This is a genomic window from Streptosporangium subroseum (assembly GCF_900188345.1).
In the GTDB taxonomy this organism is placed as follows: Bacteria; Actinomycetota; Actinomycetes; order Streptosporangiales; family Streptosporangiaceae; genus Streptosporangium; species Streptosporangium subroseum.
Genome location: NZ_FZOD01000033.1, coordinates 55,542 through 99,291, shown reverse-complemented (window position 1 = coordinate 99,291; position 43,750 = coordinate 55,542). Strand labels below are relative to the sequence as shown.

General features: G+C 68.2%; 39 protein-coding genes and 1 pseudogene (1 of these 40 running past the window's edge). 19 read left to right on the top strand and 21 right to left on the bottom strand.

Annotation, left to right across the window (positions count from 1 at the left end):
• Window positions 1-17 precede the first annotated feature (17 nt).
• Together CHC08_RS28225 and CHC08_RS52995 are read right to left on the bottom strand one after the other, a co-directional pair.
• A complete protein-coding gene (locus CHC08_RS28225) occupies window positions 18-866 on the bottom strand; it encodes an NAD-dependent epimerase/dehydratase family protein (protein ID WP_089208305.1) in 849 nt (282 codons plus the stop codon).
• Window positions 867-1,122: 256 nt separating this feature from the next.
• Window positions 1,123-1,383 carry a DUF6596 domain-containing protein gene (locus tag CHC08_RS52995; protein WP_420823589.1) on the bottom strand — a complete coding sequence of 87 codons (261 nt, stop codon included), beginning with the start codon at window positions 1,381-1,383 and terminating at the stop codon, window positions 1,123-1,125.
• A 416-nt stretch (window positions 1,384-1,799) separates the two neighbouring features.
• Here CHC08_RS52995 and CHC08_RS28220 point away from each other — a divergent pair, with 416 nt between their 5' ends.
• Window positions 1,800-3,059: a PucR family transcriptional regulator gene (locus CHC08_RS28220; RefSeq protein ID WP_089210405.1), complete on the top strand. Its 1,260-nt coding sequence runs from the start codon at window positions 1,800-1,802 to the stop codon at window positions 3,057-3,059.
• A 444-nt stretch (window positions 3,060-3,503) separates the two neighbouring features.
• Here the strand turns inward: CHC08_RS28220 and CHC08_RS28210 are convergent, their stop codons facing one another.
• The 4 genes from CHC08_RS28210 to CHC08_RS49765 all read right to left on the bottom strand — a co-directional run bounded on the left by CHC08_RS28210 (window position 3,504) and on the right by CHC08_RS49765 (window position 7,188).
• Window positions 3,504-4,283 (bottom strand): crotonase/enoyl-CoA hydratase family protein, encoded by a 780-nt coding sequence (locus CHC08_RS28210; RefSeq protein WP_089210404.1) that lies wholly within the window; start codon window positions 4,281-4,283, stop codon window positions 3,504-3,506.
• Between the two features lie 42 nt (window positions 4,284-4,325).
• Window positions 4,326-5,543, bottom strand: a complete 1,218-nt coding sequence (locus tag CHC08_RS28205) for a CaiB/BaiF CoA transferase family protein (protein ID WP_089210403.1) — start codon at window positions 5,541-5,543, stop codon at window positions 4,326-4,328.
• Window positions 5,544-5,623: 80 nt separating this feature from the next.
• A complete protein-coding gene (locus CHC08_RS28200; RefSeq protein WP_089210402.1) occupies window positions 5,624-6,913 on the bottom strand; it encodes an acyl-CoA dehydrogenase family protein in 1,290 nt (429 codons plus the stop codon).
• Window positions 6,914-7,026: 113 nt separating this feature from the next.
• Window positions 7,027-7,188, bottom strand: a complete 162-nt coding sequence (locus tag CHC08_RS49765; protein WP_179282248.1) for a hypothetical protein — start codon at window positions 7,186-7,188, stop codon at window positions 7,027-7,029.
• Between the two features lie 627 nt (window positions 7,189-7,815).
• On the opposite strand from CHC08_RS49765, the gene CHC08_RS28195 reads away from it, so the two are divergent.
• A complete protein-coding gene (locus tag CHC08_RS28195; protein ID WP_245878614.1) occupies window positions 7,816-9,000 on the top strand; it encodes a sensor histidine kinase in 1,185 nt (394 codons plus the stop codon).
• A gap of 336 nt (window positions 9,001-9,336) precedes the next feature.
• Here CHC08_RS28195 and CHC08_RS28190 read toward each other — a convergent pair whose 3' ends face one another.
• Window positions 9,337-10,071, bottom strand: coding sequence for a VOC family protein (locus CHC08_RS28190; protein WP_089210400.1), 735 nt, complete (start codon window positions 10,069-10,071; stop codon window positions 9,337-9,339).
• Between the two features lie 366 nt (window positions 10,072-10,437).
• Between CHC08_RS28190 and CHC08_RS28185 the strand changes: the two genes are divergently transcribed.
• The 6 genes and pseudogenes from CHC08_RS28185 (at window position 10,438) to CHC08_RS51730 (ending at window position 16,497) form a co-directional block, all read left to right on the top strand.
• Window positions 10,438-11,931, top strand: a complete 1,494-nt coding sequence (locus CHC08_RS28185; protein WP_143653373.1) for an LVIVD repeat-containing protein — start codon at window positions 10,438-10,440, stop codon at window positions 11,929-11,931.
• Between the two features lie 155 nt (window positions 11,932-12,086).
• Complete coding sequence (locus CHC08_RS28180) at window positions 12,087-13,982, top strand: copper resistance CopC/CopD family protein (RefSeq protein ID WP_179282247.1); 1,896 nt, start codon at window positions 12,087-12,089, stop codon at window positions 13,980-13,982.
• An 18-nt stretch (window positions 13,983-14,000) separates the two neighbouring features.
• Entirely contained in the window at window positions 14,001-14,762 is a 762-nt protein-coding gene (locus tag CHC08_RS28175) for a hypothetical protein (RefSeq protein ID WP_143653372.1), read from the top strand.
• Window positions 14,763-14,826: 64 nt separating this feature from the next.
• A complete protein-coding gene (locus CHC08_RS28170) occupies window positions 14,827-15,627 on the top strand; it encodes a YcnI family copper-binding membrane protein (RefSeq protein WP_218825519.1) in 801 nt (266 codons plus the stop codon).
• 40 nt (window positions 15,628-15,667) lie between these two features.
• Window positions 15,668-16,162: pseudogene (locus tag CHC08_RS52990) on the top strand (FAD-dependent oxidoreductase); the annotation flags it as partial.
• 17 nt (window positions 16,163-16,179) lie between these two features.
• Window positions 16,180-16,497: a hypothetical protein gene (locus CHC08_RS51730; RefSeq protein WP_245878613.1), complete on the top strand. Its 318-nt coding sequence runs from the start codon at window positions 16,180-16,182 to the stop codon at window positions 16,495-16,497.
• 21 nt (window positions 16,498-16,518) lie between these two features.
• Here the strand turns inward: CHC08_RS51730 and CHC08_RS28160 are convergent, their stop codons facing one another.
• Window positions 16,519-17,451: an SDR family NAD(P)-dependent oxidoreductase gene (locus tag CHC08_RS28160; protein ID WP_089210396.1), complete on the bottom strand. Its 933-nt coding sequence runs from the start codon at window positions 17,449-17,451 to the stop codon at window positions 16,519-16,521.
• 81 nt (window positions 17,452-17,532) lie between these two features.
• Here CHC08_RS28160 and CHC08_RS28155 point away from each other — a divergent pair, with 81 nt between their 5' ends.
• The gene (locus CHC08_RS28155) at window positions 17,533-18,117 is read left to right on the top strand and encodes a TetR/AcrR family transcriptional regulator (RefSeq protein WP_218825517.1); all 585 of its coding nucleotides are present in this window, start codon (window positions 17,533-17,535) and stop codon (window positions 18,115-18,117) included.
• 210 nt (window positions 18,118-18,327) lie between these two features.
• Here the strand turns inward: CHC08_RS28155 and CHC08_RS28150 are convergent, their stop codons facing one another.
• A complete protein-coding gene (locus tag CHC08_RS28150) occupies window positions 18,328-19,131 on the bottom strand; it encodes a thioesterase family protein (RefSeq protein WP_089210395.1) in 804 nt (267 codons plus the stop codon).
• 143 nt (window positions 19,132-19,274) lie between these two features.
• Between CHC08_RS28150 and CHC08_RS28145 the strand changes: the two genes are divergently transcribed.
• Window positions 19,275-20,234, top strand: coding sequence for an RNA polymerase sigma-70 factor (locus CHC08_RS28145; protein WP_245878612.1), 960 nt, complete (start codon window positions 19,275-19,277; stop codon window positions 20,232-20,234).
• Here the strand turns inward: CHC08_RS28145 and CHC08_RS28140 are convergent.
• A complete protein-coding gene (locus CHC08_RS28140; protein ID WP_218825516.1) occupies window positions 20,231-21,472 on the bottom strand; it encodes a low temperature requirement protein A in 1,242 nt (413 codons plus the stop codon). The two genes, CHC08_RS28145 and CHC08_RS28140, sit on opposite strands and share 4 nt — an antisense overlap.
• Window positions 21,473-21,947: 475 nt before the next feature.
• On the opposite strand from CHC08_RS28140, the gene CHC08_RS28135 reads away from it, so the two are divergent.
• Window positions 21,948-22,703 (top strand): SDR family oxidoreductase, encoded by a 756-nt coding sequence (locus CHC08_RS28135; protein WP_089210393.1) that lies wholly within the window; start codon window positions 21,948-21,950, stop codon window positions 22,701-22,703.
• Between the two features lie 62 nt (window positions 22,704-22,765).
• Complete coding sequence (locus CHC08_RS28130) at window positions 22,766-23,593, top strand: sensor histidine kinase (RefSeq protein WP_089210392.1); 828 nt, start codon at window positions 22,766-22,768, stop codon at window positions 23,591-23,593.
• On the opposite strand, the gene CHC08_RS28125 is transcribed toward CHC08_RS28130, so the two are convergent.
• From CHC08_RS28125 to CHC08_RS28110, 4 genes are all read right to left on the bottom strand, one after another.
• Entirely contained in the window at window positions 23,586-23,825 is a 240-nt protein-coding gene (locus tag CHC08_RS28125; RefSeq protein ID WP_089210391.1) for a hypothetical protein, read from the bottom strand. The two genes, CHC08_RS28130 and CHC08_RS28125, sit on opposite strands and share 8 nt — an antisense overlap.
• A 137-nt stretch (window positions 23,826-23,962) precedes the next feature.
• Window positions 23,963-25,441 carry an MFS transporter gene (locus tag CHC08_RS28120; protein WP_089210390.1) on the bottom strand — a complete coding sequence of 493 codons (1,479 nt, stop codon included), beginning with the start codon at window positions 25,439-25,441 and terminating at the stop codon, window positions 23,963-23,965.
• Window positions 25,438-25,908 (bottom strand): MarR family winged helix-turn-helix transcriptional regulator, encoded by a 471-nt coding sequence (locus CHC08_RS28115; protein ID WP_089210389.1) that lies wholly within the window; start codon window positions 25,906-25,908, stop codon window positions 25,438-25,440. Before CHC08_RS28115 ends, CHC08_RS28120 begins: the two co-directional genes overlap by 4 nt.
• Before the next feature lie 371 nt (window positions 25,909-26,279).
• A complete protein-coding gene (locus CHC08_RS28110) occupies window positions 26,280-26,882 on the bottom strand; it encodes a TetR/AcrR family transcriptional regulator (RefSeq protein WP_179282246.1) in 603 nt (200 codons plus the stop codon).
• 97 nt (window positions 26,883-26,979) lie between these two features.
• Here CHC08_RS28110 and CHC08_RS28105 point away from each other — a divergent pair, with 97 nt between their 5' ends.
• A complete protein-coding gene (locus CHC08_RS28105) occupies window positions 26,980-27,711 on the top strand; it encodes an SDR family NAD(P)-dependent oxidoreductase (RefSeq protein ID WP_089210388.1) in 732 nt (243 codons plus the stop codon).
• 218 nt (window positions 27,712-27,929) lie between these two features.
• On the opposite strand, the gene CHC08_RS28100 is transcribed toward CHC08_RS28105, so the two are convergent.
• Window positions 27,930-28,949, bottom strand: a complete 1,020-nt coding sequence (locus CHC08_RS28100) for a phosphotransferase (RefSeq protein ID WP_089210387.1) — start codon at window positions 28,947-28,949, stop codon at window positions 27,930-27,932.
• 414 nt (window positions 28,950-29,363) lie between these two features.
• Between CHC08_RS28100 and CHC08_RS28095 the strand changes: the two genes are divergently transcribed.
• Complete coding sequence (locus CHC08_RS28095; protein WP_245878611.1) at window positions 29,364-30,311, top strand: NADP-dependent oxidoreductase; 948 nt, start codon at window positions 29,364-29,366, stop codon at window positions 30,309-30,311.
• A 202-nt stretch (window positions 30,312-30,513) separates the two neighbouring features.
• On the opposite strand, the gene CHC08_RS28090 is transcribed toward CHC08_RS28095, so the two are convergent.
• Both CHC08_RS28090 and CHC08_RS28085 read right to left on the bottom strand, forming a co-directional pair.
• A complete protein-coding gene (locus CHC08_RS28090; protein WP_089210385.1) occupies window positions 30,514-32,586 on the bottom strand; it encodes a WD40 repeat domain-containing protein in 2,073 nt (690 codons plus the stop codon).
• Between the two features lie 120 nt (window positions 32,587-32,706).
• Window positions 32,707-34,527, bottom strand: a complete 1,821-nt coding sequence (locus CHC08_RS28085) for a flavin-containing monooxygenase (RefSeq protein ID WP_089210384.1) — start codon at window positions 34,525-34,527, stop codon at window positions 32,707-32,709.
• A 142-nt stretch (window positions 34,528-34,669) separates the two neighbouring features.
• On the opposite strand from CHC08_RS28085, the gene CHC08_RS28080 reads away from it, so the two are divergent.
• Window positions 34,670-35,290 (top strand): TetR/AcrR family transcriptional regulator, encoded by a 621-nt coding sequence (locus CHC08_RS28080; RefSeq protein ID WP_089210383.1) that lies wholly within the window; start codon window positions 34,670-34,672, stop codon window positions 35,288-35,290.
• A gap of 379 nt (window positions 35,291-35,669) precedes the next feature.
• Here CHC08_RS28080 and CHC08_RS28075 read toward each other — a convergent pair whose 3' ends face one another.
• From CHC08_RS28075 to CHC08_RS28065, 3 genes are all read right to left on the bottom strand, one after another.
• A complete protein-coding gene (locus CHC08_RS28075) occupies window positions 35,670-36,983 on the bottom strand; it encodes an acyltransferase family protein (RefSeq protein WP_179282245.1) in 1,314 nt (437 codons plus the stop codon).
• A gap of 758 nt (window positions 36,984-37,741) precedes the next feature.
• The gene (locus tag CHC08_RS52515; RefSeq protein ID WP_089210381.1) at window positions 37,742-38,020 is read right to left on the bottom strand and encodes a glycohydrolase toxin TNT-related protein; all 279 of its coding nucleotides are present in this window, start codon (window positions 38,018-38,020) and stop codon (window positions 37,742-37,744) included.
• Between the two features lie 518 nt (window positions 38,021-38,538).
• Window positions 38,539-39,156, bottom strand: a complete 618-nt coding sequence (locus CHC08_RS28065; protein WP_218825515.1) for a class I SAM-dependent methyltransferase — start codon at window positions 39,154-39,156, stop codon at window positions 38,539-38,541.
• A gap of 443 nt (window positions 39,157-39,599) precedes the next feature.
• On the opposite strand from CHC08_RS28065, the gene CHC08_RS28060 reads away from it, so the two are divergent.
• The 4 genes from CHC08_RS28060 (at window position 39,600) to CHC08_RS28045 (ending at window position 42,924) form a co-directional block, all read left to right on the top strand.
• Entirely contained in the window at window positions 39,600-40,427 is an 828-nt protein-coding gene (locus tag CHC08_RS28060) for a helix-turn-helix transcriptional regulator (protein ID WP_089210380.1), read from the top strand.
• Between the two features lie 40 nt (window positions 40,428-40,467).
• Window positions 40,468-41,505, top strand: coding sequence for a zinc-dependent alcohol dehydrogenase family protein (locus CHC08_RS28055; RefSeq protein ID WP_089210379.1), 1,038 nt, complete (start codon window positions 40,468-40,470; stop codon window positions 41,503-41,505).
• 71 nt (window positions 41,506-41,576) lie between these two features.
• The gene (locus CHC08_RS28050; RefSeq protein WP_089210378.1) at window positions 41,577-42,029 is read left to right on the top strand and encodes a GNAT family N-acetyltransferase; all 453 of its coding nucleotides are present in this window, start codon (window positions 41,577-41,579) and stop codon (window positions 42,027-42,029) included.
• 22 nt (window positions 42,030-42,051) lie between these two features.
• A complete protein-coding gene (locus CHC08_RS28045) occupies window positions 42,052-42,924 on the top strand; it encodes an alpha/beta hydrolase (RefSeq protein WP_089210377.1) in 873 nt (290 codons plus the stop codon).
• A 16-nt stretch (window positions 42,925-42,940) separates the two neighbouring features.
• Here CHC08_RS28045 and CHC08_RS28040 read toward each other — a convergent pair whose 3' ends face one another.
• Window positions 42,941-43,750, bottom strand: partial view of an NmrA family NAD(P)-binding protein gene (locus CHC08_RS28040; RefSeq protein ID WP_089210376.1) — the 3' portion only. It continues 96 nt past the right edge of the window; only the last 810 of its 906 coding nucleotides appear in the window; its start codon lies beyond the right edge, outside the window; its stop codon occupies window positions 42,941-42,943.

Below are 43,750 nucleotides of genomic sequence, written 5' to 3'. Positions count from 1 at the left end.
CCACAAAGCGGTGGCGTTCAGTTCGCGGCCAGTTCCTCGAGCACGGTGGGCCGGCTCGGGCTCCACCCGAACCGCTGCTTGGCCCGCGTACCCTGCGCCTGCTGATCGAGCAAGAGCGCGTCGGCGAACAGTTCGCCCAATCGTGCGCGGGTCTCGTCGGCGGACTCCGGCGCCAGGGTGCCCTCGGGGCCGACCGCCGCCTGTGCCATCTCCCGCACGGTGGGGTTGACGCCGGAGGCCGCGATGTAGAGCTCCCCGCCGGGAGCGCGTTCGTACACGTCGACGTAGAGTTCCGCGAGATCCTCGACGTGGACCGTGGACCAGCGCTGTTCTCCAGAGCCGATGAGCCGCAACGCTCCATCCTCGCTCCGAGGCCCGTAAGTGAACATCCCGGCCGGAATGCCCTTGCCGTGGCCGTACACCACCGACGGCGAGATCACCGAGGCCTTGAGGCCCGACTCGAGAACCCGCCGCTGCCGCTCAACGCGCCATGCGGTGAGAGCGGCGGACATCTGATCGCTCTCCTCCGTGATATCTGGATTGTCGCCCCAGGTCCAGATACCGCCGGTGTAGACGAACGGCTTGTCGGTGCCCCCGAATGCCGCCAGCACGGCAGCGATCAACGCGTCGTCACCGTCCTGGCCGAGCGCGGCGAGGTGGATCGCGCCGTCCGCGCCGCGCACCTGCCCGGTCAGCCACGCCACGTCGGTCACGTCACCGACGACCGCCTCGGCGCCGGCGTCGGTCACCGCCTTCGCCGACTCGTCGCTGCGGACGACCGCACGAACCAGGTGTCCACGCGAGCGAAGGACCTGAAGGACGAAAGCACCGATGTATCCGGTGCCACCAGTGATCAAAACGTTCACGCTAGTCCCCTTTTCGAAGCTTCAACTGATGTACGGCCGGCCCGCCTGCTTGAAACGTCACGCCAGCTGTGATCTGCGCCGTTTCGGATGGCGCTCATCGGCCGGCTCAACTCAACGCTTCCAGCCGGCGCAGTCGGCATCCAGGCCCAACAAGTGCCTGGCTCGTCCGACGGCCCACGCAGCGCGGTGACCGAGAACTGCCCGGCCATGGTGCTTGGGCCCGATAGCGTCCGCGTTGTCCGTCCACACGCCGATGTCATGGCGGCAGGTACTGGCGAGAATGCCCTGGCCTTCGGCGATCGCGGTCTTGTCCCACGGATGGCGTTGCTGGTCGGCGAGAGGTATGAGTCGCGTCGGTGTCGGTGCGGGCTTCCTGGTGTGCGTCGGTGGGCAGCATGAGTGCGAGTAGCCCGGCGACCTCGGCTTCGCTGGGTAACAAGCGATGCAGCAACCGGGTGAGCCGGATTACCGTCACCCTCCGGCTCTCTCGGAACCGGACTTGACCCTCTCGACTCATCCGGCTCCCATTGCCCTGCCGCATGACCGAGAAGCCGCTGCGCTGTGCTCGTCCGACCGACCACCGTCCCCTCGCCGTCGATCATCGCAATCGCAGAGTCGGGGACCTCTCCAGTGCTCAGCAGTTCTGTGAGGCTGTATCGGAGAACATCGGTCAACGCCGATCACCCTCGTGTGTTCTCGAGCAATGGGTTGAAGCCCAGTCGATTCCCCAGATCAGGCGCCAGATGGTTCCGTCGGTAACCAGAGGCTAGGCGTGGACCGCACGACAGCCACTGGGCGCGCAATACGACCTTCGGGTTGGGATCCGTACCGATGGACTATTCCGTCGGTGGTAATGGCACAGGCTTGCCGGAGTCCGATATATCGCGTCACGAGGAAGCGGATAGATCACGAAGCACCCTGTAGGGTGGAAGTATGGCTGCGGAGCATCCTGAGGCCGCAAAGCAACTGTCCGTGGTCGCGGAGAACGTAGAGTCACACCTCTCGGAGGTCAGCCGCGACATCGGAGAGAATGTTATTGCCGAGATCCCGGAGCTCAGGGGTGACCCCTCCGTCATTAAGATCCTGCAGGCAAGCGTCGCGGAAAATGTCGCCACGTTGCTGCACATTTTCGAGAACGACATGCCTCTGGACAACATCGAGGGGCCTGCAGCCGCTTCTGAGTATGCCAGGAGGCTGGCCCAGAGGGGTTTGCCCCTCAGCGCGTTGATCAGGGCCTACAGGATCGGCCACTGGCGTTTTCTGCAGTGGTGTCTGGACGAGCTCAACCGACGGTGCACCGGCGACGAGCTCCGCACCGCGACCAACCGGCGCATGCTTCAGGTGAGCTTCGGTTATATCGACCGGGTAACCGAACATGTCGTCGTGGTCTACCAACATGAACGCGATCACTGGCTGCTCAGCCAGACCGCCGCGTGCGCCGCGCGCGTGCGAGACATCCTCGCCGAGAAGAACGTCGACCTCAACTGGGCTGAACCAGCCCTTGGTTACCGGCTCCGGCAGAACCACCTCGGGCTGGTGGCCTGGCTGCCCACGCTGAAGGGCGAGGGTGAGGGACTTGCTCGACTCGACCGGATCACCAACGAGATCGCCCGGAAACTCGACTGCCCCGCCAGGCCGCTGTTCGTCCCCCGAGATACAGTTTTGTCCTGGGCTTGGCTGCCGTTGGGCTCGCACCGCGACGTCTCGTGGAAAGAGCTGTCGGATGTGGTTGAGCGGAGCGATCCTTCCGTGCACGTGTGCGCTGGGTGCGTGGGGTACGGCATCAAGGGATTCCGCTCCACGCATCGGCAGGCACTGCGCGCACAGGACCTTGCGGCAGCGGCCAGTTCAGCCCCCCAGTTCACTGGCTTCTCCGCCGTCGCTCCAATCGCTTTGATGGCTACGAACGTCGACGACATGCGCGCTTGGGTGTGGGGCGTCCTGGGTCCATTGGCCGTCGATGACGAGAGCGGCGCACGGCTTCGGGAGACCGCGCAGATCTTCCTGGACACCGGCTGCAGTTACACCGCTACTGCCAGCGCTCAAATTCTGCACAAGAACACTGTGCAGTACCGCATCCGGAAAGCCGAGGAAATCATGGGACACCCAGTCCAGCAAGGGCGCGCCGATCTGGAAGTCGCGCTGCGCGCCGTTCAGTACCTCGGCTCAACGCTCCTTCGCAGCCCCGCATGAAATGCTCGATGATGCCGTCACCGGCGGATCCAGCTAGAAGCCGCTGCGTGCACCCGCGTCGGTCGACAGTGGCCCCCCTCAGGTATAACGCGGCTTGCCAGAGCAGGAACGCAGCGCTCCGGCCGAACTCCTCGGGGATTCAGTAGCGGCGCAAGGGGCGCGCGCTGGCATGGGCGCGGGCGGTGTCGGCGTCGCCGGTCAGGGCGTCGGATTCGCGTACCCGGTCGGTCGCGATGTAGGCGCGCGGTAGGCCGACCACGCGAATGCGCTGGGGCCCAGCTCTTTCGAGAGGCTCTTGGCGTAGCCGACCAGGCCCGGTCGGAAGCATCGCCCAGCATGCCGGCGACGATGCGGGACAGTCGCACCCTGGTCAGGAAGACCAGGCTGTGCCCGTGGGACGGGTCTGGGCGCGGGCCGCAAGCGGCCTGTAGGACGGGGCGGGTGTCAGCGGCCCTGCCAGTGCGGTGGGCGCCTTTCCGCGAAGGCGTGGGCGCCCTCCTGCGCGTCGTGGGACGCCAGAACCGGTGCGACGATCCGGTCCTGCCCGACGAAGGCGTCCTGGTCACAGAACGCTCGCCGCTCGTTGACGACGCGTTTGACGGCTGCCACGGCCAAGGGCGCGTTGGCCGCGATGCTGGAGGCCAGCTTCAGGGCCCGCTTCAGGGTCTGGCCCGGTTCCGTAAGGTGGTTGACCAGGCCGAATCGCTCGGCGCGCTCGGCGGGCAGGGGGTCGCCGGTGAGCAGAAGCTCCAGTGCGATGTTGCGTGGGATGCGTTCGGGCAGTCGCACCATGCCCCCTTCGGGTGGCACGATCCCGTAGTGGACCTCGGTCTGGCCGAAGGTGGCGTTCCGCGCGGCCACGATCATGTCGCAGGCGAGCGCCATCTCGGTTCCGCCGCCCAGCGCATAGCCCTCGACGGCGGCGATGAGCGGAGTCTTGATCTGGGCGCGGGTGATGCCCGCGAAGCCCCGTCCTTCGACGATGGGCGTGTCTCCGGCCGCGAAGGCCTTGAGATCCATGCCCGCGCTGAAGACGCCGCCGGCCCCGCTGATGATGCCGACCCTGAGGTCGTCGCGGGCCTCGAGGCGGTCGACGGCGGCGGCCAGGGCCCGGGCGGTGGCCCCATCGACGGCGTTGCGGGCCTCCGGCCGGTCGATCGTGATCACCAAGATGCCGTTGATTTCCTCGGTCCGTACGGTCGGCGTGTCCGTGGCCGTGGTCATGACGGTGTTTCCCTTCTTCCCTCGCGTTGCTGAGCTGCGGCTTCAGACGACGGTTTCGGCCTTGCGCAGCTCCTCGATTCCGGCGGTGTCGAACCCGAGGTCGCGGAGCACGGATTCGGTGTGTTCTCCCAGGCCGGGGGCCGGGCCCGGACGGACCTTCTGTTCCTGGTCCAGCCGGACGGGGCTGTCGATGGTCAGGTGCGGCTCAGTGCTGCCGTCGTCGATCGGGATGAGGACCTGATTGGCGAGGAGTTGTGGGTCGTGGGCGAATTCTTCGATCGTCTGGACGACTCCGTAGGTGAGGCCCGCGGCGTCGAGCAGCTCACGCCACTTGGCCAGGGGACGGGTCGCGAATGTCTTGTCCAGCAGGGCGGCGATCTCGGTGGCGTGGGCGCGCCGGCTCGGGGTGTCGGCGTATCGCGGGTTCTCCGCCGCCTCGGGATGCCCGATGGCCTTGAGGAAGCCGGGGACCTGCTTGTCCTCGTTGACGAAGACGAGGATGATCCAGCGGTCGTCGGCCGTGCGGTACATGTTCCCCAGCGCGTTCGGCGGGTCGGACCGGTCGACCGGGCGGGGATTCTTCGCGCCGGCCAGTACGGCTTGCAGCCACATGCCGGCCGCCCAGGCGCCTTCGGCGAGCAGCGAGGCCGTGACGCGTGCGCCCTGGCCGGTCTTCTCCCGCCGGTACAGCGCGGTCATGATTCCGGCGAACAGGGTGATCGCCGTGGAGTGGTCGCCCGATCCGAACACGTTCATGGCCGGCGGCACGTCCTTTTGGCGTGTGATGTCCATCAGGCCGCTGCGCGCCCAGAACGCCGTCACGTCGAAGCCGGGCAGGTGCGCATCCGGACCTGCCTCGCCGAAGCCGGTGACATCGGCGTAGATCAGCCGCGGGTTGAGGGAGGCCAGGGAGTCGTACTCCAGGCCCAGCTTGGCCCGTGCCCGCGGCGGGAAGTTGGTCACCAGCACGTCGGCCCACCGCACCAGACGCTCGAGCACGGGCCGGGCGCCGGGCGACTTGAGGTTGAGCGCGATGCTGCGCTTGTTGCGGTTGTCCAGCTGCCAGGGGTAGTTGATCCCTTCGACATGGGGGTTGGGAGGGACGCGGCTGAGCGAACGGTAGGTGTCGCCCACGTGCGGTGGCTCCACCTTGACGACGTCGGCACCGAAGTCACCGAGGACGGTGGCCGCGGCAGGCCCGGCGATGAAGCTCGCGAGATCGACGACGTGCAGTCCCTCCAGGAGGGGCGTGTTCTTCATGACTACTCCTTGTCTTCAGTGCGGTCGCGCGCGGCGCCGAGGTTGACCCGCTGTCACGAGGCGCCGCGATACATGCCCGGTCAGCGGCTGGGCACCGAAGGCACGAAGGCGTTGTAGCCAGTGATGTCGCGGCCGACGATCAGCGCCTGCACAGTGTCGGTGCCCTCGTAGGTGCCGATGGCCTCGATGTCGCACAAGTGCCGGGCCACGTGGTAGTCGAGCAGGATCCCGTTGCCGCCGAGCATGTCGCGAGCGTCGGCGAGGATGGCCCGGGCTCGTTCGGTGTAGTGCATCTTGGCCAGCGCGACCCGAGGCATCGAGTACTCGCCCTCGTCCATGAGCTGGCTGAGCCGGTACTGCATGCACAGCATGTCGGTGATGTCCGCAAGCATCCGGGAGAGCCGGTACTGGATGAGCTGGAAGGCGGCCAGCGGCATCCCGAACTGCTTGCGTTGCTTGGCGTAGGCCAGAGCTGTCTCGTAGCCCGCGATGGCGGCGCCGATCGACTCCCAGGCGACGCAGAAGCGCGAGGCCAGCAGGACTTTCTCGGTGTCGCGGAAGGTGTTGACGCCGGCCAGCCGGTTCTCGGCGGGCACCCGGACGTCGGTTAGGGAGATCTGTGCGTTCTGGACACAGCGCAGAGCCGTCTTGCCCTTGATGACCTGGGCGTCGAACCCGGGTGTGCCCTTTTCGACTACGTAGCCGCCCACGTGCCCGTCGTCGCCGCGGGCCCAGATGATCACGTAGTCGGCGAAGGTCGCGTTGCCGATCCACCTCTTGTAGCCGTTGAGGATGTAGGAATCACCGTCCCGGCGCGCGGTCGTCTCCAGCTTGACCACATCAGTGCCGTGAGCGGGCTCGGTCAGGCCGAAGGCGCCGACCTTCTCCATGCGCGCCATCGGCGGCAGGAAGCGCTGCTTCTGCTCCTCCGAGCCCAGCAGTGCGATCGACATCATGGCCAGGGCCGAGTGGACACCGGTGAACGTCGAGATGCTCAGATCGCCCCGGGCCAGTTCGAGGATGACCAGGCCGGCCGTCAGGTTGCTCATGCCGGGGCAGCCATAGCCGGGAATCTGGAAGCCGGCGATGCCCAGCTGGGCCAGCTTGGGGACCAGTTCGTGGGGGAACTCCGCCCGCTCCCAGTAGGGGTTGATGATCGGGGTGACCTCTCGGTTCATGAAGTCGCGGACCTTCTGCCGAAGGGCGCGCTGCTCGTCGGTGAGCAGGTTGTCCAGCAGGTAGTAGTCGGAGTGCTCCGGTCCGCCCAATACCGGCGGCTCCACCCCGGACGGCTTCTCGTTGCTGCTCGGGAGAGCGCCGTTCGAGACTCCCTGGCCCGGGTCGACTGCTGTGCCGTGTGTCGCCTTCATGTACCGCTCCTTCCCATCGGAGATCCGATGGCGTCAATGAGAACGACGCTAGGAGCGAGCAGAAGCACCACCATTGTGCGCAGAACACCATGTTTTGGTTCAAATTGGTGTTCCTAGGCCAATTCACCCGACAGTTCCTGCTGCAGCATGGCTCGGGAGCGCTGCGGCTGGGACCTCCACCTCGGCGTCACCGGCGAGGCCATCTCGTCCGAGGTGCGGATGATCGGCACCAGCTTCACCGCCGTCCTCGGCCACTGGTATCCCACCGAGGACATAGCGCTGAGAACATCATGCGGGTGCGCGAACCGCGCCCGCGGCTCAAGGAGTGGATCGATCGCCGAGTGCAGGCAGCGATCGGCGGCGACGTCCAAGACTCGGAGGGCACCTTCGTCCACTACTGGCTCAAGAATGGCCAAGCGATCGCTCCGTGATGGAGCTCTTCCGCACGGTTTGACCGAGCGGAGGCAGCCTGTCGACCGTGGGCACCGAACGTGGTGCCGAGCCTGGCTTGGGCAATGTGCTCACCCCGCACCCCCCGGCGAGCCGAGACCCCCGGCACTGGCGCATGGCCGGCTGGGAGATCGAGCCCTCGTCGGCCATTACGGGCCGCTTGGCATACGCGTGCTCGTCTCCCGGATGTGGTCGAAAGACCACTGACCGAGCGCAATCAGAACCTCATGCTCCCCATGAATTGGCCTAAATCGATGGTGAATTGGAATCGATCATCCCTTCGTACTCGTAGGACCCTGGGGTTCTGCGCTGTCGCGGCACTGGTGTTCATCGGGGTCAGTGTGCTCTTCCTCCTTTTCACGGGCGACAAGGGTGCCGATGCGGCCCAGGCTCGCGTCACCGGGGCGTGGGACCGTATGGTGCCCCTCATCAGACAGGGGTACCTTCCGTCTGTGCTGCCGGCCGGTAAGGACATGGCGATCCAGATCCTGGACACCCATGGCCGGATGGTTGCGGCGACCCCGCAACTCGTCGGCAAGCCGCCGATGGCCACCTTCCGCTCGACCAACAGTGACGTGCACGCCGTACGGGTGCTGTGCCCTCCAACCGGGCTGAAGGGCTGCATGACCGTCGCCTCGTACAAGGTCTATCAGCCGGATGGGCCCTGGCTGCTCTACGTGGCGGTACCCATGGTCCCCTGGTACGGGGGCGCCACAGCGCTGTTTTTTGCGATCGGCATGTCCCTGTTGATGACCGCGATGGTGGCAGCCGGGACGTTCCTTCTGGTCAACAAGGACATGACCGCGGTGGACGCCATCCGCACAGAGCTAGCGGAGATCACCGCCACGGCCCTCGACCGCCGGGTCCCCGTGGCCGGCGACAACCAGGAAGAGATCAAGCTCCTGGCCGAAACGGTGAACGACACTCTCGACCGCCTCGAATGCGCATACAGGCAGTTGCGGCAGTTCACCTCGGACGCCTCTCACGACCTGCGCAGCCCTCTTACGGCCATGCGGGCCCAGCTGGAGGAGGCGCTCATGCACCCGCAGGACACCGACTGGCCGAAGATGACCGCGGCGGTGCTCGCCGGGGCGGACCGGCTGCAGGCGATCGTGACCGACCTGCTGACCCTGGCCAGGCTGGACTCCCGCGCCCCCCTCAACCTCAGCATTATCGATCTGGACGAGTTGGTCGGAACCGAGCTGGACCGCCGAACCTACCGGATGACGATCGTCAAGGATCTGCAGCAGAACGTCTTCATCTGCTGTGACCGGCTGCGAATCACGCGGCTGCTGGTCAACCTGCTCGACAACGCCGAACGCCACGCCACCTCACAGATCACCGTCAGCGTGCGAGCCGACGGACCGACGGCGACTTTGGAGGTGCTCGACGACGGCGCCGGAATCGCCGTCGAACACCGGGAGATGGTCTTCGACCGCTTCACCCGGCTGGACGCCTCACGCAATCGGGACGCAGGAGGGACCGGGCTGGGATTGGCGATCGCACGGGAGATCGCAGAAGCACACCTGGGCACTTTGACCATCCAGGACAGCGAACGAGGAGCGCGCTTCGTTCTGCGCCTCCCCCTATGCGAACCGTCTCCGGTCGGTGACCGAAGCAGCCATCATGCCAGTTAATGGCAACTGCCAGTCCCGCGAGATCCGGTCTCCCGACACGCGACGCTCGCAAACGACGCACAACAGACTGACCGACAACGGCGCCTGTGGAGTTGCCCCGGTTTGGACTCTGCTGGCGAATTTACGTGGGTGTGGTGGTCGGTTTGAGTCGGGCGAGATGGGAAGGCCAGGCGCCGCCGAGCGGAGTGCCGTTCAGCCAGCCGAGTGCGGCCCCGGCCGTCAGGGCCGCTGGCACCCACCCATGACGACGATCACCAGGTCGAGGGCATGAGACCCGGGTCCCCTCGCCGAGCACGACAGATACCGAGCCAGAAACGACGACATCAAGCAATCCGGTTACATCTGGGGGAGCCACTCCTGAAGTCCGGGGAGATGCCCGAGTTCTGACTCGATGCGCTGCCTGTCGTCGACGGTGAGCTCCAGACCGCGCAGATCGGTGAGCCAGGGATCGGCGGGCTCGCCGAGGATCATGGACAAGTCGATGAGGTGGCACAGGGCGATGGCCCGATCGACCACCGAGGCATCCGCGCCGTGCCTGCGCACCGCGGACTTGAGCGCGCGGAAGGTCTGCAGGTCGTCGTTCTTGAACTCGCGCAGGATCCGGGCGTTGTCGAGCGCCTTGGCCAGGCCCGTCAGTTTCTTCGAGCCGCCGTACTCCAGCTCGGTGGGCTCGTCACGCTGGATGAATATGATCGAGTTCCCGGAGGGATCGATCAGCGTGAACCGGGACGCGCCGGGCCGGTAACGGGTGATCCGCGGAAGGCCGGAACTCAGCACCTTCCCGTAGACCCGGCGCATCGCCGCGACGAACGCCGCGTGGTACGGCGCCACGGCGCCGACCATGACCAGGCAGCCTCCGGACTCCTCCCGGGCCGGATCCAGGCCCTTGGGCGCGGGGCCGAAGTGCAGCTGGAATCCGCTCCACCGCAGCGCCAGATATACATAGGGCTTGCTCTGTTTGTAGGTCACCTCGAATCCCAGCGCCTCATAGAACGTCAGGGTCTCCTCCACTGACGAGCACGGCATCAACGGCACCGTCGTCTCGTTCGGCCGAACCTCGGGCTCACTCAAGTCATTCACCTTCCAGCTCGTCCGGCGATGCTTGCACCCTTCGGCGAGGCTCGCATATGGATCGTTCCAAGAGTTTGACTCGCGCCGCCAGGCTTCATCCATGGCGGCGTCGTAGCGAATGTGGGCCGCTCCGGAGGGCAGGGAGCCGCTTCCGCGGTGACGGTCATGCTCGGGGTCCTGAGCTGCGGAAAGCGGCTGTGTCAGCCCGCAGGGCCGGTCGGATATCGGGCGGACCGAAAACCTTTTGGTGGTTTTATCCGCTTTGCCCCATGACAACGGCTTGTTGCTGATCTTACAATCAGGGCCAACTGTGATCTTTGGTCGCGCGGTTGTCCAACCACGCCGCGGGACCCCAAGGGAGCATCTGTGAAAGTGAAATCCCTCCTGGCGGGTGCGGTCGCACTGGCCACCGCGGCGGCAATCCAGCTGTCCGGAGCCGGCCCGGCGCTCGCCGACGACCCGCTTGACCTCACCCCCTCCTCCACCTCCGCCCATGGTCGCCCGGTCCATGGTGGCCCGGTCCTCGACGACGTCCACAACGTCCCGACGACCGCTGTCGCGGGGAACGTCACGTTCCTCGACAACGTCAAGGGCGTCAGCGGCTACTCGGGTCTGAACTTCATCCACTACGAGAAGTACGGCTACGACTTCATGTTCGCCAACGGCACGGGTGGCCTTGCCGTCTGGTCGCTGAAGGACCCGAAGCATCCCGCCTTCGTCTCAAAGATCACCGCCGCCCAGCTGCGCCAGCCCGGGGACACCCAGGACAGGTTCTGGGAAGGCGAGAACATGACCGTCGACCCGAAGCGCAAGCTGGTCTTCCTCGCCCGGGACCCGCGCGGCTTCGGCGGCACCGTCTCGACCGGGCAGTCCGGCGTCTACATCATCGACGTCAAGGACCCGTGGAAGCCGGAGACGGTCATCTTCCAGCCGGTCGCGGCCGGACACACGTCCACCTGCATCAACGACTGCTCGTACCTGTGGACGGTCGGCCCGGCCAACACGGGCACGCCGGGCCAGGACCCGTCCTGGAAGGGCGTTCCGCTGCGGGTGACCGACATCCGCGACATCAGGCACCCGCGCAACATGGACGGGGCGCTCGACCTCAACCGGTTCGACGGCGTCACCGACTACGTGCACAGCGTCGACGTCGACAAGAACGGCGTCGCCTGGGTCTCCGGTGAGGGCGGCGTACGCGGCTACTGGACCGAGGGCAGGCACTACGACCCGGTGAAGAAGCGCAAGCGCACCGCGACGGCGTACGACCCGGTGCCGTACGCGGGCGGCACGGTCGTCCCCACCAACCCGGCGGGCACCGAGTTCTTCGACTACTTCGACCACAACGCCTACCACAACACCGAGAAGCTCGGCCGCTTCGACAAGGGTGAGCTGCTCTACATCACCAATGAGAACATCACGACCTGCTCCCAGGCGGGCGAGTTCAAGATCGCCTCGCTCGAGGGCAGCTACGACGGTGAGGCCTGGAAGTCCACGCCGGAGAAGCCGTTCCGGCTGAACATGATCAGCCACTGGTCGCCGTGGGGCAAGGAGGGGTCTTCCACCACCGGTAGCTGCTCCGCGCACTGGTTCACGGTGAACGGCAACATCGTGGCTCAGGCGTGGTACGGGCAGGGCACCCGCTTCATCGACGTGTCGGACCCCAGGAACCCGACCCAGGTCGGCTACTTCCGCGTGCCGGCGGGCGAAGGTGTGACCGGCGGCTCGGCATCGGCCACCTACTGGCACAACGGGCTCATCTACGTCGCCGACTACAACCGGGGCGTCGACGTGCTCAAGTTCGACGGCAAGCTGGCCGGCAAGCCTGACAAGAAGATCTGCTGGAACTCCTGCGACAAGTAAGACAAGTAACTGGATTGAACCGAAGCCGGCCCGAGCGTGGAACAACGCCGCGCTCGGGCCGGCTTCGGCCGGGCCCGGAGGCGGACGGTGCGCTGGATGGGCTGTCGAACCGTGGCCGGCAAGCCGCGTGCGGATCAGATCGGATGATGAGCGGTATGCACCTCGCGGGTCGTCGAGCCCGATTGTTCACGCGGCTGGCGGTCATCGCGCTCCTCGTGACCGGTGGCCTGACCTTGGACCTCGCCTCCGTCGCGGTTACCCGTCCGGCGTACGCGCACGCCTACCTGCTGGAGAGCTCTCCGGTCGACGGCCAGGTGCTGGACCGGACCCCGGCCGAGGTCAGGCTCCGCTTCAACGAGGCGGTGAACCTCGGCCAGCGGTCGATTCAGCTGCTCGACGTGACCGGGAAGAAGCTGTCCATCGGCGCTTCGGATTACTCGGACGGGAAGGCCAACACGGCGCGGACGAGCCTGCCCCCGAATCTGGCCGAGGGAACCTACGTCGTGGCCTGGCGGGTCACGTCCGCGGACTCGCACGTGGTGTCGGGCGCGTTCAGTTTCAGCGTCGGCCATCCGAGCTCGATGGCCGTCCCCGTGGAGCAGGACGTCGACCCTGCCGTTCCCGTCGTCGACGCGATCGGCCGCGGCCTGGCCTTTCTCGGTGTGGCCCTCGTGCTCGGCGGCGCGCTGTTCGTCGCCGTACTCTGGCCCGCCGGCCGGGCCGACCGCCGCGGCCGGCGCATCGTGTGGTCCGGCTTCGCCGCGCTGACCGCCGGCACGGTGGTGGTCCTGCTCGTACAGGGGCCGTACGCCGAGGGCACCTCGCTCAGCGGGGTGTTCGACCCTGACCTGCTCGGCGCGACGTTGTCCACGCGGCTGGGCCAGGCGCTGCTGGCGCGGCTGGTGATCGTGCTGGCCCTCGGCGTGGCCTTCGGAATCGCCGTACGCCCCATCCTGCTTTCCGCGGACACCGTCGCCGTACGCCACGCCCCGCTTTCCGCGGACACCGTCGCCGTACGCTCCGCCCCGCTTCCCGTGGGCATCGGAGCGGCCGAGGCTGAAGCGACCGGCGAGTCTGAAACGACCGGCGAGGGTGAAGCGGCCGGTAGCACCCGCAGGGTCGCCCTGCCCGCGTTCGCCGCGGTCGGCGCCGTCGCCCTGATGCTGACCTGGACGTTGGCGGATCACGCGCAGACCGGCATCCAGACCTGGCTGGCGGTGCCGGCGACCAGCCTGCACCTCCTCGCCATGGCCCTGTGGCTGGGCGGCCTGATCCTGCTCGCGGCCTGCGTGGTCATCCCGGCGGGGAGGCGGGAACCCACCCGCGCCATCTCCCTGGAGCCCGCGCTCCGGAGGTTCTCCCTGCTCGCGCAGATCTGCTTCGCGGTGATCGCGGTGACCGGCCTGTACCTGGCCTGGCGGCAGGTGGGGACGTGGGGCGCGCTCGGCGGGACCGACTTCGGGCGGCTGCTTCTCGTCAAGCTCGTCCTTGTCCTCGCCGTGCTGGCCCTCGCCGCCGGAGCGCGGCGGTTCGTACGGCGGCGCGGCCGCGAACCCCTCGGTCTCGACGCCGCGCCTTCCGCCGCGTTGCGCCGGCTGCGCCGCTCGGTCGCGGGTGAGGTCGTGCTCGGGATCGCCGTCCTGTCGATCACGGCCGTCCTGGTCAACACCGCCCCGGCCCGCGCCAGCTACGCGCCGCCGGTGGACAGCACGGTTCCCTTTCCCGCCGCCGCGGCGGACGCGGCCCCCGGGCTGCGAGGTGGCTCGGTCGAGGTGAAGATCGAGCCGGCGAGGTTGGGAAGCAACGTGGCCGACATCTACATCAATGGGCGGGACGGCTCGCTGGTCGCCGTGCCCGAGGTCTCCGGTGCGCTCGAGTCGCGGGACCGTACGATACCGGCGCTGCCCGTCAAGGTGGCCGCGGCCGAACCCGGCCACTACGTGGCGAACTCGATGTCCATCCCGTACCCGGGGGACTGGGTGCTGCGACTGGACATCCGCATCTCCGATTTCGACGAGACACCCGTCCGTGTCCCGTTCACGGCACGCTGAAAGGCTGGTGGCACATACATGCGAGGCGCTGACCGCAAGGCGTCCGGGTGGAGAGTGACGATGGTCGCCGGCGGCGCGTTCGTCCTCTTCGCCGGCGGCGCCCTGTCGGGCTGCTCCAGCGGGGATCCGCAGCCGCTGACGAAGCCACCCTACACCGTGCAATCCATCCGGTCCGGCCTCGTCACCCCCGGTGACCTGGGCAAGGGCGCGACCGAGGTCGAGGACAGCGATCACGGTTCGCACGTCATCTACACGCCCCCGAACAGCATCCCGACCTGCCCGTACGTCCAGCGCTCCGAGGACGTCCAGGTCGTCGTGCAGCCGGCGATCGAGCCGGTGGGCGGGAATCCGACCGGGCGGTTCATCGTCGGCCCGCAGCGCGTGGGGCCGACGTCGCTTCCGGTCGTCACGCAGGGCGCGGTGGTTTTCCAGAGCCCCGCGCTCGCCGACGACACGATGAACACGGTCCTGGCCGAGTCGGCCAAGTGCCCGGAGGCGTTCGGCATCCTCGGCGGACCGCCGTCCGTCGTGGGCGACTACAAGGTCGGCAGCCAGCCGATCGAGATGAACGGATGGAAGGGGTTCTCCCAGCATCTCGTGCACACCTCGCCTCCGGACGTGAACCCGGATACCTACGACGATCTGGTCACCGTTGTGGTGCACAAGGCGAACGCCATCCTCTACGTCGGATACACGCAGATCAAGACGGTGGGCCAGCGTGCCGACACCGACAAGAAGGTCGAGGCATTGATGACGAAGACGTTGGCCCGCCTCGGCTAGCGCCCTTATGAAAATCATCACCGAAGGTCTGAGGACGTTGAGAGCCCTATCCGCTGGAGGAACCTTGAGAGGCACAGCCCTCTTCACCGGCACGCCCGCGCTCGTCACGGCGGGAAGGGCGCAAACGCTGCGTCGCGCCGCGCGTGGCCTCGTCATCGTGGCGGCGACGGTCTACCTGGTCGGCGTCATGTCGGCGGTGGCGTTCGCGCACGTGATAGTGACCCCGGACACGGCCGTGCAGGGTGGTTACGCCGCCTTGACGTTCCGCGTTCCCAACGAGCGCGACGATGCGAGCACGACCGAGATCGAGGTGCAGCTTCCCGTCGACTCCCCGCTGGCCTCGATCTCGGTGAAGCCACATCCCGGCTGGTCGTACAAGATCACGAAGACCAAGCTGGCCACGCCCATCGAGGCGCACGGCACGAAGATCAGCGAGGTCGTCGGCACCATCACCTGGACCGCGACGGATTCGAAGTCGGCGATCAAGCCGGGTGAGTACGACGAGTTCTCGGTGAGCGCCGGACCGCTGCCCGAGACCGACCGGCTGGTGTTCAAGACGCTCCAGCACTACAGCAACGACGAGGTGGTGCGCTGGATCCAGGAGCCGTCCTCCGGCGCCGACGAGCCGGAGCGGCCCGCGCCGGTGGTCCGGCTCGTGCCCAGAGGGGACGCCCAGGGGAACCTTGGGAATGCAGCATCGGCCCCGTCCACGAGTATCGACCTGGCGGCCCCGGCCGCGGTCACCGCGCCCGCGGTCGAGTCGGGTACGGGGACTCCGTGGGCGGTGGGGCTGTCCGTGGCCTCGCTGGTGATCTCCCTCGCGTGCGCCGCGATGCTGGCCGTACGGTGGCGCCGGGCGCGATAACCGCAACGAGTCGTTGAGCCGGGCCCACTGGGCCGGGTGAATGTCCATTTCACGGCTCCACGTTCGCTACCTGGGGGAATTCGTACACCACCTGCGCGCGTGGAGCCGCCCCCTGAGGGGCCTGGCCAGGCTGAAGCCTCCACGCGGTCCGGGAATGGAGGTCAGGAGTCCCGCTCTGAAGGACATCCTGGTTATCGGTGGCGGTTTCGCCGGTGTGTGGAGCGCGGCAGGAGCTGTCCGCGCCGCGCGGGCGGCCGGAGGCGCCGGCGAGGAGTTGCGAGTGACCCTGATCAGCGGTGGCGACGACATGGTCATGCGCCCGCGCCTGTACGAGGACGCCCCGGAGACCATGAGAGTGCCTCTGGACCGCGTCCTCGGCCCGATCGGTGTACGCCGCCTCACGGCGACCGTGACCAGCATCGACACCGAGGCCCGTACCGTCCGCGCCGTCGGGCGGGACGGCACCGAGCTGACCCTGCCCTACGACAGGCTTGTGCTGGCAACCGGCAGTCAGCTGGTACGCCCTGCCTTCCCCGGTGCGGAGGAACCGCGGTGGCCGCCGCGGAAGACGGGCACCACACCATACAGAGCTGCCAGCACGCCCAGCCGATGGGGAAGTGCGCCGGATACAACGTGGCAGCCGGACTCCTCGGAACCGCCCCCCTGCCTTTCACCGCCGACCCCTACAGCAACGCCCTGGACCTGGGGTCCGCCGGCGCCGTTCTCACGGCGGGGTGGGAGCGCACGGTCACGGCGACCGGACCCGAGGCCAAGACTATGAAGCAGGACATCAACACGATGTGGATCTACCCCGCGGTCGACGATCCGGAGCAGATCCTCGCTCAGGCGAGCCGTCTCCTCAACAGCTGACAAGCGGATCGCCGCCGCAGGTCACACCGGGAAGCTGACGCCGGTCAGTTCCTCCGAGATCGTCCACAGCCGGCGCTGAGCGGCCGTGTCGTAGGACCGCGCGCTCGACTTCACCACCTTCGGATGACCTTTGCTCTCGCTGAACCCGTCCGGTCCGTAGTACTGACCGCCCTGGACGGCCGGGTCCGTCGCGGCGCGCAGCGTGGGCAGCGCCCCCATCTCGGAGGACTGGATCAGCAGTGGCCGGACCAGGGCGAACGCCGCCCGGAAGAGCGCGGACTGCCGCGACACCGACGCTCTGGATCCTCCGGTGTCGGATCCTCCGGGATGCGCCGCGGTGGCGATGGGCTCGCCCTTACCGGACAACCTGCGCTGGAGTTCGTAGGTGAACATCAGGTTGGCCAGTTTGGAGTGCCCGTACGCGGCGACCCGGCTGTACTCGTTGGTGTTCCAGTCGAGGTCGTCGAAGTCGATCGGTCCCCCCTGGCGGTGACCCGCGCTGCTGACGGTGACCACGCGAGAGCGGGGGACGCGCAGCATCTTGTCGAGCAACAGCCCGGTGAGGGCGAAGTGGCCCAGATGATTGGTGCCGAGCTGCAGCTCGAAGCCGTCCTCGGTGACCGATCGGGGGGTGTACATCACGCCGGCGTTGTTGATCAGCAGGTCGATGCGGGCGTGGGTGTCGCGCAGTTCGTCGGCGGCCGCCCGAACCGAGGCCAGCGAGGCCAGGTCGAGGCGTTGCACCCTGATGTCGGCGTCCGCGACGGAGGCGGTGATCTGGGCCGCGGCCCGCTTGCCCTTGTCGACGTCCCGTACGGCCAGCACCACGGAGGCCCCGCGTGCGGCGAGCACCTTTGCGGTCTCGAAGCCGACGCCGGTGTTGGCGCCGGTGATCACAGCGACTCGGCCGTGCTGGCCGGGCACGTCGGCGGCGGTCCACCGCTGTCGGGGCATGGTTCCTCCAGGTAGAATCGGGGCGATCGTTCCGTTTAAGACAATACCGGAACGAGCGCCCCGCTTAATCCAGGAGGTCCTTTGACCGAGAAACCCCGGCCGTTGCGCGCCGACGCCGCCCGTAACCGGGCGCGCGTGCTGCAGGTCGCCTACGAGACGTTCGCCGAGGAGGGCGCCGCCGTCCCGATCGACGAGATCGCCCGCCGGGCGGGCGTGGGCGCGGGCACCGTGTACCGGCACTTCCCGACCAAGGAATCGCTGTTCCAGGCGATCGTGGCCGACCGTCTGAGCCAGGTCATCGAGCGGGCCCGCGCCCAGACGGCGGCCGACCCGGGAGAAGGGCTGTACGCGTTCCTGTTCCATATGGCCGAGCAGGGCGCGACCGACCTGGGGCTGACGGAGGCCTTCGCGGGAATCGGCTTCGATCTGACGGAGGCACTGCCGGAGGCCGAACGCGAATTCACCGGGATCATGGCCGACCTCCTCGCCCAGGCCCAGCGTGCCGGAACCGTGCGATCCGACGTGGACACGGACGACATCAAAACCCTGATCGTCGGCCTGCAGGCGATGCGACGCTTCCGCGGTGACAGCGAGCGGATGCGACGCGTCTATCCGGTGATCCGGGCCGGTCTGTCCGTACCGGGCTCAGCCGAGGCGTCGCGGTAAGAGCCGACGGGCGCGGGAGCCGACTGCCCGGCTTGACCGCATCTCCTGGGCCGATCCCACCCGTTGCCGCGGGCACCACCGCGGCCATCCGCGGGAACGGCCATTCGTGCGGTGCGTCCCCGATGATGATCACATCGTCATCGGTGGCGGCCAGGTCCGACCAGCCCGCCTGGACCACCGCTCCCCCCCGCGGGCGGCCCCAGAGCCCGCTCAGCTCGGCATGCGGATCGCCGCCAGCTGGGTGGCCTGTGCGACCAGGCGGTCCTTGCTGTCCCAGACGTACACGGTCTCGTCCATCCGCCCGTTCGTGATATCCGCGCCGTGCATGCGGACGCGGAGCGGTCCGGGCGCGGGGATGCGGCGGAGGTAGGCGCTCAGTTGGATGGTGGGAGTCCAGCCCGGCAGGTCCAGATCGAAGTTGACCGACGGGACGGGGTCGAGGGCGACGAGCAGCGAGAGCGGGTCCCAGTCGGAGCCGTCGGCGAGGCGCTGCCAGCCTGCGATGACACCTCGGCGGGACGGCGAACCGGACCAGAAACCGAGGTGGCCGGGGTCCAGCCGCTGCTCGATCACCTCCATGAGCGGCACAGGGAAGGCTCCGCCCGGCGCCTCGGGCGGGGTGCGCGGGCATTCCTGCTCCGCGGGAAGGTCGACCGGCTCCAGTCCCGACCACCAGGGGCCGACCTCCTCCAGCCGCTCCAGCGTGATCAGCGCCTCAACGCGGACGGCGTCACCTTGGGTCAGGCGGGCCCGTACCTGGGTGGTGCTCCGCCCGGTCCGCAGGAGCTCGACGTGGATCTCGGCCGGACCCGGCGCGGGCGCGGCGACGAAGGCCCCGCTCACCACGCTCGGATGCGGATGATCCTTGGCCGCACCGTCACAGGCCGCGCGGCCCATCACCGCGAGCAGGTAGCCGCCGTGCAACTTCCCGCCCACGCTCCACTGCGGGTCCAAGTCGGTCTCGTAGACGTCTCCACGCCGGACGACCGCCGTAGCTTCCTGAAAAGTGCCCATCTGGGTTCCCCTCCGTCTCTGTATATAGAGGTTGACGCCATCGACTGACCATATGAGCACGGGACGCGTTCGCCCCCGCCGTGGCGAAGGGAGACGGCCGCCGCGTGCGGGGCTCAGGTGACCCTTACAGGAGACGGAGAAAGATGCCCGATATGGTGGAATTTATGCCCACCGAACCTCAAGCTGCGACGAATGATCTCGATCACGCCGCTTCGGTTTTCGCCAGTGTGCGCCCTCGGCTCTTCGGCATCGCGTACCGCATGCTCGGAAGTTCGGCGGAGGCCGAGGACATCGTGCAAGACGTCTGGCTGCGGTGGCAGGCCTACGATCGCAGCACGGTGCTGGACCCTCCGGCTTTCCTCGCCACGACGACGACGCGACTCGCGATCAATGTGGCCCAGTCCGCCCGGGCGCGCCATGAAACGTACGTCGGCCCGTGGCTCCCCGAACCCGTGGACACCTCCGCCGACCCCGCGTTGGGGGCCGAACGGGGCGAGGCGCTGGAGTTCGCGATCTTGTTGCTGCTGGAGAAGCTCTCCCCGACGGAACGGGCCGCGTATGTGCTGCGGGAAGCGTTCGACTACCCGTACTCGCAGATCGCGGACATTCTCCAGCTGAAGGAGGCGAACACTCGTCAACTCGTCAGTCGCGCCCGCAGACGTATCGTCGCCGAGCGGCGCGAGTCGGTCGGCTCGGTCGAGCAGCGGCGCCTCCTGAAAGCGTTCCTCGCGGCGGCCCAGACGGGTGACCTCGCCGCTCTGGAGGAGCTGTTCGCCGCGGATGTCGTCAGTTACTCGGACGGCGGCGGAGCCGTTCGCGCCACGCGGATCCCGGTGATCGGCAGGACGACCGTCGCGAAGTTCATCAGGGCGTTCGCGCCGAGGTTCTGGGTCGGTGCGGAACTCACGTGGATCGAGGCGAACGGGCAGGCATCCGTCCTGGTCTCGCAGGACGACGTCGTTTTTGCACTCGTCACCGTCAGCGCCTCGGCCCAGGGTATCGATCAGGTCATGTGGGTGATGAATCCCGCCAAGCTCGCCGGGATCTCACTGTCACTGCCGGGATCGCGAGCTCCGCACCCGTCGGACCCCGAGCCCTCCTAACCGGCCGGCATCTCCACCTCGAATCCACGTGCGTGGGTGTCCCGCCTCACAGGCGACAGGATCGTCACCATGATGATCAGGGCGCACACGGCCGCGATCATCGCAATGACAGAGGCCGGTCCGGTGCGTTCCGCCGCGAGGGGCAGGAGCAGGATGACGGCGGCGCCACCCAGAATCACCGCGGGGCGGATGGTCGCCCGGGGCACGATCGGCACATGCACCGCCCAGAGCAGCACGAGGAACGCACCGACCGGGATCGCGACGGCGTAGCAGACCGCGACCGGAGCCACCTGGATGTGATGCCCGGTCTGCTCGACGGCGACCTCGAGCCCGGCGCCGAGGGCCGCGAGGGCCGCGAAGATCCCGTAATGGCCATACCCCCAGAGATAGGACCGTTCGCGACGGCGGGTGAGCCCTTCCCCGGCCGGCTCGAGGAAGTAGAGCCACCAGAGCGCGAAGAGGAGTACGAGCCCCGCGACCGCGATCGTGACGAAGGAGCCGCTCAGGCCCCCGGCATTGATCGCCCCCTCGACCCCGGTCGACGCGGCGAGCACGCTCTCTCCGAGGAGAATGATCGTGAACAGCCCGTAACGCTCGGCGATGTGGTGGGGGTGCCAGCTGGTGGGTCGTCTCCGCTCCGCCCACAGCGGCACCGCGAGCTCAAGCATGACAAGACCGACGAAGATCGGGAGCAGCGAGGACTCCGGCAGCGTGCCCGTCTGCGCGAGGAGGAGGCGGAGCACCCAGCCCACCTGCACGATCGAGATCCCGGCCGCGTAGCGCAGGGCGGTGCCTCGACTCTCCCGATCTTCGATCCCCGCCCTCAGCCACTGCGCGATGAGACCGATTCGCATGATGAAGTAGCCGAGCGTGACCGCCCGATAGTCGCCGTCGTTGACCGCGGCCTGCACTCCGGCCGCGAGCACGAGCACGCCGGCCATCTGCACCATCGTCAAGAGCCGGTAGGGAACGTCGTCGGTGTCGTACGACGAGGCGAACCAGGTGAAGTTCATCCAGGCCCACCAGATCGCGAAGAACACCTGGAAAAACGGGATGAGTCCATCGAGGGCGTGGCCCTCGGCAATGCTGTGGGCGAGTTGCGCCGTGATGCTCGCGATCGCGACCACAAATGTGAGGTCGAACAACAACTCGAGCTGGCTTGAAGCGCGGTGCGGTTCGTCAGTCGGACGCGCGGTCATCCGGATCCGGATGCCGACGGGAGCCATCTCGGGGGTCATGCGCTCAGCATCGCAAGGTCGGCGGGGGGAAGCGAGCCCGAGGCGGGAGCCGGCGTCGTCGATGCCGTCGGAGGTGCCATCGTGGCGAAGGGGCTCTCGCTGTCATGATCGGCGAACGCGGTCATGGGGCGGAACCGATCACTCTTGCCGGATGCCACCCGGCGGCAGAAACAGTCATGCAATGAGGACAGGGCAGGGGCCTCAGATGTGACACACCTGACGGGATCGCGACCTCCTGCGGCGGTGGTCGTCAACCGTTTCAGGGCATCGAGGGGTGGAGAGCAGCCCGGCACCCGTACGGAGCCGGAAGGGCCCGCGGGCGAACGCCGCGTCATCGTGATCGATAACGGTGACGGCGGCGAACCCGACTGCGTTCTCCCATGTTTCGGGGAGTCTGTCACAGGGCGAGGTACTGCCTGGTCATAGCTGCCTGACGGTTGCTTTTGATACCTCGGCGAAAAAGTGAGGATCAATCATGAAAATTGTAGTTATAGGCGGTAGCGGGCTCATCGGAGCAAAACTCGTGGCCAAGCTCGGTGAACACGGCCACGAGGCGATTGCGGCGTCACCCCGCTCGGGCGTCAACACGATCACGGGGGAGGGGCTGGCCGAAGCTCTCGACGGCGCCTCGGTGGTCGTCGACGTGTCGAACTCACCCTCCTTCGAGGATGCGGCGGTGCTGGAGTTCTTCGAGACGTCGACCCGCAACCTCCTCGCCGCGGAAGCGGTCGCGGGCGTGGGACACCACGTCGCGTTGTCGGTCGTGGGAACCGAGCGCCTGTCGGAAAGCGGCTTCTTCCGCGCGAAGATCGCTCAGGAAAAGCTGATCAAGGAATCCTCCATTCCCTACTCGATCGTCCATGCGACGCAGTTCTTCGAGTTCGTCGGGAGCATCGCCGAGGCCGCCGCCGACGGCGACACGGTTCGCCTGGCACCCGTGCTCATCCAGCCCATGGCGGCCGAGGACGTCGCCGGAGCGGTGGGCGGGGTCTCCGTGGGCTCGCCGGTGAACGGCACCGTTGAGGTGGCGGGGCCCGAACGGTTCCGTCTCGACGAACTCGTCCGGCAAGGCCTGAGCGCGCGTGACGACCCGCGCGAAGTGATCGCCGACCCGCACGCGCGCTACTTCGGCGCCGAACTGAGCGAACGCACCCTCGTGCCCGGCGATGACGCGATCCTCACCGAGACCCGTTTCGACGACTGGCTGAGCCGGTCCGCGATCGGGAAGTAGCCGGCGGCGTAGCGGCCCCGCCGTATGGCGCAGTGGCCCCGCCGAAGGGAAAGGAGAAGATCATGACAGCTCGGAACCAGCCCTCGACCTCGTTCGTCGCCGAATCCGTCCGACCCGGGGCGCATCCTCCCTGTGGCTGCGATCATGACCAGGACGCGCTGAACCGTCGGCTCGAAGCCATGACAGAGCGACTGGAGCGCACCTTTCGCCGGGAGCGTCAGTTTGCCTGCGACGCCTCTCACGAACTGTGCACTCCCCTCGCCGCGCTCCGCCTGGAGCTGGAGGAGGCCCGGCTGCACCCCGACGACACCGACCTGGCAAGCCTCCTGGATCGTACGCTGAGCAATGTCGGCCGGCTTCAGACGATCGTCGGTGATCTTCTCCTGCTGGCCCGTCCGGACGCCGGCACACCGGCCGAACCGGAGTTGATGGATCTGGCGGAGCTGGTCCGAGGTGAGCTCTCCCGCCGGGAAGACCGGCACGAGGTGGAGCTGAGGCTCGACCCCGAGGTGATGGCCCGCGGTGTCCGGACCCAGCTCGGCAGGGTGCTCGGAAATCTGCTGGACAACGCCCAGCGGTACGCCAAGAGCTCGGTTCGGGTCCGGGTGCGTCGCCGGCGGGATATCGCCGAGCTGACCGTCTGTGACGACGGCGAGGGTGTGGCTCGGGCGGAACGTGACCGGATCTTCCAACCGTTCACCCGCCTGGCCACCTGTCGCAGCCGCAGCCACGGGGGCACAGGCCTCGGCCTGGCGATCGCTCGCGACCTCGCCGAGGCCAACCACGGCACCCTCCGGGCCGGACCTTCACCGACTCAGGGCGCCTGCTTCGTACTCCAGCTGCCGCTGTCACCGACTGATCCGGCCGGCGCCTCGATTCCGATCAGATGAGCCGGCGACACAGGCGGCGGCGGGCTTCGTCCGCGCCGGCGAGCTCGGCCGGGTCGCTCATGACATCGAGGGTATGAAGCCACTCTCCGAGCACGGTGGCGAGGCGGTGGTCGAGGTCCTGATAAATCTTGTGGGCCGCCCTCCAGTGAGTTCGGGCGGCAGCCAGGTCATCCTGGGCGAGCGCGGAGGCTGCGGGCGCCATGTACCTCGGGGTGCTGACGCTGCTCGCCATCCTCGGTGGAATCCTGTCACTCGGTCTGATCAGCGGCTGGGGACTGGTCTATCCCCGGTGGATCCCCGTGCTGGGCGGACGCCGGGTCCCAAGCGGGGCGGTCCGCTCGGGGGTGATCGCGGGGAGGGCGGGGGCGGTCATGCGTGATGCTCCTTGCGGGCGTTCGGTGCTGTGGTGGTGTTCGTGGGGGTGGCGGCCACCGGGACCGTGTTACGGCGCATGAGTTGGCGGTCGAGGACGGTCAGCAGGAGAACGGCGATGCCTGCCGCGACCAGGACGAGGCCGAGCGAGTGCAGTCCGTGGTCGCCGGCGCCGTCGCGGAAGACGATGCCGCCGATCACGGAGGAAGTGATGGTTCCGAGATAACCGAAGGTCCGGAACAATCCGGAGGCGGTGCCGATCTGGTCGGCCGGGGCCGCGAGGTACAGGGCGATCTGGTTGCCGACCGTGGTGGTGGCGGTCGTGATGCCGAAGATCAGGGAGACCAGGACGATCGCGATCGCCGGGCTGTGCGAGGTGAGCAACGTGATGCCGGCCGAGCCGAGCAGCATGGTCACCGCCGATGCGATCAGCGGTCCACGTACCAGGTTGCGGCTGGCGAGCGGGCGCGAGAGCAGCGCGGAGACGGCGCCCATCGGCAGCAGCAGGAGCCCCGCCTCCACGGTGGACAGCCCGTACGCGGCCTCCATCCACTGGGTCATGCCGTACATCACGGTGTAGACGCCGAGCAGGGTGAGGGCCTGGCGCAGGTAGGTGCGGGTGAGGGCGCCGTTGGCGGCGAGGCCACGGAAGTCGAAGAACGGCGCGGTCTTGCGCAGTTCCCAGACGACCGTGGGTACGGCGGCCAGAACGAAGACGGCGAGCGCGACCCATTCGACGTGCGGGAGGCCCATGAGGAAGATGACCAGCGCGGTCATCGACACGGCGAAGCCGAGGACGCCGGTCAGGTCGATCCGGGCGGCGATCTGACGGAAGCCGTTGTCCGCGCGGTCGAGCGGGGGATCCTCGGGCAGCCAGCGAATGGACATGACCAGGGCGATCAGGGTGACCGGGACGTTGATCAGGAAGGCCCAGTGCCAGCCTGCGGCGCCCACGAGGAGACCGCCGATCGGCGGTCCGACGGCGGCGGTGGCCATGCCCGCGATGGCGACGCCGCCGAGCACCCCGCCCGGCGGCTTGTCCATGCCGGCCTGCTCGGCGCGGCGACGGATCAGCACCATCGCACAGGGGAAAGCGGCCGAGGTGCCGAGGCCGATCAGGACTCGGGCGACGGTCAGCATCGCCAGGTTCTGGCCGAGGCCGCCGACCAGGCCGCCGAGCAGCACCAGGACAATACCGGACAGGAAGATCCGGCGTGCTCCGACCACCTCCGCCAGTTTGCCGGCGGTGGGTTGCGCGACGGCGCTGGCCAGGTAGAGCGAGGAGACCAGCACGGCGGTGGCGCCCACCGAGACGCCCAGGTCGGCGGCGATGGGCACCAGGGCGGTCGCGATGATGGAGCTGTTGATCGGGTTGAGGCTGGAGCCCACGTAGAGCGGGGTGGTGAATGTCCAGGCGAAGGGCTTGCGCGCCGATCCGCGCCCTGGAGTGACGGTCTGCACGATGCCGGTGCTCATATGCGGCCCTCGCCCAGGTCGACGTCGGCGAGCCGTTCCAGCAGTTCGATGGCCTTGTCCACGTCCTCGCGTTCGTCCGGGGCGACCACCTGGTCGATGGCCCGCGCCAGGAAGGAGGCGCGGCCGGTCAGGAGCTTGGCGACCAGTTCGGTCGCGGAGGGATCGGCGCTCATCAGCTTCTTGCGGCCGTCCTGCGGGTCGGGCTCGCTGTTGATCAGCCCGGAGGCCTTGAGTACCGCCAGGCTCTGCGCGATGGACTGCGCGCTGACGTGTTCCAGCGCGGCGAGCCGGGCCGCAGTGATCGGCCCCTCCCGCACCACGTCCGCCAGGACACCGAGCTGGGTGGCGGTCAGGCCGGTCGCATGCTGCCCCGACTCCGCGCGCAGGCGTGCGCGCAGTCTTTTCATCGCGTCGTTGAGGCGCTGCGCGGTCGCCGTGGATGGCTGCGGCCCGGGGTTCGTGTTCATGACCCCAGCGTAAAACTGCACAAGCAACTTTGCCAAGTTTCTTGTGCAGTTTTACGGCCCGCAGCGGGCACGGTCGCGTCGACAGGTGGACGGCATGGAAGCGGACGGCGCCGCCGTCCGGCAGGGGAACCCAAGCCGCGGCCAGGTCGCAGGCCGGATCGCCCGCGAAGAGGTCACCGAAGTCGATCAGGGGGTTGAGGAACATCGGAACGAAAAGTGGCACCAAGAGCACGTGATCATGGTTTTTAACGTGGCCGACCGTTCCGATGCGCTGGGCTCCCAGCCGGGACGGGGTGGCGCAAAGGCACGTAGCGAGCATCGTGACCTGCGGGAACAGGCCTCCGGTCGTTACCGTGGCGCGAGATGCCGGACTAGACCGCCTGTTCGTCGGGAACGGGACGAGCAGCTTCGGCGCGCAGTCCGTCGAGATAGAAGGACAGGTGGCGACGCCAAGCGCCCGGATCGGTTTTCATGGACTTCCGGATGACCTGGGACATCGCCCAGACCAGGGTGACGAGGTCTTGTGATTCAAAATCGGCGCGCAGCCGGCCGGAGGCCTTGGCCCGCCCGATGATGCGTTGCGCGTCATGGAAGCCCCTGTGGCAGACCTGGCTCACGTCGGTGGTCGGCGAGAAGCTCTCGGCCAGGGCGTCGTTGAGGCTGTGGTCCTCGGCATGCAGGGCGAAAAGCCCTTCGAGGAAACCGACGAATCCTGCCCAGGGATCGGGGTCGGCCAGGGCGGCCATGGTGATCTCGTCCAGGGCGGCCAGCCGCTGGGGAAGGACCGCGCCGAGGAGCGCCTCACGGGTCGGGAAATGGTTGTAGAGGGTGCCGATGCTGACGCCGGCGCGGCGGGCGATGTGTTCAAGCGGGGCGTCAAGGCCGCGCTCGGCGAGGACCTGTGTGGCCGCGACCACGAGTTTGTCGCGGTTGCGCGCGGCATCCGACCGCAGTGGTTTCAATTCGGCTGCCATGCCTCCCATCATACGAAATTGAGGGACCCCTCAAGTTCATGGTAGCGTCGCAGAAGTTGAGGGAGCCCTCGATTTAGCGGACATGGAAGGCAATGTCATGCCCACAGCAGTACGCAAGTCCGTGGTGGTCATCGGTGCCGGGCCTGGGCTCGGCATGTCCATCGCGCAGCGATTCGGGCGGGAGGGGTATGCCGTTGCGCTGATCTCTCGGACGGACGTCCGGCACGCCGGTTATGTGGCATCTCTGGCCGAGGCGGGGATCGAGGCCGCGTCCTTCGCCGCCGACGTACGTGACCGCGACCGGTTGCTTTCCACGCTGGATGCGATCAACGAGCGGTTCGGCACGATCGACGTGCTCTATTACGGGACGGCAGCCGCCGACCTGGACATACCGCGCCGGCCGATCATCGAGACCACCGCGGAGGACGCCCGGGAGGCGATGGACGCGCTGTATCCGGCGATCGACGCGGTCGGCAGAGTGCTGCCCGGCATGGTCGAGAGAGGGACGGGCGGGCTGCTGTTCGCCGGCGGGCTGAGCTCTGTCATGCCGATGCCCGCACTCGGCGGCCTGGCCTTGTCGGCAGCGGCGATGCGCAACTACGCTCTGACGCTCAACACGGCGCTGGCCGAGAAGGGTGTCTACGTCGGGAACCTGACGATCGGGGGGCTCATCGAACGGGGTGACATCTACCGGCTGGTGACCTCCCAGCCCGAACGCTTCGGCGACGTGGGAAGCAGCACCCTCGACCCAGACGCGATCGCCGACACCGCCTGGGACCTGTACGTCAAGCGCGACCGCCCCGAGGCGACGTTCAGCGCCTTCGTGTAAGGGCCGATGCCGGTCGCGACCCGGTCTGAGTCCATGCGCCGCATCTGATTCCGTCACCCGCACGTGCCTGAAAGACAGGAGCCGGGCACCCTCTCGACTAGCCCGTTCTCCTGTAGATCACGCACAGCCGGCGGTGAAGCGGCAGGTCGGGCGGTGGCCGCGCGGCCACCGTCCCTCTTCGGCCGCGATACCCCTCTGCCCTGGGCCCGCCGATCGGGTCACCAGATCCCGAGGTCACGTGCGAGGCGTTCCGCCTCGCGGGCCCATTGGGCACAGAGCGAGAGCCCGGCGGCTCGGGCGGCGTAGCGGGCGTCCGCGTCGACGGTGGTGTCGCCGCCGTAGTCGGTGTGCTGGTCGGCCGAAGCCGTTTCGAGGCTTCTGACGGTGAGCCAGTCATATTTCACCGCGGAGGCGCAGATCCCAAGCCTCACCAGGCGTTCGTCGCCGGTCCAGCCGGCATCGTCCAGGCCTTCGAGGTAAGCCCGGGTGACCTGGCCGTCGAGGTCGCCGAGCAGTTGGTGGGGGATGAGCAGGTCGAAGACGGAGTCGGGGATGAGGTTGCCGACATCCTCGCCCAGAGCACCGTCACCGACGAAGGCCCAGTCGAGCAGCACCACTTCGCCGGTCGGGCGCCTGATGATGTTGTTGGGCCAGACGTCCAGGTGACAGACGGTGCGAGGCAAGGTCTGCATGAGCGACAGCAGACGCTCCTGGTCGAGGTGAAGGCGGCGAAGCCCCCCGCGGAGCTCCTGCGGGAAGTGGTCCCTGATCAGTTTCTGAGACCATGCCCGGTCATCCTGGAGGAGGCGCCAGTTCGCGGGCCGGGAAGTGCTGTAGTCCCGGAGAAAGCCCCGGCTGAGCCATGAATATTCGGGAAGGTCTCGGCGTCCCTGGCTGCGACCGAGCGCCCGGGCGGTCTCGACGAGGTCCTGGACGGACAGCTGCGACGAGTGGTGGCCCTTCACGTCCTCCAGCAGGATCTCGATCTCCTCGTCGCCGGTTTCCCGGACGTCGAGGACCGCCGGCGCGCCGAGGCCGAGCTGCCGGGGGAGGTCGGTGCCGTAGACGAGTGCCTCTCGACGCCAGTAGTTCCAGTGCGCCGGGTCGGCCGAGGAGGCCCAGTGGCCGGGGGCGTCGTCGCGGCGATGGGTGAGGACCTTGTGGACACCGTCGCTGTCACGCCAGATACCGCCGGTCACCCCGTTGAGCCGGTTGTGGGTCAGATGCTGGAGGGGCATCCGATCACTCTAGAGGCCCCGCGATTCCCAGCTGGTGACGTTCTCGATCGGCGGCAACGACGCCACCGTCTACTCCCGAGCCATCGGCAGCTACGTCGCCCCGCGCGCGAGCGATCCTACGGGCGCGCCCTGCACACGCCATTTCGTTGCGGGCGGCGTGGACTCGCTGCCGGAGGAGACCGGACGGACATAGGACAAAATCGTCACGGTGATCCGTGGCATTCGCAAACGGCCACCACGGGCGAATGTGCTCGCGGTGGGCTATCCCACACTCGTCCCACCGCTGTCGCAGTAGCCGCTGGGCGAAGGCCCGGTCCGCGGGGGAGGTGAGCGCACGCGATTGGCCGGATCCTTTCGCATATTGATCTCCTGGCCACTTTCCGATGCCGCCGGGTCGCTGAAATGCTTGTCGTCATGACTACGACGACAATGCGTGCGATCAGCCAGGACATCCTGGGTGGCCCCGAGGTGCTGAAGGAGATAGAGGTGGAGCGGCCCACGCCGGGCCCGACCGAGGTGCTGGTGCGGGTGCGTGCGGCCGGGGTCAACCCGACGGACTGGAAGCATCGCGCCACGGGCGGCATGCTGGGACGGCCGCCGTTCGTTCTCGGGTGGGACGTCTCCGGCGTCGTCGAGTCCGTCGGCATCGGGACAGCGCTCTACAAGCCGGGTGACGAGGTGTTCGGCATGCTGCGCTACCCGTACGGCCACGGCGCGTTCGCCGAATATGTGACCGCACCCGCCCGCACGTTCGCCCGCAAGCCCGGGAAGATCGACCATGTGCAGGCGGCCGCGCTCCCCCTGGCCGCGCTGACCGCGTGGCAGGCGCTGGTGGACATCGCGGGGGTGAAGGCCGGGCAGCGGGTGCTCGTCCACGCCGCCGCGGGCGGAGTGGGCCATCTCGCGGTGCAGATGGCCAAGGCCCGGGGCGCTCACGTCATCGGTACGGCAAGCTCCGCCAAGCACGAGTTCCTGCGCGGCCTCGGGGCGGACGAGCTCATCGACTACCGGAGCGTGGACTTCGCCGAGGTGGTCGGAGACGTCGACGTGGTGATCGACACCATGGGCGGCGACTACGGACCGCGTTCACTGCGCACCCTGCGCGAAGGCGGCGTCATCGTGTCGCTTGTGCTGTCCAATATGACTGAAGGGCTCGACGCCCAGGCCGAGGAACTGGGCATCCGCGCGGAGTCCATGCTCGTGGAGCCGGACTACGCCGGCATGAAGGCGATCGCCGCGCTGGTCGAGACGGGCGGGCTGCGCGCCGAGATCGACACGGTACTGCCACTGGAAGAGGCGGCCAAGGCCCACGAGCGAGGTGAGACGGGGCGCACCACCGGCAAGATCGTGCTCACTGTGTAGATCGGGCTTCTTCGATCCTGCTCCGCGGATTTGAGGGGCGGGAGCCGCTCTGGCGAGGCGGCCCGCACGAAGAGGGCAGCAGCGAACCCGGCGTCCACGCGAGCGTCCCGTCCGGGGGCGTGGACGCCGCACCGACCGGTAGGACATGGCGGTTGTTACGGCATCGACGACGTTCCGATGATCATGGGACGGTCTTCCTGTATTACGCGGCCGGCCCCAGATCCCAGGTCCACAGCGCTTCGCGACCGCCGCCGACAAGCACGGCGCGGCCGTCGAGGTAGCTCATCGAGAGAGAGCCGAGGTAGCGGGAAGGACGCTGAAGCGTCCCGACCTGCCGGCTGGTCGTGAGGTCCCAGACCCGAATGCTCTTGTCCTGCGGCGAGTGGGTGACCGCGATCGGGACGCCGCCGACCCGTCCGAAGGCGACACCGCTGACCTGCTTGGAGTGGCCGAGCAACGGACGCTCGACCTGCTCGCCCGTGGCGAGATCGTAGAGCTCCACGGTCCTGCCGGTGGCCACGATCGCGATCGTCGTGCAGTCGAACCGGGCGATCTCCACCGGGGCCGAGAGCTCGGTCCTCGCGATGCGGAACGACGCCATCCGTTTTCCCGCGCCGACGTCCCAGAGCCGAGCTCGGGTCGCGCCGAAGGTCACCGCGACCGGCCGGCCCGCGAGGCGGATGAGGGCCAGCTGCCCGGCTCGGCCGTTCGCGACGCTGAGGTCGTGCAGTAGCGCTCCCGAAGGAATGTCCCAGATGCGTACCGCGCCCGGAGGAGTGGAGGGGTCACCGGCCGCGCCGTCCCTGTCGCCCGCTCCGACCACGAGCACCCGGCGATCGGCTTCGGTGAGCGCGACCCCGCCGACGAAGTCGCCATAGCCGATGAGGGGTTCGCCGATCGGCGCATGACTGGCGAGATCGAACATCCGGATCGAGGGATCTCCCAAGCCGATCCCCGCGACCAGCACCGCTCGTCCGCCGTAGTCGCCGGTCGCGAACGAGGTGACGCGCCCGGGCAACCTGACCGGGGCGTCCAGCGGTCTGCCACTGCCGAGATCCCACACGCCCAGGACTTCGCCGTCGTTCCCGTGGGCCAGCACGACCGGCCTGCGGTGCAGCTCGCCGTTCACCCCGTGGACGTCACCGTTGGGTCCTCCAGTGGCGGGAGGAGCTGATTCCCGACCCGTGGCGAGATCGTAGGCGCGGACGGTGTTGTCGCGCCCGCCGGTCACGATCATGGGACGACCGCCGAGATCGCCGACCGCCAGCGACGTGACGTGTCCCGGGATCTCGAAGGACGAAAGCCTCTCGCCGGTGGCCGGATCGATGACCGAGATCGGGCTTCGGAGCCTCGATCCGTTTTGGTCGGTGGCGATGCTCCCGACGGTTTCGACCGAGACGAACACGGTCCGGCCGTTCAGCACGGCGAGCGACGAGGGGCCGAACGTCCCCTTCAGCGAGTGGGTGGTCACCTCACGTGTGATCAGATCCCAGCGGATCACCCCGAGGTCGGCCGTGGGGATCAGGGCCACCGGACGGCCGCCGATCGTGGTCGTCCTGATCGTGTTCATTTTCTGGACGAACTCGGGCTGGACGACGAGCGGTTCCCCGACGGGTTTTCCGGAGACCGGATCCCAGGCGATCACGGTGTCGACCGCCCCGGTCAGCACGAGCAGGACACCGTGGACGCGGACCAACGCGACGGCGTTGAAGGGCCCGGTGCCGATGCGCGGGCCGATCCGGCGGCCGGTCGCCAGGTCGAACACATAGGCGCCGTCGGTGCCCGCTGTCGCGGCGATCGGCCTGCCGTCGAACTCGCCGAACGCGATGGAACGGAACGGCCCGGTGGGGAGTGGCCCGCCGACGGGTGACCGGGTGGTCGCATCCCACCTCTGGAGTGCCCCGTTGCTCCGGCCGAGGATGACGGGTCTGCCGTCGACGGTGCCGTACGCCACCGGGCCGTCGCCGGGGATCGGATCGCCGATCGGTTCCAGGGTGGCCCTGTCCCAGATCCGGATGGTGTGCTCGGCACCCGCGCTGATCGCGACGGGCCGGTCGTCCAGCTCGCCCACGGCCACCGAGGTCACGTCGGCGTGGCCGCCCATGTCCATCGCGACGGGCGACGCGAACGAGGCGGGAACGCCCCCGTGTGACGTCTCCTGGCAGGTGGTTCCCGGCCGGGGCCAGCTCACGACGGTCGACCCGGCCGAGGCCAGCGGCACCGACCCGGCCAGAAGCAGCGCGGCAAGGATGGGTGGCAGCCGTCGAAAGGACATCCGGACCCCTGTCGCCGAAATTGCTCCCCGAGCATAAACCGACCTCCCGCGCGATCCGCCACGTCACATCAGCCGGGGCGTGCGCCGACGAGGAGGGTCGCCGCCGCTACCCGCGGTGCGTCACCGGAATGCGAGACCCTCGAACGTACCGGACGAACGCCATTTGTCGAGATAGGTGAAGTAAGCCATCGCCCCCTGCGGATAGCCGACGTTGAGCCGCCCCCGCAACCCCGAGTCCTGGCCCTCGTTGTTGTAGTAGCCCGGCGTGCAGTCCGGCGAACCCAGCAACCTGCCCGTACCCGACAGCAGGAGCTCGATCCACGCGTCCTCGGCCTCCTTGGTGACCTCGATCTCGTCGAATCCGTTGTCGAGGGCGTGCTTGATGGTCAGGGCGATCGTCCTGCCCGCCTCGGTGAGGTTGTGCGGGATGTTGGAGATGAGGTTCGCACCCTGCGTCGGCTGCACGACAAAGGCGTTCGGGAAGCCGTGCACGTGGATGCCGTGCAGGGTGCGCATACCCTCGGCCCAGTACTCGGAGAGCTTGACGCCGTCGCGGCCGGTCAGGTCGTAGCCGGCCCGCCGCGTGTATTCCGTGCCGACCTCGAAGCCGGAGGCGTAGATGACGCAGTCGACCTCGTACTCCTTGCCCGCGGCGACGACCCCGTTCTCGGTGATCCGCTCCACGCCCTGGCCGTCGGTGTCGACGAGGTGGGTGCCGGGGACGTTGTAGGCCTGCAGATACTCGTCGTGGAAGCATGGTCGCTTGCACAGCTGGCGGTACCAGGCCTTCAGTTTCCGGGCGGTCTCGGAATCTTCGACGACGGAGTCGACGCGCGCGCGGATCTCCTCCATTTTCTCGAAGTCGGAGTTCTCGAAGGCCTCCGCCATCTTCTCCGGAGTGAAGTCCTCGGGCGGGAGCGCCATGATCTTGGAGCGCACCCGCCGGGCGATGTCGGTCCACCCGTCCATCACCAGGTCCTCGTCGGCCACGGCGCTCGTCTGGTTGGCCGTGAAGTTCTCGAGCCAGCGCTGCTGCCAGCCCGGCGTCGCGATCTGGGCGAACCACTCGGAATCGGTCGGCTGGTTGTTGCGGACGTCGACCGACGACGGGGTGCGCTGGAACACGTACAGCTCCTCACACGCCCGCGCCAGATGAGGCACGCACTGCACGGCCGTCGCTCCCGTCCCGATGAGGGCGACACGTTTGCCGGCGAGCCGCTCCATCGGCGCGCCCGAGGGATCGCCACCGGTGTAGTCGTAGTCCCACCGGCTCGTGTGGAACGAGTGCCCCCTGAACGACCCGATCCCAGCAATTCCCGGCAGCTTCGGCACGTGCAGTGGACCGGTGCCCATGGCGACGAACTGGGCGGTGAACTCGTCACCCCGGTTGGTACGGATGATCCAGCGTGACCGCGCCTCGTCCCATTCGAGGTCCTCGACCTCGGTGTGGAAGAGCGCGTCGTCGTACAGACCGTAATGCTCGGCGATGCGCCGGCAGTGTTCAAGGATCTCGGGCGCGTGCGCGTACTTCTCCGTCGGCATGTGGCCGGTCTCCTCCAGGAGTGGCATGTACACAAACGACGCCGTGTCGCACTGTGCTCCCGGGTAGCGGTTCCAGTACCAGGTGCCGCCGAAGCCGCCGCCCTTCTCGATGATGCGGACGTCGTCGACGCCGGCTTCCCTCAGCCGCGCGCCGGTGAGGAGACCGGCGAAGCCGCCGCCGATGAACGCGACCGTCACGTGGTCGGTCTTCGGCGCGCGCTCGGTTTTCGGGGTGTAGGGATCGTCGAGGTAGTGCGCGAACCGGCCGGTGAGCCGGAGGTACTGGTCGTTGCCGTCGGGACGGAGCCGCTTGTCGCGCTCCTCCAGATATTTCTGGCGGAGGGATTCCTTGTCGAGGACGGTGCCATCGGGACTGGTGAAGCGGCCAGTGACGGTCATGCGTGCTCCGAGGGTGTGTTCGACCGGGGCGGGGCGTCGAGATGCTGAGCGACCCCGATGCCTCCGGCAGCGTTCGCCCCTCAGCGGTGTCAGGATGTCACTCATGAGTGACATGCGGCAAGTACCACCGTACGATCGCCGTATGACCCCTGACGCCGTGATCGCAACGTCGCTCGCCGACGAGCAACGCGACGTCGCCCGATCGCGGATCCTTCGCGCCGCACGGGGCGTGCTGGCGGACCGCGGCCTCGCCGCGACCGTCGACGACGTGGCCGAGGCGGCCGGGGTCAACCGGCGTACGGTGTTCCGCCACTTCGCCACGCGTGACGGTCTCTTCGCCGCCGCCATCAAGGAGGGCGTACGCAGCTATGCGCTGCGGATCCCCGCACCACCCGAGGATGACGACCTGCGAGCCTGGCTGCTCGACCTGCTGTTCGTCGTCCACCGGCTCAACGCCGGCAACGGCCGTATCTACTGGGAGCTCGCCGCCCTTGAACCGGACGATCTTCCCGCCGAGCTCGCCCAGGCGGCCGCCGAGCGCCGGGAGAGCCGCAAGCTCTTCGCGGTCGGCGTCACCTCCCGTATGTGGCAGGCCCGCGGCGGGCGGGGAGACCCTCCCGTCTGGCTGGTCGACGCCGTCGCCGTACACCTGTCGGGATTCACCACCCAGTCCCTCACCGGCGACTTCGGCCGTACTCCCGACGAGGTGGCCCAGGTGTCGGCGCAGGTTCTCGAGGCCGCGCTGGGCGCCGCCCTCCCATAGTCATTCCAACCCGAGCACCGCTGGAGGACGTCCGATGCCGTCTCGCCCTGATCACGCAGTCTCCGCCCCGCCCCTCTGATCAGGAAGAACCGCACCGCCGACGCCGCTCTCACCGTCACCGCGAACGGGGTGCCGCCGGCCGGTCAGGAAGGGGTCGTTTCGAGACCGTCCGCGGTCGCCCTCCCGGCGCTGTCCTCCCCACGCGGCACCCCGGAAACGATCCCGCGCCGAACCGTACGACCCTCACGAGCGGGGCGGCGCCCCGTACCCCGGTCAGCCACCGACACATCCCGCACCGACACGGCCATCCTGACAGTCCTGATGGAAGGAGAGATCGCACGAACCGCTCAACGGAACCATCAGGAACTGTGAGGGATTTCTAGGACCTGCTTGAGCCGATCAGGGAACGATCCCCGCGGGAGGCACCTTCCTGGGGTGGCCCGTTCCGCTCCCGCTCGCCGGCGGCGCCGACGAGGCTGCGGCCGAGCCTCTGAGCGGGTTTCTCGATGAAGCGGTAACTCAGCGCGGCACAGCCGATCACCGTCGTGAAGAGCATCGCCTCCCACGCCAGCCGCACCGGCAGCGAGATCCCCGAAGGATCCACGGTCAGTCTCCTGACGACCTGCAGGATCAGGGGATGCAGCAGGTAGATGGAGTAACTCATCAGGCCGAGCCACACGAAAAAGGGCAAGATCGCACGACGGCGCAGGACAAGGCCGGCGGCGAACGTCAGCCACGCCGCGGCGACGGCGGTGGACCAGCTCCACTTGAACGCCTGCTGCCCGGCTTCCGACATGCCCCACCCCGGCCCGAATGCCACCGCCGCGATGACCGAGAGGACGGGCACCAGACCGATCATCCAGCGCGATCTCACCCATTCGGCGGGCGACCGTTCCAGGCGGTAGATGGCGGTTCCGCCGAACATGGTGGCCAGGATGATCAGGCTCTGCCACGCGCCCACCCTGCTGTTGAGGGTGAGGAGCAGGAGGGCGAGGACGGCGAGGACGGCGGCACCGTACCTCCGTACGCCACGGTTCGCGCTGAGAACGGCGGCGATCCCGCCGAGGAGCACGATGGCCGTGTCCCCCACCACACCCTGTCCCAGGTTGTCGGACAGCCAGCCCGCCGGTACGAGGGCGCCGGCGAGGAGCGCGCACACCGCGAACGTCAGCGAGGTGCGCGCGCTGGCTCGATGGACGCCGAACACGAACATCGCGGTCACGAGCAGGTAGAACACCATCTCGTACGAGAGGGTCCAGAAGACGTTGACGACGCTGGGCACCCGGAGCAGGTCCTGCAGCATCGTCAGGTGTGCCAGTGCAAAGGTCACCGGCTGCCCGGTGGCCTGGGAGGGCAGGACGGTGTAGACGCCGACGATGCCGAACACGGTGCCGGCCACCGCCGCCAGCCCCCATAGGGGGTAGAGACGGAAGAAGCGAGTGATCCAGAATCCCCGGACACTGCCTCGGCGTTCCAGCGAGACCGGCACGACATAGCCGCTGACCAGGAAGAACACCAGCACGCCGTACTGTCCGAAGTCGAACCACGGGCTGACCGATTCCCGGATCTCGGGCAGCAGGGCGTCCAGCGAGTGCTCGAAGACGACGATCAGCGCGGCGAACCCGCGTAGGGCGTCGAGCCAGGACTGCCGGGCACCTTGGGACGAGGGGATCGAGCTGGTTCCGATGTGCATTTGCCCTGTTTTATCCGGAATCTCCTCGTCCTTGGCCATCCGGTAACCCTAGTGGTGCAATCGGGATGAAAGGCAATTTATACCCCATAACCCCCACAAGACGACGGCTGACCAGCGTGAACCCGGGGCTCTCAGGCGCCTCAGGCCCATGGCTCGAACGCCTGGCGGGAGAACGCCGGGCCATGGAAGGGCACGGCGGCTGTCGCACTCGTGCGGGCGGCGCGTCAAGGGACTCGGGGACGTGGAGCCGACCACGTGAACCGGTGACTGTCGCACTCATGCGGGCGGCGCGTCGAGGAGCTCGGGGGCACGGAGCCGACCACATGAATCGGTGGTGTGGGCGGGCTTTCAGCCCCAAGCGCGGCGAATCGACGAGGAAACGGCGCTCTTACCCCGAGACTGTTTTCGAGGCATCCCGAAGCTTCGGTGCCGGTGGTAGCGGTTCACTTCATGCGATCACGCCGGCAGGCAGAGTGAGCGGGGCCAACTGCCGGCTGAGCCTGAGGACGGCCTCGGCCGTTCGTGGGTCGGCGCCGGGGGCGAAGGAAGTGCCCAGCCGCTCATTCGCTCTTTCCCGCGTGCCTCCTCGTGGATGGCGGCCGACCAGCGGACAGGGCGTTGGACATGCTTTCCGCCGATGTCCATGCGGCCACCATCCCGTACGGCGATGGATGTCTCATAGACGCGCGGCCTCGTATGCGAGGACGTGAGCCGCGTCTACGAGACATCGACCGGCCTCCTAACGGTGAGTTTTCCCGTCACGATTCCCGGTGCTGGTGCAGTTGGCGCTTGCGGGGCTTGACGTATGTGCTGTTATTGCTCGTGCCACGGTTGTTCGTGCTGTGGGCGTTCGTGTCGCGGTCGGTCTTGGGGGCGGGCAGGAAGACCGGCTCGATCTCCTCCAGGTATCCGTTCTGCAGCAGCCAGCTCACCGGAACTTCTTCGCTTGTCTGCGGAGCCTCGGGAATGTACTTGCTGAGTACGTGATATTGAGTGCCGCCGCCCGGCTGCTGGAACGCGGGTGCTACCGGGCCCACTTCGCCCGTTCATCCCATGGATGGCGTTTCGGAGTCCAAGCAGTGTGAGCGCGCGACTTGACAATGGGTTGCCGGACGAGGTCGTTGAACGACGATTGCCGCGATATTGCTGGGCGTCGGGTGTTATTGGTGCCGGGCTGTTCGGCGCGAACGCCCCCCACGACCGGGGGCCTCGGGCGGTGCTTCGCCGGGACGTGTGGGGCGCGGGGCTTGAGCGTCGGTGCGGTGCCGGGCTGCGTGGCGGTGATCGGACGAGCCGGGGTGGCCAGCTGACCGGTGGGCGCGAAACAGGTCGCCGAGTAGTTCACCGCCGTACGCCTGGACGACGTTCCAGCCCTCGGAGCCGTCACGGCACGAGACCCCGGCCGCCGAGCCATCAGCCTGATGGCTCGGCGGCCGGGGTGTCCCACACCCGGCTGAGACCCGGGCACGCCGTCCCTCACCGCCGGCGGTGTCATCGAGGGTCTCGACCGGTGGCCGCGGGGGGCAGGACGGCCGGAAACGGCGGCGCGATCGCGTCATCGAGGACGGCGGGCGAGATACACCAGGGCCGGCGGCAGGTTGCGCCATACCGTTCTGCTCAGCACGACCTCCTCGAACGTCGTGTGAAGGTCGCGGCGATACTGCCGCGCCGGGGGCGCCCACCGCGTCCAGGTGTAGGCGAACTGGGTGAACACCCCGTCGGGGGACAGCGAGCCGGCCACCAGGGGCAGCAACGGCACACCCGTCGCCGGACGGAACGCGACCCAGGGCAGCCCGCTGACCACGACGTCGGCGGACAGGCCACGCTCCGCCATCAGCTCGGGCAGGTCGGCCGCGCCGGCGTGCACGACCTCGACCCCGGGGAAGCGCCGGCCGAGGAGTCCGGCGAGGCGCGGGTTGAGCTCGATGGCGATATGGCGGCCCCGGCCGCCCAGGCGCTCCTGGATGAGCCGGGTGAACGCCCCGGTCCCGGGCCCCAGCTCCACGACCGTCGGTTCTCCGCGTTCGGGAATCGGCACGACCATCTGGGCGGCGAGCCATCGCGAACTCGGAGCGACCGTGGCGGTCAGCAGCGGGGATCGCAGAAACTCGCGGAGCAGGGAAGTGCCGGAAGCGCCCCCGGAAACCTCAAGGTCAGGGCTGGTCTGTCTCACCGTGCATGCTCCAGAGTCGTGGTCTCCCGATCCGTACGCTCATATTTCCAACAGCGCGATCACCGCCGTCACACTGCCGGGATGAACAACGAGAGACATCTCGCGGTGCTCTCCCGCAGGCGGTGGCGCCCGCGGGGGAGCGCACGGTGACACGCCGACCTCGGTGAGCGACGACGGCACCTGGTTGGTCGAACCCATGGAAGGACGAAGGCATCTGGCCGGTCGAACCCGTGGAAGACGGCCCACCCCGACCGATTTCAAGATCATTCGGCTCGGCGGCGGGTGGATCGGCGAGGCGCGATCCAGGGCCGCGGCAGGTCCGTCATGGGGGGAAGTCCTGGTCGGCGGGGTGGCAGGATGTCCCCGATGGCCCATCGGTGAAAGGGCGATCATAGGAGTAATACAGCTACCTTGCCGGTCGATTCACAGCATATTGTGACAAAATGGACAGCGGCAAGCTTCTTGGTGAGTTCTTGCGCGCTCGACGCGAACTCACCACCCCGGCACAGGTGGGGCTGCTGGACGTCGGTTTCCGCCGGACGCCCGGACTGCGCCGGGAAGAGGTGGCGATGCTGGCCGGGGTCAGCACCGACTACTACGTCCGCCTGGAACAGGGACGCGAACGCCACCCGTCCGGGCAGGTGCTCGACGCCCTGACGCAGGCATTGGACCTTGGCATCGAGGCCGAGGCGCACCTGTACGAACTCGCCCAGCCGCGGCCGCGGAGACGCGGAACGGCCGACGGGATGGAGCAGGTCAGCCCGGATCTGCTGCGGATGATGCACGGCTGGTCGTACACCCCCGCGCTGGTGTGCAACCGCTGGCTGGACGTGCTGGCCAGGAACCCGCCGGTCGCGATTCTTCACGACGGGCTGGAGCACACCGACAACCTGCTGCGGTTGATCTTCCTGGACCCCCGCGCGCGTGAGTACTACCGGGACTGGGAACAGATCGCCCGCGCCCAGGTGGCCTATCTGCGGTCCGTCGCGGGAGCGGATCTCAACGATCCCGACCTGATCGAACTGGTCGGCGAGCTCTCATCCCAGAGCGCGGACTTCCGCCGGATATGGGCCCGCCATGACGTCGGCATACCCTCTAAGAACAGGCTTCTCCGCCACCACGTGATCGGTGAGCTGGATCTGACCTGCGAGGCGTTCAGCGTCGCCAGCGCCCCGGGCCAGCAACTGCTGGCCTTCCAGGCCGAGCCCGGCAGCCCCTCCGCGCACGCCCTGACCCGGCTGGACAGACTCGCCGGCATGACGACGCCGTGACGGACGGAGAAGCCGAAGCTCCGAGCTGAGGGGGGTCTCCATGAAAGCCATCGTCTACGACGCGTTCCGGCGGCCGCCGACCCTGCGCGAGGTGCCCGACCCGGTCTGCCCGCCGCACGCGGCGGTCATCCGGGTGGAGGCCACGGGCGTGTGCCGCAGCGACTGGCACGGCTGGATGGGGCACGACCCCGCGATCGGCGAGCTTCCCCACGTGCCCGGTCACGAGTTCGCGGGCACGGTGGAGCGGGTCGGCGCGGACGTGCGCGGCTGGCGGCCCGGAGACCGGGTCACCGTGCCGTTCGTGTGTGCCTGCGGGAGCTGCGAGCGGTGCCTGGTCGGCGACCATCAGGTCTGCGACGACGAGTTCCAGCCCGGTTTCACCCACTGGGGATCGTTCGCCGAGCAGGTCGCGGTGGCGCACGCCGAGGTCAATCTGGTCCCCCTGCCGCAGGAGGTGAGCATGGTGGCCGCGGCGAGCCTCGGCTGCCGCTTCGCCACGGCCTTCCGCGCCGTGACGGCCCAGGGCCGGCTCGCGTCCGGCGAATGGGTCGCCGTCCACGGCTGCGGCGGCGTGGGCCTGTCCGCGATCATGGTCGCCGCCGCGTACGGGGCCCGGGTCGTGGCCGTGGACGTCTCTCCCGCCGCGCTGGAGGCGGCGAAGCGGTTCGGAGCCGAGGCGACGGTCGACGCGACGTCCGAGGAGGTCGCGCCCGCCGTGCGCGAGGCCGCCTCCGGCGGGGCGCACCTGTCCATCGACGCCATCGGCAGCGCCGCCACCTGCCTGAACTCCATAGGCAGCCTGCGCAAGCGCGGTCGGCACGTCCAGGTCGGCCTGATGATCGGCGACCAGGCACACCCTCCGATCCCGATGGACCGCGTGATCGCCCAGGAACTGCTCATCGTGGGCAGTCGCGGAATGGCCGCCCACGCCTATCCCGCGATGGTGGATCGGGTGGCCGACGGCACCCTGCGGCCCGATCTCCTGGTGGGCCGTACGGTCCCGCTCGACGAGGCCGCCCCGGAACTGGCCGCGATGGACCGGCCCGTCACCGCGGGAATGACGGTGATCACCCTGTAGCCCCTCCGGACCGGGCCGGAGGGGAGCGACGAGACTTGGCGAGGGGCCGGGAGAACTGGGATCCTTCCGGGATGCGTATCGCCGACATCGCTCCCGACGGTGGAATCTTCGGGCGGAACCTGCTCGCCGTGCAGCACGCGGCCTACGCCGTCGAGGCGAAGATCATCGAAGACGACCGCATCCCTCCGCTGCACGAGACCCTTGAGGAGCTGTGCGCGGAGCGGCTGACGTGGCTGGGCGCCTTCGACGATGACCGGCTGGTCGGGGCCGTGGCGTGGTCGGAGACGGCGCTGATGGTGGACATCGACCGGCTCGTCGTGGATCCGGGCGCGCACCGGCGGGGGATCGGGGGCGCGCTGGTGCGCGAGGTCATGGCGCGGGCGGGGGAGCGCCGGATCGTCGTGTCCACCGGCAGGGCCAACATGCCCGCCCGCACGCTCTACGAGCGGTTCGGTTTCGGCGGGGCCGAGGACGTCGAGGTGATCCCCGGTCTGTGGATCACCAGGTACGCCTATCCCGATTGAGGCCCGCGTATCATTTCTCGGCATGTTGCGAGATATCGCCGGCGAACTCCGTGAAAGCGCACGGAAGCGGAACGGCCTACGCCCGAAGGGGCCCGAGCTGGTGCACGTCGAGGACCTGACCGGCCCGGCAGGACTGCCGCTGCGTCACTACCGGCCCTCCTCCGAGCCGCGTCCCCTGATGGTGTTCCTGCACGGCGGCGGCTGGGTCTTCTGTGATCTGGAGACTCACGACAGAACCTGCCGCCGCCTCGCCAAGGAGTGCGACGTCGAAGTGCTGGCGGTGGAGTACCGGCTGGCACCGGAGAATCCGTACCCGGCTGCGATCGACGACGCCGTCGAGGTGCTCCGCTGGGCCAAGCCGGTGGCCGTCGCGGGGGACAGCGCGGGTGGATATCTCGCCACCATGGCCTGCCTGCGGTTGCGGGACGAGGGCGGTCCGCTACCTGCCCTGCAGATTCTGATTTGTCCAAATACCGATCTCACGCTGTCCCAGCCCAGCATCACCGAGAAGGGGACGGGCTACGGGCTGGACGCCGACATGCTGAGCTGGTTCACCGCCCAGTGGGTGCCTGACCCGGCGGGGCGCCACGCGGCGAGCCCGTTGCACCAGAGCGACCTGTCCGGCCTGCCGGCCGCCCTGCTGGTGACCGCCGAGCACGACGCGTTGCGCGACGAGGGCGCCGCCTACGCCCGCCGCCTGACCGACGCCGGAGTGAGCGTCACCTATCGCTGCGAACCCGGCCTTGAGCACGGATTCATCCAGGGAATGGACCTGACCAGCCCCGAGGCGGCGGCCGCACACGAGCGGATCTTCGCTGATGTCCGAGGACTGATTCCGCGCAAGAACGACGGACGGGGCGCCGACGGGTTGAGCGGGGCTGGGGACGCCCGGTAGCGGGGCGCCGGAGGGGTCAGGCGGGGACGAAGTTGGGGCCGTTGGTGTCGAAGTCGGGCTTGTTCTCGTTGACGAACTGCTCGACGGACAGCGGGGCCCGATGACCGATCTTCTCGACGTTGTCGTTCGTGCCGGCGAAAACGCCGTTCCGGTAGTCGACGGCGACGTTGCTCAGGTGCTGGACGAGGTGCGCGGGCAGACCGCGTTCCGCCATGGCCGAGGCGAACTCCTCGACGCTGATCGGCTCGTAGCGCACCGGGATGCCGAGCGCGCCGGACATGGCCCGGGCGATGTCGTAGTGGTTCAGTTCGACGGGGCCGTGCAGGGTGTAGACCGCGCGGTTGTGCGGCTCGGGGTCGAGCAGCAGCGCGGCGATCACGTGGGCCTGGTCGACCGCGGCGATCGGCGCGTGCCGGCCCTCGCCGAACGGAAGCCGCAGATATCCCTCTCCGTTCCGCAGTTCCCACCACGACTTCAGCCACTCGGCGAAGAACGTCGGCCGCAGGTGCGCGGTGAGCAGGTCGGTCCGGTCGAGCAGGCGCTCGCACAGCCAGTGCTGCCGGGCGGCGTCGCTGCCCGCCTCACGGCGGGCGGAGATCTGCGACATGTTGACCACGGACCGGACGCCGGCCTCGATCGCCGCCTGGGCGAAGTAGGTGGTCGCCTCGATGAGGCCGGGGGAGATCGGATGGCACAGGTAGGCGCCGGTGACGCCCCGCAGAGCCGTGCTCACGCCGTCCAGGTCGCGAAAGTCCGAGACGACGACCTCGGCGCCGGCCTCGGCCAGCGAGCGGGAGCGCTCGTCCTCGCGATGCACCATGGCGCG

Bases quoted from the DNA above. Each gene is read 5' to 3' on its own strand.
- CHC08_RS28050 (WP_089210378.1), top strand. From the start codon at position 41,577: ATGCGTATCGCCGACATCGCTCCCGACGGTGGAATCTTCGGGCGGAAC.
- CHC08_RS28115 (WP_089210389.1), bottom strand. From the start codon at position 25,908: ATGAACACGAACCCCGGGCCGCAGCCATCCACGGCGACCGCGCAGCGC.
- CHC08_RS28080 (WP_089210383.1), top strand. From the start codon at position 34,670: ATGACCCCTGACGCCGTGATCGCAACGTCGCTCGCCGACGAGCAACGC.
- CHC08_RS28075 (WP_179282245.1), bottom strand. From the start codon at position 36,983: ATGCACATCGGAACCAGCTCGATCCCCTCGTCCCAAGGTGCCCGGCAG.
- CHC08_RS28055 (WP_089210379.1), top strand. From the start codon at position 40,468: ATGAAAGCCATCGTCTACGACGCGTTCCGGCGGCCGCCGACCCTGCGC.
- CHC08_RS28095 (WP_245878611.1), top strand. From the start codon at position 29,364: ATGACTACGACGACAATGCGTGCGATCAGCCAGGACATCCTGGGTGGC.
- CHC08_RS28045 (WP_089210377.1), top strand. From the start codon at position 42,052: ATGTTGCGAGATATCGCCGGCGAACTCCGTGAAAGCGCACGGAAGCGG.
- CHC08_RS28140 (WP_218825516.1), bottom strand. From the start codon at position 21,472: ATGACCCCCGAGATGGCTCCCGTCGGCATCCGGATCCGGATGACCGCG.
- CHC08_RS28100 (WP_089210387.1), bottom strand. From the start codon at position 28,949: ATGCCCCTCCAGCATCTGACCCACAACCGGCTCAACGGGGTGACCGGC.
- CHC08_RS28205 (WP_089210403.1), bottom strand. From the start codon at position 5,543: ATGAAGAACACGCCCCTCCTGGAGGGACTGCACGTCGTCGATCTCGCG.
- CHC08_RS28135 (WP_089210393.1), top strand. From the start codon at position 21,948: ATGAAAATTGTAGTTATAGGCGGTAGCGGGCTCATCGGAGCAAAACTC.
- CHC08_RS28160 (WP_089210396.1), bottom strand. From the start codon at position 17,451: ATGCCCCGACAGCGGTGGACCGCCGCCGACGTGCCCGGCCAGCACGGC.
- CHC08_RS28130 (WP_089210392.1), top strand. From the start codon at position 22,766: ATGACAGCTCGGAACCAGCCCTCGACCTCGTTCGTCGCCGAATCCGTC.
- CHC08_RS28090 (WP_089210385.1), bottom strand. From the start codon at position 32,586: ATGTCCTTTCGACGGCTGCCACCCATCCTTGCCGCGCTGCTTCTGGCC.
- CHC08_RS28145 (WP_245878612.1), top strand. From the start codon at position 19,275: ATGCCCGATATGGTGGAATTTATGCCCACCGAACCTCAAGCTGCGACG.
- CHC08_RS49765 (WP_179282248.1), bottom strand. From the start codon at position 7,188: ATGTCCTCGGTGGGATACCAGTGGCCGAGGACGGCGGTGAAGCTGGTG.
- CHC08_RS28125 (WP_089210391.1), bottom strand. From the start codon at position 23,825: ATGGCGAGCAGCGTCAGCACCCCGAGGTACATGGCGCCCGCAGCCTCC.
- CHC08_RS28085 (WP_089210384.1), bottom strand. From the start codon at position 34,527: ATGACCGTCACTGGCCGCTTCACCAGTCCCGATGGCACCGTCCTCGAC.
- CHC08_RS28060 (WP_089210380.1), top strand. From the start codon at position 39,600: ATGGACAGCGGCAAGCTTCTTGGTGAGTTCTTGCGCGCTCGACGCGAA.
- CHC08_RS28210 (WP_089210404.1), bottom strand. From the start codon at position 4,283: ATGACCACGGCCACGGACACGCCGACCGTACGGACCGAGGAAATCAAC.
- CHC08_RS28120 (WP_089210390.1), bottom strand. From the start codon at position 25,441: ATGAGCACCGGCATCGTGCAGACCGTCACTCCAGGGCGCGGATCGGCG.
- CHC08_RS28110 (WP_179282246.1), bottom strand. From the start codon at position 26,882: ATGGCAGCCGAATTGAAACCACTGCGGTCGGATGCCGCGCGCAACCGC.
- CHC08_RS52995 (WP_420823589.1), bottom strand. From the start codon at position 1,383: ATGAGTCGAGAGGGTCAAGTCCGGTTCCGAGAGAGCCGGAGGGTGACG.
- CHC08_RS28175 (WP_143653372.1), top strand. From the start codon at position 14,001: ATGCGAGGCGCTGACCGCAAGGCGTCCGGGTGGAGAGTGACGATGGTC.
- CHC08_RS28200 (WP_089210402.1), bottom strand. From the start codon at position 6,913: ATGAAGGCGACACACGGCACAGCAGTCGACCCGGGCCAGGGAGTCTCG.
- CHC08_RS28105 (WP_089210388.1), top strand. From the start codon at position 26,980: ATGCCCACAGCAGTACGCAAGTCCGTGGTGGTCATCGGTGCCGGGCCT.
- CHC08_RS28220 (WP_089210405.1), top strand. From the start codon at position 1,800: ATGGCTGCGGAGCATCCTGAGGCCGCAAAGCAACTGTCCGTGGTCGCG.
- CHC08_RS28150 (WP_089210395.1), bottom strand. From the start codon at position 19,131: ATGGGCACTTTTCAGGAAGCTACGGCGGTCGTCCGGCGTGGAGACGTC.
- CHC08_RS28180 (WP_179282247.1), top strand. From the start codon at position 12,087: ATGCACCTCGCGGGTCGTCGAGCCCGATTGTTCACGCGGCTGGCGGTC.